Genomic DNA, 57,671 nt, shown 5'->3' on the forward strand with positions numbered 1-57,671 from the left:
ACGGGTGTCGGCCGCCGGCTCTCTGCGTTGTCGCGCGGGCGCGCCGGGCCGCGTTGTACGTCCCTGCCGCGTTCGCGTCCCGACACGCCGTCATACGCCTCTGTCGCGCCCGCTTCCCGACCTGCCGGTGTCCCGGCCCCGCGGCCCTGCTCCGGCGCTCCACACGCCGTCGTGCGCTCCTGTCGCGCCCGTGTCCTGGCATGCCGGTGGGGTCTGCCCCTACGGCCCCCGCTCCGGCGCTCCACGCGCCGTCGTACGCCCCGTCGCGCCCCGCACCCGAAAACGCCGGCGGGCGGGGCTCCCTGAGGCCCCGCCCGCCGGCGTGTGAAGTATCGGGGGCTTCATGTGCCTACAGGCGCCCCCGCAGCCCCCGCAGGTGCTCCGCGACGGGTTTGAGGGCCTTGTCGAGTTCGGTCAGGGACTCGGGGGAGAGCAGGTCGATGAAGTGGCGGCGTACGGAGGCCACGTGGTGCGGGGCGACCCTGCGCATCGTCTCCATGCCGTGCTCGGTGAGGACGGCGTACAGGCCGCGGCGGTCGGACTCGCAGTTCTCGCGCCGGACCAGGTGCGCGTTCTCCATCCGCGTGATCTGGTGGGAGAGGCGGCTCTTGGACTGAAGCGTGGCGGCCGCGAGGTCGCTCATGCGCATCCGGTGGTCCTCCGACTCGGAGAGGTTCACCAGGATCTCGTAGTCGTTCATCGTCAGGCCGAACGGCTGCAGGTCCTTCTCCAACTGGTAGGTCAGCAGCTTGTTGACCTCCAAGTGGGTGCGCCAGGCGCACTGTTCCTGATCCGTCAGCCAGCGTGTGGCCGTCTCGGTCTCCATGAATGAAGTCTACCTAAGAAGTTGAAAGGCGAACTAACTGAACTGGTCTGTACGGGGTTGTAAGGGTGTGCACACGTTCGATGTCACACTCCGCAGACTACCGCTCACAGCCCGAAGCGGCGCTGGAGGTCCCCCAGCTGTCCGGGAAGACGCGGTAGCCCCGCAGCCGGTCCGGCCGCCCCCGGCGCCCCGCTGCCGGGCACCCCGGGCTCGGGCGGCACCGCCCCCGTGTGCTGCTCCGGCATCAGCGTCTCGGTGGACTGCAGCAGCACTGTGCCGGTGCCCACGAACTCGAACTGGTGCTCCTCCCCGGAGACCCCGCCCAGGCCCGTCAGTGCACGTAGACCGCCCAGTACGCCGGTCAGGTACCCGTGGTCGTAGTGGTGGCACGGCGACGGGCAGTCCGCCCAGCCGACCAGCGCCTGCGGGTCGACCCGGATGGGGGGTTCCATGAACACCACCGGGCCGTTGGACGCGGCCACGAATCTTCCGGTTCCGATCAGTGTCAGGAAGCCCGGAACGATCGACTGCTTCAGCGCGAGACTTGGCTGAAAAGCGAGCAGATTGCCCGAGCGAATGGTCAAGTTCCCGTCGTCCAGGTCATAGGAGTTCACGTCGAAGGCCCGGTCGGCGAGGAGCATCTTGCCGCTGCCGGAGGCCACCACCCAGTCGCTTGCGTGCAGAGGCGAATGGAACGATGTGCGCACCAGGCGGTCCAGACGGCCGTGCCCGATGCCGTTGAACTCGATCGCCCCGTAGTAGGCGATCATCTTCCCCTTCTGCAGGAACCACTCGTTCCCCTTGAGCTCCACGCAGAAGGTGTAGTTGTTCACGTTGTCGTCGGCCGGCAGCGTCACCGGGTCGTACACCACGGGGCCGGCCCCCGGCCGCCCCGGCTGCCCTGCCTGTCCCGGATGCCCCGGCTGCCCCGAATGCGCGGTCACAGCTTCTCCTCCGAGGCCTGGACGAACACCACACCGCTGCCGCTCAGCTCCAGCTGGAACGCCTCGCCGGAGCCCCGGCCCACCATGTCCCGCCAGCCCAGGGCCGTGGTGAGCCTGTTGTGCACGTCGCCGTGGTGGGCGACGTAGGCCTGCGGGTCGACGTGGACCGGGCGCTGCGGGGTGATCGGGAGTTCGATGACGCCGCCGTGCGCCATCACCGCGACCGCGCCGTGGCCCTGCAGCGTCGTGGTGAACAGGCCCTGCCCGGAGACCTGGCCGCGCACCATGCCCATGACACCGCCCTGCGAGCCCAGGAACACCGTGCCCTGCCGCAACGTGCCCTCGAAGGCGAGCAGCCGGTCGGCCTCGACGTACAGGGTGTCGCCGGTCAGGCGGACGACGTGCACGTGGTGGCCGCCGTGCCCGAAGAAGACCGTGCCGCTGCCCTCGACGGTCATCAGCGGCGTGTCCTCGTTCGCGAGCCGGCGCCCGATCATCGACATGACGCCGCCCTGGCCGCCCCGGACGTTCGGGGTGAACGTGACCTCGCCCCGGTAGGCGAGCATCGCGCCGCGCTGGCTGAACAGCCGCTGCCCGGGCGCGACGGTCGCCTCCACCATCTTGGAGTTGATCTCGCGGAAGGCCATGTCACACGTCCCCCGCGATCGTGTTCCGCTCGCTGGGCTGGACGTAGACGAGCCCGTCGCCCTCGAAGCGGATCTGGAAGGCCTCGCCGCCGCCCTCGCCGAGGAACGTGCGGAAGGTCACACCGGACTGGAAGGACTGCCGCAGGCTGCCCTGGTGGGCGACGTACGCCCCCGGGTCCACGCTCAGCGGGTACTGCGGGGTCACGCGCAGCACCACCGCCGGCCCGTCCGAGGTGATCGCCGCCTGCCCGTGCCCCTCGACGGTCGTCGTGAACAGCCCGTTGCCCTGCGAGGCCCCGCGCAGCCCGGTGAACGTCGTCCCCGTGCGCAGCCCGGCGTCGGTCGCCAGCAGATTGCTCGCCTCGACGTACAGCTTGTCCCCCTGGAGTGTCACGAGGTTGATCTCACTGGCGCGGTCGGCGAACCAGCACGTGCCGTGCCCGCGCACCTCCATCACGGTCATCTGCTCGCCGGTCAGCCGCCGCGTCACCATCCCGCGCAGCCCCTCACCGCCGCCGCTCAGTTTCTTGAACGCCATCTGCCCGTCGTACGCGACCATCGAGCCGTTCTTCGCCTTCACGGCGTCCCCGGCCATCTCGACGGCGAGCACCTTGCTGCCCTGGAGTCGGAACATCGCCACGCAGCGAAGGTAGCCGCAGCCCGGCTCCGCCGACAGGCCCGCAGGGCGCCGGAGCGACGCCGATGGGCCCTTTGGGCGGTGCCGATGGGCCCTGTGGACGGCGCCGGACGCGAGCGCGGTCCGGGTCCGGCACGTAGGGTGACGCCATGGCGGGCGAACGGGATCTGACCAGGCTGCTGTCCGGGATGCGGCCGGAGCTGCGTCCCGGGCGGTACGTGTTCACCACCGTCGAGGGCGGTGTGCCCGACGGCGTGACCCCGGTGGTCACCGTCGCCGAGGACGAGGGCCTGACGGTGGTGCTGCGGCAGGAGGAGGCGGACGCGGCGGGGCTGCCGTACGGCCATGTGGCCGGGTGGATCACGCTGCGCGTGCACTCGGCGCTGGAGGCGGTCGGCCTGACCGCCGCGGTCTCCCGCGCCCTGGCCGACGCGGGCCTGAGCTGCAACGTCATCGCCGGCTACCACCACGACCACCTGTTCGTGCCCTACGACCGCGCCACCCTGGCGGTGGCCGTGCTGGAGGACCTGGCCGGCCGCGCCTGAGCCCGCCCGGGGCCGGTGCGGGGGACGGCGCCGCCGTTTGCCACAATGGGGGCGCTTGTGCTTGCGTTCACAAGCGCTGTCGCCGTCGTACCCCCACCGAAGGTGAACTGTGGACATCAAGACCGCCACCGCCCTGCGCCGCCTCCGTCTGGTCTCGGTCCCCGAGGCCGTCTCCTACCTGCTGCTGCTCGTCTGCTCGGTGCTGAAGCGCACGACGGACTTCGACGCGGTGCCCGTGATGGGCTTGGTCCACGGCATCCTGTTCCTCCTGTACGTGCTGTTCTGGGCCGACGCCTGGAACCGCACCAAGTGGGACCGGCGGACCGCCGGCTTCTACTTCGTCCTGGCCGTCCTGCCCACCGGCGGCTTCTTCGCCGACCGCAGGCTCGAGCGCGAGGCCGAGGACGCCGTGATCGCCGCCCGGGCCCGCCGCGAAGGAGTGGTCAACGCATGATCGTCGCCTTCTCCGTGACGCCGCTGGGCGTCGGCGAGGACGTGGGGGAGTACGTCGCCGACGCCGTCCGGGTGGTCCGCGAGTCCGGGCTGCCCCACCGCACCGACGCGATGTTCACCTCGATCGAGGGCGAGTGGGACGAGGTGATGGACGTCGTCCGGCGCGCCGTGGCTGCCGTGGAGGCGCGGGCGCCGCGCGTCTCGCTCGTGCTGAAGGCGGACATCCGGCCGGGTGTGGTGGACGGGCTGACGTCGAAGGTCGAGACCGTCGAGCGGTACCTCGCGCAGGACTCCGGGCAGTCCCGGCAGTCGTAGCCCGTGGCCCGTGGCCCGTGGCCCGTAGCCCGTAGCCCGCGGTCCGTGGCCGCGGGCGGGGTGCGGGCGGCAGCCGGCCGAAGGACGACCGAAAAGCGAGACGGAGCTGACCGGCATATGACCGGCCGGTAAGGTCGGAGACGTGCCGAAGCCCCTCAGTCTCTCGTTCGACCCCATCGCCCGCGCGGACGAGCTCTGGAAGCAGCGCTGGGGAAACGTGCCGTCCATGGCCGCCATCACCTCGATCATGCGGGCGCACCAGATCCTGCTCGCCGAGGTGGACGCGGTGGTCAAGCCCTACGGCCTGACATTCGCGCGCTACGAGGCGCTGGTGCTGCTCACCTTCTCCCAAAAGGGCGAACTGCCGATGTCCAAGATCGGTGAGCGGCTCATGGTGCACCCCACGTCCGTGACGAACACCGTGGACCGGCTGGTGAAGTCGGGTCTGGTCGCCAGGAAGCCCAACCCCAACGACGGCCGCGGCACGCTCGCGGTGATCACCGACAAGGGCCGCGAGGTCGTCGAGTCCGCCACCCGCGACCTGATGGCCATGGACTTCGGGCTCGGGGTGTACGACGCGGAGGAGTGCCGGGAGATCTTCGCGATGCTGCGTCCGCTGCGGATCGCCGCGGGCGACTTCGCGGAGGGGTAGCGCGGGGACGGCCGCAGGGCGGACGGCCGCAGAGTGGACGGCCGCAGGGTCGCCGAAGACCTTCCGAAACGGGCGGTTACGCTCGTCCTCATGAAGAAAGCTGTGCTGACCCGCTACCGCGTCATGGCCTACGTGACCGGTGTGCTGCTGGTCCTGCTCACCCTCGGCGTGATCGCCAAGTACGGGCTGCACCTCGACGGCGCCGCCAGGTTCACCACCGTCGTCGGCATCGCGCACGGCTGGCTGTACGTGGTCTACCTGGTCTTCGCCTTCGACCTGGGCTCGAAGGCGAAGTGGCCGGTCGGGAAGCAGCTCTGGGTGCTCCTGGCCGGGACCGTTCCCACCGCCGCCTTCTTCGTCGAGCGCAAGGTCACCCACGAGCTCGAGGCGCGGTTCGCCAAGGCGTCGCCGGCGGCCGCGAAGGCCTGAAGGCCGCGCCGCCGCACCGGGGCCCTGCGCCGCCGTACGGGGCCGGGGCCGCACCGCCGTACACCTGTACGGCGGTCTGCCATCGACATTTACTAGGACGTCCAAGTAAATTCGATGGTATGGACGCTGACGCCATCGAGGAGGGCCGCCGCCGCTGGCAGGCCCGTTACGACGCCGCACGCAAGCGCGACGCGGACTTCACCACGCTCTCCGGCGACCCCGTGGAGCCGGTGTACGGGCCGCGGCCCGGGGACAGGTACGAGGGCTTCGAGCGGATCGGCTGGCCCGGAGAGTTCCCCTTCACGCGCGGGCTGTACCCGACCGGTTACCGCGGGCGGACGTGGACCATCCGGCAGTTCGCCGGGTTCGGGAACGCCGAGCAGACCAACGAGCGCTACAAGATGATCCTGGCCCGGGGCGGCGGCGGGCTGTCCGTCGCCTTCGACATGCCCACGCTCATGGGCCGCGACTCCGACGACCCGCGCTCGCTCGGCGAGGTCGGCCACTGCGGGGTGGCCATCGACTCGGCGGCCGACATGGACGTGCTGTTCCGGGACATCCCGCTGGGCGAGGTCACGACCTCCATGACGATCAGCGGGCCCGCCGTGCCCGTCTTCTGCATGTACCTCGTCGCCGCCGAACGCCAGGGCGTCGACCCGTCCGCGCTCAACGGCACGCTGCAGACGGACATCTTCAAGGAGTACATCGCCCAGAAGGAGTGGCTCTTCCCGCCCGAGCCGCACCTGCGCCTCATCGGCGACCTGATGGAGTACACGACGGCGAACATCCCCGCCTACAAGCCGCTGTCGGTCTCCGGCTACCACATCCGTGAGGCCGGCGCGACCGCCGCCCAGGAGCTGGCGTTCACGCTCGCGGACGGCTTCGGCTACGTGGAACTGGGGCTCAGCCGCGGCCTGGACGTCGACGTCTTCGCGCCCGGCCTGAGCTTCTTCTTCGACGCGCACGTCGACTTCTTCGAGGAGATCGCCAAGTTCCGCGCCGCACGCCGCATCTGGGCCCGCTGGATGCGGGACGTCTACGGCGCGAAGAGCGAGAAGGCGCAGTGGCTGCGCTTCCACACCCAGACCGCCGGCGTCTCGCTGACCGCGCAGCAGCCGTACAACAACGTGGTCCGTACGGCCGTGGAGGCGCTCGCCGCGGTGCTCGGCGGCACCAACTCGCTGCACACCAACGCCCTCGACGAGACCCTCGCGCTGCCCAGCGAGCAGGCCGCCGAGATCGCGCTGCGCACGCAGCAGGTGCTCATGGAGGAGACCGGGGTCGCCAACGTCGCGGACCCGCTGGGCGGTTCGTGGTACGTCGAGCAGCTCACCGACCGGATCGAGGAGCAGGCCGAGAAGATCTTCGACCAGATCAAGGAGCGGGGCCTGCGGGTGCACCCCGACGGCCGGCACCCCATCGGGCCGATGACCTCCGGCATCCTGCGGGGCATCGAGGACGGCTGGTTCACCGGCGAGATCGCCGAGTCCGCGTTCCGCTACCAGCAGGCCCTGGAGAAGGGCGACAAGAAGGTCGTGGGCGTCAACGTCCACACCGAGTCCGTCACCGGCGACCTGGAGATCCTGCGGGTCAGCCACGAGGTCGAGCGCGAGCAGGTGCGGCTGCTGCGCGAGCGGCGGGCCGCCCGGGACGAGGCGCGGGTGCGCGCCTCGCTGGACGCCATGCTGGAGGCGGCCCGCTCCGGCGCCAACATGATCGAGCCGATGCTCGAGGCCGTGCGGGCCGAGGCGACGCTGGGGGAGATCTGCGGGGCGCTGAAGGAGGAGTGGGGGACCTACACCGAGCCCGCCGGGTTCTGAACGGCCGCGGGGGCGCGGCGGGCGCGCCTGTCGCACCCGCCGCGCCCCCCGCGCTTCTCTACGCCCCCTGCGCTTCCTGCCGCCTTCGCTGCGCCTCCCGTGCCCTCCGCTGCGCCTTCTACGCCTCCAGCGCCTTCTGCGCCTCCTGCGCGGACGCGTCCACCAGCCCCCGCAGCAGCAGCCGCGTGAAGCCGCGCACCCACTCCTCGTCCGCCGGTTCCGCGCTGACCAGGGTGCGGTGGACCACCGCGCCGGCCACCACGTCGAAGATGAGGTCGACCGTGCGGGCGGCCTCCTCCGGGTCGTTCTCGGGCGGGAGTTCGCCGCGGGCCTGGGCGCGTGCCCGGCCCTCCAGCACCAGTCGCTTCTGCCGGTCGACGATGGAGGCGCGGATGCGCTCGCGCAGGGCCGCGTCCCGGGTGGACTCGGCGACGACGGCCATCAGGCCGCTCTTGGCCTCGGGGCGGCTCAGGATCGCCGCGAACTGCAGCACGGCGCCCTCGATGTCGGCGGCGAGGCTGCCGCGGTCGGGAAGCCGCAGTTCGTCGAAGAGTTCGGCGACGGCGTCGACGACGAGTTCGTTCTTGCCGGCCCAGCGGCGGTAGAGGGTGGTCTTCGCCACTCCGGCGCGCGTGGCCACGTCCCCCAGGGTGAGCCTGGACCAGCCCAGTTCCACCAGGGCCGCGCGGGTGGCGGCCAGGATCGCGGCGTCCGCCGCGGCGCTGCGGGGACGGCCGGTGCGCCCGGCGGGGGTGGTGCGGGTCTGCATTCTTCGACGATAACCGGCCGTTGCGGCCCGGCCGTGAGGGAGATCACCGGGATCCGGTTCCGCCGGGGCACCTGGTGCCATTACGCTACGGGTCGTAGCGTAAGCGCGGGGGCCACCCGTGCGAGCGACGACCACACGCACCGACACACGCACCTCGGCGCCCGGTGGGGACCCGGCGCCGTACCACATGCACGGCGGCACGGCCGCGCCGACCACGCCGGGCACGCCCGGCCGGAGACCGGGACGCGGCACACGCACGCGCGGAAACGGGGGAGGATAGACGCATGCAGCCACGGAACATGTCCATGAGCGGCGTCGTCGACCTCGCCGCGGTGAAGGCGGCCCAGGAGGCCAAGGCCAAGGCGGAGCAGGCGCGCGCCCAAGCGGCCCGGCAGGGCGGGCCGGCGGCCGTCTCCCCGGCGGACCTCGTGATCGACGTCGACGAGGCCGGGTTCGAGCGGGACGTCCTGCAGCGCTCCACCGAGGTCCCGGTGGTGCTCGACTTCTGGGCGGAGTGGTGCCAGCCCTGCAAGCAGCTCAGCCCGGTCCTGGAGCGGCTCGCCGTCGAGTACAACGGGCGGTTCGTCCTCGCCAAGATCGACGTCGACGCCAACCAGCTGCTGATGCAGCAGTTCGGCATCCAGGGCATCCCGGCGGTCTTCGCGGTGGTGGCCGGCCAGGCCCTGCCGCTGTTCCAGGGCGCCGCGCCCGAGCAGCAGATCCGCGCCACGCTCGACCAGCTGGTGCAGGTCGCCGAGCAGCGGTTCGGGCTGACCGGCCTGACCGTCGACCCCGATGCCCGTCCGGGCGGCGGCGAGGCGGCCGCGGCCCGTGCGGCGGGCCCGTACGACGGCCCGCTGAGCGCGGCCGCGCAGGCCCTGGACGCCGGCGACCTGGGCGGTGCCATCCAGGCGTACAAGAACGTGCTGGCCGAGGACCCGGGCAACGCCGAGGCGAAACTGGGCCTGGCGCAGGCCGAGTTGCTCCAGCGGGTACGCGACCTGGACCCGCAGCGGGTGCGCCGGGAGGCCGCCGAGAAGCCGGACGACGTACAGGCGCAGATCGCCGCCGCCGACCTGGACCTGGTGGGCGGGCACGTGGAGGACGCCTTCGGGCGGCTCATCGAGACGGTGGGACGGACCAGGGGCGAGGACCGGGACGCCGCGCGGGTGCGGCTCCTGGAACTGTTCGAGGTGGTCGGCGGCGACGATCCGCGGGTGACCGCGGCCCGTCGCGCGCTGGCGCGCGCCCTGTTCTGAGCCGGCGCGCGGGGCGCGCCGGGCCCCGCGCGCGGCCGGGCGCCGAACGCCCACTTCTGTGGGGCCCGTGTGAAAGGTTCGTCGGCGAGACGCCGCAGCGGCCGCGCTTTACCAAATCTTGGTAATCGCGGCCGCTGTTACTCGCAGTACATCACGGCTGTTGTTCTGCCTGGTTATGTCCAAAGATCAACAGTTTTGCCCTCCCGGCAAGGGCGACGGTGTGTCGCCGTCCGGGACCGTTGAGTCGTTCCATGGTTATCCGGCCGTTACTAGCGAGTAACGAACCCCCTTGTGCGCGCGGCGAGAATGCACCACGATCGGCCACGCTCGGTCCTCTCCCGTACCCCGACATCCGGTCGGGTCACGGGACGTCTGGGTCCCCACCGAGCAGAGCCGACGCCGCCGGCGCCGGCTCTTGGGCAGGGGGGTCTTCGTCCACCCGGCGAAGCCTGCCCAGCAAGGTTGTGCGTGATGCGTGTCAGGCGCGACCAGTGGTTGTCGCTCGGGGGTGAACGCCGGTGGTTCGGGCGCGGATTGGCGCCGCCGAGCGCGGGCGCTCTCCTTCCCGAGGACGTAGCACTTCTCCCATCCCTGCCCGGCTGACCCTCCATCAAGAGGCCGGCCGGAGGCAGGAGATGTACGTCCGAGAAGGAGGAAACATGGAGTCCCAGGTGCGTGGCGGGACCAGATGGAAGCGGTTCGCCGTGGTCATGGTGCCCAGCGTGGCCGCCGCCGCGGCGATCGGCGTCGGACTCGCCCAGGGCGCGCTGGCCGCGTCCTTCAGCGTCTCCGGCCAGCAGTTCAAGGTGACGGCCGGACACCTCGAGGGCACCGGCTTCGCCCAGTACGGTGGCATCGACAGCGGCTACACCTCGACCGACGGCAAGAACAAGACGGCCCACCCGGTCGCGATCTCGTCGTTCAAGAACGCCGAGATCACCAAGATGTGCCAGTCGGTCAAGACGGACATCCCGCTCCTCGGGGCGGTCTACCTCCGTCTCGAGGCCGGTCCGGACGCCGACCACAAGGTGCAGGCCGAGAACCTCTACATCGACGTCGCCCAGCTCGACGCCGACGCCACGTTCAAGAACATCGACATCGGCGTGGCGGTCAAGGACCAGTCCAAGGGCCCGGCGGTGAAGAGCGGCGAGAACGTGCTGCCGGGCGGCTTCGCCCAGCAGGCCGACTCGGCCGACCTCACCAACGTCAGGCAGACGGCGTGGGCGACCACGGCCGGCACCTTCAAGCTGAGCGGCCTGAAGATGCGCCTCGGCACGGACCCGAAGATGGAGTGCTACTGACGGCTCGCGCCGTCGGGGCGCCCTCGGGCAACTGAGGCCAGGGGGCGGGGAGACGGTCGTCTCCCCGCCCCGTCCACCCGCCGATGCGCTGCATCGGGTCGGGCACCACGACCCACCTGCACTTCCGGCTTACGTCCACCCCATGGGAGACCCATGGCCGAGCCGGTAGTACTTCCACCGGACCCAGGGAGCTGTTTTCCATGAGTGCCGAGACCCCGGTCCAGAGCGTCGGGGGCTTCTCCCGTACGCGTCTGCGGTTCCGTGAGTGGCGGGGCAGCCGGCCGTTCTGGGCGGGCCTGTTCACCATGCTCGGCGGAGTACCGATCGCCTACTTCCCTTACGCCACCCTGAAGTTGGGCACCATGTCGATCACCATGGCGACCACCGCGGGTGCCGGCTCCCTGATCATCGGCGTGCTGCTGGTCACGCTGGGCCTGACCATGTGGTTCCAGCAGGCCACGCGCACCTTCGCCGGCGTCGCGGCGATCATCCTCGCCCTGGTGTCCCTGGTGGTGTCCAACATCGGCGGATTCGTCGTCGGCTTCCTGCTCGCGCTGACCGGCGGCGCGCTCGCCGTCTCCTGGGCGCCGGGCAAGCCCGCCGCGGAGCAGGGCGCGACGGCCGGCGGGCAGAGCGGCCCGGACGCCGGCGGTGCCGCCGGACCGGCCGGCGACGCCCCGGCCGCGGCCCCCGGCGAGCCCGCGCCGCCGTACTTTTCGAAGGAAGCCCCCCAGGGCGGCGACGCGCACGGTGCCGGGACCGAGAACCACGACGGGGGGTACCGTGTCCGCTGACGAGGTCCGTGACGGGGGCGGCGCCGACCCGGCGCGTGCGAGAACGGGACCGCGTCACGCCGCGCCCAGGAAGCCGCTGTTCACCCGCTTCCAGATGCCGGCCGGCAAGGCGATAGCCGTGGCCGCGATGCCGACGGCGGTCCTCATGGGGATGGGGTTCACGCCGACCCTCGCGCTCGCCGCCGACCACCCCTCCGCGACGTCGTCCCGGAGCCTGACGGCCGACGAGTACAAGGACTGCGTCGCGGCGCTGGAGGACTCCCCGACCGCCTCCCCGACCGACTCCGCCGGCCCCTCGCCCTCGGCGAGCGCCTCCGGCGGGGACTTTGCGACCCCCTCCCCGTCGGCGTCCCCCGAGGCGGGTACGGCCGACACGCAGAAGTCCGCGCGGAAGTCCGCGGACAAGTCCACGGACACCGGCGGCTCGCCGGGCTCCTCGGACACCACGGGCACCGCGGGCAAGACCTCTTCGCCGGATTCAGGTTCCGACGACAAGGCCACGCCCGCCCCGTCCGCCTCCGCGTCCTCCTCGGACACGGCGACGGCGTCCTCTTCGGCCCCGTCGGCCCCGTCGGGCGGCGGGGGACTGCTGGACTCCCTCGGCGACGCCCTCACCGGTGTCCTCACCGGCGGTTCCGCCTCCGGATCGGCAGGCCCGACCGGCTCGGACACGTCGAGCGCGAGCCCCACGCCGTCCGCCTCGCCCTCCGCGCGCCCGACCGGGGACACCGCCGCCGGCTCCGGCACCGCCGAGGACACTGTCGGCAAGGCCGCCGACACGGTGAAGGGCACTGTGCGGGGCGCCGCCGGCACCGCGACCGGGGCGGCCGGGGACACCGCCAAGGCGGCGGAGCGGGCCGCCGGCGCGGCGACCTCCTCGGCGAGCCCGAGCCCGAGCGCGAGCGCGAGTTCCAGCCCCAGACCCAGCCCGTCGGAGAGCGCGAGCCCCTCCGCCAACTGCCCGGCCGCCACCGACGCCGAGGGCGGCGTCGAGGACATCGCGGCGCTGCCGGACGACCCCTGGTACCTGCAGGCCAGCTCGCTGCTGCTGAAGGGCGCCGACTACAAGGGCGTGGTCAAGGTGCGCACCGCCAACGGCACGGTCAAGAGGGTCCTGAAGTACGTCATCTCCGGCGGCACCGACATCGGCGACCTGCACCAGATCGTGAAGGACCGGCAGACCGGCAAGACCTACCACGTGCAGGCGGCGAAGGGCTCGACGTCGACGATCCGCGACGGCGACACGGTGATGTACACCGAGTCCATCTCCGGAAACCTCCTCGGCCTGGTCCCGGTGACGTTCGACCCGGACCACCCGCCGCCGCTGAACATCCCGCTGATCTACTTCACCCACGTCAAGGTCACCCAGGCCGGCCAGTTCGGCGGGACCCTGACCGTCCCGGGGCTGCACCAGTACATCGACTGACGCCGACTGACGCCCCGCCCGAGGCCCGTTCCGGGAGCCGCACACACTGAGGGCGCCCCCTTGCCGCAGGGGGCGCCCTCAGCGCCGTACGCGGGCCTTGTGGGCCCGGCGCACGCCCCGGGTGCTGTCCCAAAAGGCCCGGGGAGTGCGGGGTCGGTCGGCGGGGTCAGTCGCGGGAGCCGCTGCCCAGGTGGTGGACCCGGACCATGTTGGTGGTGCCGGGCACGCCGGGCGGGGAGCCGGCGGTGATGACGACGACGTCGCCCTCGTTGAAGCGGCCCAGCTTGACCATCTCCTGGTCGACCAGCTCGACCATCTCGTCGGTGCTGTTGACGAACGGCACGACGTGCGGCTCCACGCCCCAGCTCAGGGTGAGCTGGTTGCGGGTGGCCTCGTCCGTGGTGAACGCCAGGATCGGCTGGGCCGCGCGGTAGCGGGACAGCCGGCGGGCGGTGTCGCCGGACTGGGTGAAGGCCACCAGGCCCTTGCCGCCGAGGAAGTCGGCGATCTCGCACGCGGCGCGGGCCACCGAACCGCCCTGGGTACGCGGCTTCTTGCCCGGCACCAGCGGCTGCAGGCCCTTGGAGAGCAGCTCCTCCTCGGCCGCGGCGACGATCTTCGACATCGTCTTGACGGTCTCGATCGGGTAGGCGCCCACGCTCGACTCGGCCGACAGCATCACCGCGTCGGCGCCGTCCAGGATCGCGTTGGCCACGTCGGAGGCCTCGGCGCGGGTCGGGCGGGAGTTGGTGATCATCGACTCCATCATCTGGGTCGCCACGATCACCGGCTTGGCGTTGCGCCGGCACAGCTCGATCAGGCGCTTCTGCACCATGGGGACCTTCTCGAGCGGATACTCGACGGCGAGGTCGCCGCGGGCGACCATGACGCCGTCGAAGGCCATCACGACCTCCTCCATGTTCTGCACCGCCTGCGGCTTCTCCACCTTGGCGATGACCGGGACGCGGCGGCCCTCCTCGTCCATGACGCGGTGGACGTCGGCGACGTCCTTGGCGTCCCGGACGAAGGACAGCGCGACCAGGTCGCAGCCCATGCGCAGGGCGAAGCGCAGGTCCTCGACGTCCTTCTCGCTCAGCGCGGGGACGTTGACGGCCGCGCCGGGCAGGTTGATGCCCTTGTGGTCGGAGACGACGCCGCCCTCGATGACGATCGTCTTCACCTCCGGGCCGGCGACCTCGACGACCTTCAGCTCGACGTTGCCGTCGTTGATGAGGATCTGGTCGCCCTTGGCCACGTCGCCGGGCAGGCCCTTGTAGGTGGTGCCGCAGATCGTCTTGTCGCCCGGAACGTCCTCGGTGGTGATGGTGAACTCGTCACCGCGCTCCAGTTCGACCGGACCCTCGGCGAAGGTCTCCAGGCGGATCTTGGGGCCCTGCAGGTCGGCGAGGACGCCGACCGGCCGGCCGGTCTCCTTGGCGGCGGCACGCAGGCGGTCGTAGCGGGCCTGGTGCTCGGCGTGCGAGCCGTGGCTGAAGTTGAACCGGGCCACGTTCATGCCGGCCTCGATCAGGGCGACCAGCTTCTCCTGGGTGTCGACCGCGGGGCCGAGAGTACAGACGATTTTCGAACGGCGCATAGGGCGATCCTATCGGTTTGTTTCGCTACGGAATATTCCGTCTGGCGGAAGATACAAATGGGCGGCTTCCCGCTCAGGCGTGAAGCCGTACCCGTTTTCCACCCTCTTTCATCCGTCCTTTCCGACCAGTGCGTAGGTCTGGGTCGCGATCTCCCATTCCTCGTCCGTCGGCACCACCGCGACCGCCACCCGCGAGCCCTCGGGCGAGATCAGGCGCGGCTCGTCGCCGCGCACCGCGTTGCGCCCGGCGTCCACGGCCAGGCCCAGCTCCTCCAGGCCCGCCACCGCCGCCGCGCGCACCTCGGCCGCGTTCTCGCCGACGCCCGCGGTGAAGGCCACGGCGTCCACGTGGCCGAGTACCGCGTAGTAGGCGCCGATGTACTTCTTCAGGCGGTGAATGTAGATGTCGAAGGCGAGCTTCGCGCGTTCGTCGCCCTCGCCGCGCCGGCGGAGGATCTCCCGCATGTCGTTGTCGCCGCACAGGCCGATCAGACCGCTCTTCTTGTTGAGAAGAGTGTCGATCTCGTCGGCGGACATTCCGCCAACACGCATCAAATGGAAGATGACGGCCGGGTCCAGGTCGCCCGACCGCGTCCCCATCACCAGCCCCTCCAGAGGCGTCAGCCCCATGGAGGTGTCCACGCACCGGCCGGCCCGCACGGCGGAGGCGCTCGCCCCGTTGCCCAGGTGCAGCACGATCAGGTTCACGTCCTCGGGTGCCCTGCCCAGCAGTTGTGCGGTGGCCCGGGAGACGTAGGCGTGCGAGGTGCCGTGGAAGCCGTAGCGGCGGATGCGGTGGGCGTCGGCCGTTTCGGTGTCGAGGGCGTAGCGGGCCGCCGACTCCGGCATCGTGGTGTGGAAGGCGGTGTCGAAGACGGCGACCTGCGGCAGGTCCGGCCGCAGCGCCCGCGCGGTGCGGATGCCGATGAGGTTGGCCGGGTTGTGCAGCGGCGCCACCGGGATGAGCCGCTCGATCTCGGCGAGGACCGTGTCGTCGATGACGGTCGGCTCGGTGAAGGACATGCCGCCGTGCACCACCCGGTGGCCGATGGCGGCCAGGTCGGGGGAGTCCAGGCCCAGCCCGTCCCGGGCGAGTTCGGCCGCCACGGCCTTCAGCGCCGCGTCGTGGTCGGCGATCACTCCGGTGGTCTCCCGGGTCCCGCCGTCGCGCGGGGTGTGCCGGAGCCGGGAGGTCTGCTCGCCGATGCGCTCCACCAGACCGACGGCGAGCCGGCGGCGCCCGCGCGCCTCGCGCATGTCGATCAGCTGGTACTTCACCGAGGAGGAGCCGGAGTTCAGGACGAGGACACGGGTTGCTGCCACGGGAGCTGGTGCTTTCTGGTCGGGGCCGGGGAGTTCGCGGGCGGTGAGGGGGAGTGGGCGGGTGGTGACGGAGGGTTCGCGGGCGGTGGCCGGGAGTGCCGGGAGTGCCCGGCGGGGTCCGAGGGCCCGGGCCCCGGGGACCGCCCGCCCCGGAGCCACGGCCTCGGCCCGCGCGGCCCGAGTGGCCCGGGCCGCCCGTACGCCGTCAGCCGGCGGGCGTCTGGGCCTGGATCGCCGTGATCGCGACGGTGTTGACGATGTCCTGCACGAGGGCGCCGCGGGACAGGTCGTTGACCGGCTTGTTCAAGCCCTGCAGGACCGGTCCGACGGCGATGGCGCCGGCCGAGCGCTGCACGGCCTTGTAGGTGTTGTTGCCGGTGTTGAGGTCCGGGAAGATCAGCACGGTGGCCTGGCCGGCGACCTCCGAGTCCGGCAGCTTGGTCGCCGCGACCGACGGCTCCACGGCCGCGTCGTACTGGATCGGGCCCTCGATCTTCAAATCCGGCCGGCGCGAGCGGGCGATCTCGGTGGCCCGGCGCACCTTGTCGACGTCCGCGCCGGTGCCGGAGGTGCCGGTGGAGTACGACAGCATCGCGATCCGCGGCTCCACCCCGAACCGCCGCGCGGTGGTGGCCGACTGCAGGGCGATGTCGGCGAGCTGCTCGGCGTTCGGGTCGGGGTTGACCGCGCAGTCGCCGTAGACGAGCACCCGGTCGGCCAGGCACATGAAGAACACGGACGACACGATGGAGGTGTCCGGCCTGGTCCTGATGATCTCGAACGCGGGCCGGATGGTCGCCGCGGTGGAGTGCACCGAGCCCGACACCATGCCGTCGGCCAGGCCCTCGTGGACCATCAGGGTGCCGAAGTAGTTCACGTCGGAGACGACGTCGTAGGCCAGCTCCACGGTCACGCCCTTGTGGGCGCGCAGCGCCGCGTACCGCTCGGCGAAGCCGTCGCGCAGGTCGGAGACGGCCGGATCGATCAGCTGGCTGTCGCCGAGGTCGATGCCGAGGTCGGCGGCCTTCTTGCGGATGGTGTCGACCGGGCCGAGCAGGGTGAGGTCGCACACGCCGCGGCGCAGCAGCACCTCGGCCGCGCGCAGCACGCGCTCCTCGGTGCCCTCCGGCAGCACCACCCGGCGCCGGTCGGCACGGGCCTGCTCCAGCAGCTTGTGCTCGAACATCATCGGCGTGACGCGGCCGCTGCTGGGCGCGGAGACCCGCTTGTCCAGGTCGGCGGTGTCGACGTACCGCTCGAACAGGCCGAGGGCGGTCTCCGCCTTGCGCGGGGTGGCCGCGTTCAGCTTGCCCTCCAGGGCGAACAGCCGCTCGGCGGTGGGGAAGCTGTTGCCGGGCACGGAGATCACCGGCGTGCCCGGCGCGAGGCGGGCGGCCAGGGTGAGGATGTCGTCGCCGGGCACCTCGCCCAGGGTGAGCAGCACGCCGGCGATGGGCGGGGTGCCCGCGCTGTGCGCGGCGAGCGAGCCGACGACCAGGTCGGCGCGGTCGCCCGGGGCGACGACCAGGCAGCCCGGGGTCAGCGCGTTGAGGAAGTTCGGCAGCATCGCGCCGCCGAAGACGAAGTCCAGCACGTCCCGGGCCAGCCCCGAGTCGTCGCCGAGGACCACCTTGGCGCCGAGGGCCTGGGTGATCTGCGCCACCGTCGGGGCGGACAGCGCGGGCTCGTCGGGCAGCACCCAGCAGGGCACCGGCAGCCGGTCGGCGAGCCGGTCGGCGATCAGGTCGCGGTCCTCGCGGGCGACCCGGTTGACGACCATGGCGAGCACGTCGCAGCCCAGCGTGTCGTATGCCCGGTAGGCGTTGCGGGTCTCGGCGAGCACGGACTCCACGGTCTGCCGGCGGCCGCCGACGACGGGCAGCACGGAGGCGCCGAACTCGTTGGCCAGCCGGGCGTTGAGGGACAGCTCGTCCGGGAGCTGGGTGTCGGCGAAGTCGGTGCCGAGGACGAGCACCACGTCGTAGTCGTCGGCGACCCGGTGGAAGCGGTCGACCAGCACCGACACCAGCTCGTCCGTGCCCTGCTCGGCCTGGAGCACGGAGGCCTCCTCGTAGGACATGCCGTAGACCGTCGCCGGGTCCTGGGCGAGCCGGTAGCGGGCGCGCAGCAGCTCGAACAGGCGGTCCGGACCGTCGTGGACGAGCGGACGGAAGACGCCCACCCGGTCGACCTGCCGGGTCAGGAGCTCCATGACGCCCAGCTCGACGACCTGGCGGCCGTCGCCGCGGTCGATCCCGGTCACGTACACGCTGCGGGCCACGCCTGCTCTCCGTTCCGTCTTCTTCGTCTTCGTGTTCGTGTTCGTGTTGGTCTTCGTGTTGGTCTTCGTCTTCGCCGGCGTTTCGTCTTCGCCGGCCTGACGGGTGCCTGAAGGGGGCGTCCCGTGAGGGGGGCCGTCCCGTGATGTGGGGTGTCCCGTGCCGCGGGCCGTCCCGCGCCACGGGCCGTCCCGATGCTGCGGGTCACCCGTGACGCGAATTACCCGTGATGCGGGTCGCCCGTGACGCGAGTTACCCGTGATGCGGGTCACCCGTGATGCGGGTCACTCGTGCGTCACGAAAACCGCCCACCGAGGTGAGAAGAACCCTCTTGACGGTACCCCCGAGGCCGGGCGGGGCGCCCACCAGGACGCCTCGGCGGGCGCCCCGGGGGCCCTGCGGAGCATGAAACAATCGAACCCGGCTCCACCGGTATCCACAGCGAGCAGGAGATGACAGCCACGATGCGCATCGGAGTTCTCACCGCAGGCGGCGACTGCCCCGGCCTGAACGCAGTGATCCGGTCAGTCGTGCACCGCGCCGTCGCGCACTACAGCGACGAGGTCATCGGCTTCGAGGACGGCTACGCGGGCCTGCTGGAAGGCCGCTACCGCGCCCTCGACCTGAACGCCGTGAGCGGCATCCTCGCCCGCGGCGGCACCATCCTCGGCTCCTCCCGCCTGGAGCGCGACCGGCTGCGCGAGGCCTGCGAGAACGCCTCCGACATGGTCCGCGAGTTCGGCATCGACGCCCTCGTCCCGATCGGCGGCGAGGGCACACTGACCGCGGCGCGCATGCTGTCGGACGCCGGGCTGCCGGTGGTCGGCGTACCCAAGACCATCGACAACGACATCTCCTCCACCGACCGCACCTTCGGCTTCGACACCGCCGTGACCGTCGCCACCGAGGCGATGGACCGCCTGAAGACCACCGCCGAGTCCCACCAGCGCGTGATGGTCGTCGAGGTCATGGGCCGGCACGCCGGCTGGATCGCCCTGGAGTCCGGGATGGCGGCGGGCGCGCACGCGATCTGCCTCCCCGAGCGCCCCTTCGACCCCGCCGACCTGGTCAAGATGGTCGAGGAGCGCTTCGCCCGCGGCAAGAAGTTCGCCGTGATCTGCGTCGCCGAGGGCGCCCACCCCGCCCCGGGCACCATGGACTACGGCCACGGTGAGATCGACAAGTACGGCCACGAGCGCTTCCAGGGCATCGGCACCGCCCTCGCCCACGAGCTGGAGCGGCGCCTGGGCAAGGAGGCCAGGCCGGTCATCCTCGGCCACGTGCAGCGCGGCGGTACGCCCACCGCCTACGACCGGGTCCTGGCCACCCGCTTCGGCTGGCACGCCGTGGAGGCCGCCCACCGCGGCGAGTTCGGCATGATGACCGCGCTGCGCGGCACCGACATCGTGATGGTGCCGCTCGCGGAGGCGGTGACCGAACTGAAGATGGTGCCGAAGGACCGCATGGACGAGGCGGAGTCGGTCTTCTAGGCCGACAGGCCGCCATGGAGACGCCATGGAGATCCGACGTGGGCCGGTCCGGTCACTCAGCCGAGCTCTGCGGTCGGGAAGGGCGGGGCGCTGTGTTCTCGCGTCGCTTTGTTCCCCGCGTCGCTTTCTTCGCGCAGCGCCTGATCACGCGCTGCGCACGTCGAGGAGCGCTGCGACCCCGTCGATGGCACCCATGAGTTCATGGCCTGGCTCGCGAGGCGGAGCCGTCGGCTGTCCTGTTCCGCCGGCATGACGGTCACCGACACCATCCATCGGCACGTGCTGAAGTCCCCGGTACCGGGCCCGGACCCCGGCCACCGGGATGGGCGGCGAGATCCGCGACAGCCCCTGGGCCGCCGCACTGGCCGATGACGTCCTGGACGGCCGGCCGAGGGGCATGCGGCTGATCATCCGCGCCGAAAGCGAAACGGTGCACCGACTGCGCCGACGGACCGTCACGCAAGGTCGAGGCCAGGAGCCCAGGAGTTGATCCGGGCCCCTGTCCATGGTGGTACCGGGATCACGCGGAATTCCGCTCGTAGTCGAGGACGATGCGGCAGTCCTCCTTGAGGATGCCGTGTCCTGCGGGCAGGTCGTCGAGGAGCGCGCCTGCCGGAAGGACGGTCATGTGCGGTACGGCGGTACGGTCCTGGCTCCAGGCGGTGATGTGGGAGACGAGACGGCGCGCCAGGTCCGGGCCATCCGGCCCGTAGCCGACCGCACCGAGCCGGAAGGGGCGCTGCGCCGTGTCGTCGTCGCGCTGGACGATCAGGTAGGCCAGGGAGCCACCGACGACAACGGCCGGGCTGCGGACGGGGATCGCAGGGCGCCGGACGCCTTGGCCGAGAGCCTCCTGGGTGACTTCGATGCGGCACACGGAGTCGTCGAAGGCCGTGGCGCGCAGCCAGATCCCGTCGAAGCTCTCGTCGCCGGCCACGTGGGCGTTCGACCATTCCTCGGTGAAGGGGGAGGCGAACACGTCGGCGAGGAGGCCGGAGTCCACGGCCTGGTCCTGGTCGTAGTGGAGACGAATGGTGCCGTCGGCCAGTTCGGCCGTCCGTTCTCCGTTCTGGCCGATGACGGGAACGAAGCCGCACAGTTCCATGCCGTCGGAGACCAGCCTGCCGCCCTGGCGGGTCAGGGCGACGGAACGGGTCTGCCCACGCCAGCGGAGCGGCAGGACAAGCCGGCCGCCGTCCGCGAGCTGCTGCCACCATGGGGCGGGCACGTCCCAGATGCCGACTGTGGCGATCATCCGATCGTAAGGACCGAATTCGGGTGCGCCCCTCAGGCCGTCGCGCTCCATGACTCTGACGCGCTCGTATCCCGTTCGGTTCAGCGCCTCTCGCGCATGAAGAGCGACGTCGGCGTCGATGTCCACAGTGGTGACCTCCCCTTCGGGGCCGACGAGTTCGGCCAGGAGCGCGGCGTTGTAGCCGGTGCCGGCACCGATCTCCAGGACGTGCTCCCCCGGCTGTGCGTCGAGCTGGGCGAGCATCATCGCGACGACGGACGGCACTGACGCGCAGGACAGCGGCTGTGGCCCGCTGGGGTTGTCCTTGATGGTCACGGCCTGGTCGGTGTACGCGTCGGCGGGATCGAGCCCCGGCAGGTGCTCTTCCCGGTGAACGGTGCGCAGGGCGCGCTCCACAGCGGCCGGGAGCGGCCGGTCGGCGACGATCCGGTCCACGAGCTGATTGCGCCGGTCGTCGACGGTCGGGGTGTCGTTCACGGAGTCCCTTTCAGACGAGGAGGAGGCAGGTGTCCCACCCCGGGCAGACGGGGTGGGAGGCGTTGAGGGCGTGGTGTGTCAGGAGGATGCCTGCGGCGCCGGTCAAAAGCCCCGCGCTCTGCGACAGTGCACCTTGTGTCAGGCGAGAGGCGAATCGCTCACGCAGATGCGGGAGACGGTTACGGAGGGTGATGCCGGAAGTGCCGTCGAGGGGCATCATGAAACCGGCTTTTGGGCGAACTCGCTTAAAATTTGGGAGAGTTACGGGAGGAAGCCGACCACATCCAGGTCGATCGGGGCCTGACCGAGCGGGACCGGCAGGAGTGGGTCATCGCCCGCTCACTGGTCGGTGAGGTACTGGCCTCCATGGAAGAGACCAGGCAGGGCCACGCCCAGGGCGATCGGGCAGCGGTGGCCGCGGAGAGCAGTCCGGGGGAAAACCGTCAGCGGCGAAGTCGCAGGTGCCGGTGTGGTGTGAGGGGCTGACCCGGTCGGTGCTGTGAACCCTGCGCCTGGCCAGGCTGACAAATATTTAGATTGACGGCGTGCAGTCAGCGATGAACGTTGAAGCAGCGTCACAAATGACGCGCTTCACACCAACTCCCCGCTGACCACGGGGAGAACAGGGGGAACACATGTTTCACAAGACTTCCGTCAAGACAGCACTGTCTGCTACTGCCGTCATATCGGCCCTGCTGATCCCGGCAGCCGGTTCCGCGTCCGCCGCGTCCCACGCATCCGGGCAGAGTGTCACAGCACGGGCCGACAGCTTTGACGCCAAGTGCAGGAGCCACAGCCGCACCTACATCCTGAAGAAGTACTACCGAGGGCCCCAGTTCTTCACCCTGCGCTGTGGCACCAGGGCATGGGGCTGGAAGCACATCAAGGCGCGGCACGGCTGGAACAGTACGAGGGACCGGAAGATAGACGCTGCCATCTGGTCCGGGGACCCCAATGGCCGCGGTGGTTACTCCACCTACCTCAATCAGTGCCCGCGGGTGGAGAAGTTCCGCACGATCATCGGTACTCCGGCCGGGACCAACGACCTCCTGACGGCGTACAAGGTCGATCAGTCGGCCGTCGCCGGTGCTGCTCGCTGCTGAACGCGGTGTTGGGGCGTGGGCCGAGATGAAAGAGGGTGGTTGCCCCCTATGGAGGAACAGACGCCAGCCGAGCAGGCCCTGAGTCGCTCGTACGTCACCGCTGACGGACTGCGTTTCGATGTCACCAAGATGTCGGTCGAACACCATCCGGACCGCAGCGCGACGTTGACGTACTGGCTGACTGTAGGCCGCCAAGGCCACCCGGATGAACGTTGGGTGGTTGCCCTCCCCTGGGACGACAAGTCCTGGGTGGATGTGCTCACCTCGCCCGCGCCCTCTCCCGACCGACTGCGGCAGCTCGTGCACCTCGTCCATGCCCATCTGGAAGAGTGGTGGGACACGAAGGGGCACAACCGGCAGTCGGCGAAGATGGGACGGCGGCTTACCTGACCCTCTCGCACCCGACGCCGACGCGGGTATGTGGGCGTCACGGCCTCGACGGACCGGCACGCAGCAGCCTGCCGAAAAGTGAGCTGACCCCGGTTTCGTGGAGTCCCTGAAGCCAGGCTTGTGATCCTGGCCCGAAGGAGAACCACGAGCAGCGCCGGCACCACGTAAGTACCCGGACGAGCTCGCGAGCGGGCCGTGCGTGAGGTCCGCGCCACCGGCCGCCTCATCGCGCACGTCGCGAAGGACTTGGGCATCCACAAGGAGGCCCTGCGCGACTGGGTCCGCCAGGCCGAGGCCGACGCCGGTGAGCGGGACGACCGGCTGACCACCGCCGAGCGCAAGCTGGATCCAGCCGGCCTGGTCGGAATCTCGTGCATCGCGGACGGCCCGGACGCGTGGTTCGCCGAAGCGGTGCTCGAGCACGGCGGGAGCCTCGAAGTCGTTGTACCGGCCGAGCAGTACCGCGAGAGTCTCCCCGAGAGTCACTGGCCGGTCTATGACGAGCTGATGCGCCGTGCTGCGGAAGTGCACCGCACCGGCATGACCGCCTCGGACGCTCACGCACACATGGCGGGCAGTGAGGTTCTTGTCGACCTGGCCGACATGGTGTTCGCCGTCTGGGACGGAAAGCCCGCCCGGGGCTACGGCGGTACTGCCGACGTGGTGTCGTACGCGCAGCGGAACGGAGTCCCGGTGCGCGTCTTGTGGCCGGAAGGCGCCAGCCGTTAGTGCCCGGCGCCAGTCGGCGACCGGTTGCCCAAGGGCGTGTACGTGTGGAAGAGCGACATGCGGGCGGGCAGCACGCCGGCTGCGAGGCCGGGTCCACAAACCCGCAGGCCGGATCTATGCGAGCCCCCAACCGGTACGGACCTGTTCGGGCCTTGCTCTACAGCAGGTGATCGGCTTCGCCTGCCTTGACGGCTCGGATGAGGGCGCGGAGCGCCTCGCGTGAGTCGACGAGGGGGCGGTCTTCCTGTCCGGCGATGGCGATGTAGGCGTTGCCGGCGGGGTCGGTGCCTATGCGGAAGCAGTTGTTGCCCTCCGCGCAGAAGGGATCTTCCCAGGTGATGTCGGTCATGGGGGCGCTCCTGGAGATCGTCGGCCAGTGAGTGGATGAGGCCGCGGGAAGCGGACAGCTCCGCGAGGGCTCGGATCGGTGGGATCTACAGCAGGTGATCGGCTTTGCCTGCCTTGACGGCTCGGATGAGGGCGCGGAGCGCCTCGCGTGAGTCGACGAGGGGGCGGTCTTCCTGTCCGGCGACGGCGATGTAGGCGTTGCCGGCGGGGTCGGTGCCTATGCGGAAGCAGTTGGCGCCTTCCCCGCAGAAGGGGGCTTCCCAGGTGATGTCGGCCACGGTGTTTCCTTTTCGGGTTCCGGGTCAGAGTCGGCGGGCGATGGAATGGATCAGGTCCCGAGAGTTCTCGGGGCTCAGGGTATGGGCGTGCCACCAGTCCAAATGGGCACGGTACTTGGCAAGTTGAGCCTCGGCGTGGGTGAACTCGCCGCCGTGCGCGGAGTCGAGCTGCACCGTGTCCAGTTGCGGGACGGCACCGTGCGCGTAGAGCACCGCGTGTCCGGCGCCGGGGAAGGCGCCCGCCTCGACCGGGAGGACCCGTAGTTCGACGTTGGGGCGTTCGGAGACCTCGCACAGGTGCAGGAGCTGCTCCCGCATGGTGCGGCGTCCCCCGAACTGCATGCGCAGGGCCCACTCGTGCACGTACGCGACGTAGTCGACGGGAGCCGGCTGGTCGCGGTCGAGCACCTGCTGCCGCCGCAGACGCTGCACGACGCGGAGTTCGATCTCCGAGGGCGGCAGAGCCGGGAGCGCGGCGGCAAAGATGGCGCGGGCGTACTCCCCGGTCTGCAGCAGTCCCGGGACGTGCACGGTCTGGTAACTCCGTAGCCGTGTGGCGAACCACTCCAACTCGGCGACGTCCAGGAGCCCCTGCGGCAGCGCACCCCTGAACTGGTGCCACCACCCCCGCCGGCGGGTGTCGGCCATCGCGACCAGCGCCTCGACATACGTCTTGTCCGCGCACTCGTAGTTGCCGGCGAGCATCCGGATCCGTTCCGGCGAGATGGCGCGGACCCCCGCCTCCATGTTGGACACCTTCGTGCGGTCCAGTCCCAGCAGTCCGGCGGCGTACTCCGTGGTCCGCCCGGCCGCGAGCCGCATCCTGCGCAGTTCGGCGCCCAGGCGCTTCTGGCGCTCCGTCGGTGCGGGCCTTGTCGGCATCGATGCCCTTTCTCCCGGCGAATCGGGGCCAGTCTGCCCTGCGTGGTGACGCAGATCCAACTCGTTGGAGGCAATGAGCGCGATTAGGTGGCACACGTTCCCCCAACTTCTCTACAGTCAGTGATGAGCCGCTTACGGCATGGGGTCGTCGGAAGTGCATCGCGCGAGCCTGCCCGCGTCCTCCTTCCCCGGGAGGGGCGGGCCCGCGCCGGGGAGACGGGCCACCGGCCGCCGGTCGAGTCGTCGGCTCATCCGGAATCCTCCCTGCCTGAACACGCGAAGGAGTCGCCGTGCCCGCATCCGTGACCGTCTCGGCCTGCCCGCTCTCCACCGACGAACGCCCCGCCCCGCCGCCGTCCCCCGACACGCTCGCCTACAGCTTCACGCTGCCCGCCGGACCGGTGAGCCCACGCATCGCACGGACGACCACCCGTGCCGTCCTCCAGACCCACGGCTTGGCGGACATGACGGACGCGGCCGTCCAGATCGTCTCCGAACTGACCGCCTGCGCCTGCCGGTTCGCGCCCGACGACGAGGTGTACGTGTCCCTGCGGTACCGGGACGGGGCGCTGCGGGTCATCATCTACGACGGCCACGCCCGGCACGTCCACCCCCGGCTGGCGGCGACCTGCGACGCGCGGCGGCGGGCGGCGCTGCGGGTGCTCGGGTGCATGGTGCGGGCGTGCGAGGGGGAGTGGGGGTTCGGAGAGGCGCGGGAGCCCGGGGGTGGGACGCGGATGTGGGCGGTGGTGCCTTGGCGGGGGGCTCGGGGATATGCGGGGGGTTAGTCCGGTTCCGGCAGCTCGGCGGCGCGGGTGCGGGCCTCGGCGGCTTCACCCGGGGCGTTGGCGCGGGTGTAGGCGCCGGCGGCCTGGAGGTAGGCGGTGCGGGCCTCGGCGGGGCGGTGGGCGGCCGCGTGGGCGTGGGCGAGGTGGTAGAGGATTTTCCCCTCGCCGTGCCAGTCCTCGACTTCCCGGAAGATCTCCAGGGACCTGTCCCATGCCTGGATCATCTCTTGTGTCCGGCCCGCCTCCCGCAGGGCGGCGCCCAGGTTCCCCCACGTCATGGCCTCGCGGTGGCGGTCCCCGACGGTCTGGAACAGTTCGCGGGCGTGGACATGGGCGTCGATCGCCTCCTGGGCTCGGCCCGCGTCCCGCAGGGCGTTGCCGAGGTTGGTCCACGTCATGGCCTCGCGGTGGCGGTCCCCGACGGTCTGGAACAGGTCGCGGGCGTGGACATGGGCGTCGATCGCCTCCTGGGCTCGGCCCGCGTCCCGCAGGGCGTTGCCGAGGTTGGTCCACGTCATGGCCTCGTGGCGGCGGTCCCCGACGGTCTGGAACAGGTCGCGGGCGTGGACATGGGCGTCGATCGCCTCCCGCGCTCGGCCCGCTTCCTGCAGGGCGGCGCCGAGGTTGTTCCACGCCCCGGCCTCGCGCAGCCGGTCCCCGGCCCGATGGGCGGCCTCCCGCGCGGCCTGCGCGACGGCGATCCAGTCGTCGAAATACCGCCGCCAGGACAGGTACTCCACCAGGTACTCGGCCAGCCGCACCGCCGTCTCCGCGAACCGCTCCTCCCGCGCCCACCCCACCGCCGCCACCAGCCCGGCCCGCTCCCCGTCCAGCCACGTCAGCGCCTGCGCCCGGTCCGCGAACCGCTCCGGCTCCGCCCTCCCCCGCAGCCACTGCAACCGGGCGTCAGCCGCTTCCGCCCACCGACAGTAGAACTCCAGCACTCGCTCCCGCGCCGCCTCCCCCTCCTTCTGCAACTCCGCGTCCGCCGCCACCACACCTGCCCCGAACGCCCGCACCAGGTCGTGCACCCGCCACCGCACGGCCGAAGCCGGCCCGCCGACGGGCCGCACCGGCGTGACGAGGTGCGCGGCGGCCAGCTCCTCCAGCAGGCACAGCGTGGTCTCCGTGCCGAGGTCGGCCAGGGCGGTGATCGCTTCCGTGCCCGTTTCCGCACCCGGCGCAAGGCAGAGCAGGCGCAGCAGCCGGGCCTGGTCGGGCGGCAGGCGGTGGTACGACGTCTCCAGTACGGGACGCAGGACGAGTGAGCGCCCGTACAGGTCGGTGCCGGGACTGCCCCTGTCGAGAACCGTAGTCGGATCGCCGGCCTTCCGGATCTCGGTCACCAGGGAGGCGATGTCCCGGTGGCGTCGTCGGCGCAGCATGCCCGCGGCGATCTGGAGGGCCAGGGGCAAGTGGCCGCACAGGTCGGTCAGTTCGCGCAGGGCGTCGGGTTCTCGCGCCGGGCGGTCGTCGCGTTCGTCGGTGTCGCGCAGGGCCCGTGTCACCAGGGCCATGGAGTCGTCCGGGTCGAGGGCTTCGAGGTCGATGAGCCGTACCGGGAGGGCGTCGGGGCGGTCCCGGGAGGTGATGAGCACCCGGTGGTGGTCGGTGCCGGGCAGGAGCGGCAGGTACTGGGACGGGGCGGAGGCGTTGTCCAGGATCAGCAGCGTCCGGTCCCGCCGTTCGGCGAGCAGGGCGCGGTAGGCGTCGTACTGGCGTTCAGGCGTCGGCGGGAGATCGTGGTCCCGTACGCCGAGCGCGTCGAGCAGGGCCAGGACCGCTTGGTCGGCGGTCACCGGGTCGTCGTCGTAGCCGCGCAGGTCGACGAAGAGCGTCCCGCCCGGGAACCAGCCCCGCGCATGGGCCTGATGTGCCGCCTCCAGAGCCAGGGCCGTCTTGCCGATGCCGCCCATGCCGGTGACGGCGGAGATCAGGACGGCGGTGTCGTCCGAGGAGTCGGGCGAGAACAGGGGGAGCAGGCGGTTCAGTTCCGCCGACCGGCCCGTGAAGCCGAGGGGGCGGGGCGGCAGGGTCGCGGTCGCGCGGGGGACCGGGCCGTGGACGGTGCCCCTACCGGCGTTCGTCCCGCTTGCCGGTGACGGGCCCGTGGAAGGTGCCGTAACGGAAGTCGATGTGGTCCCCGCCGTACGTCGCCGCTCCGTCGTCCCCGCGTCGATGGGGACCCTCCTCGGAGTCGGAGGAGCCCGGGGAACCCGCGCGGGGCAGGTGTTTGCGCAGTACGGCCATCGTCACGGCCGCCGCCTGTTCGGCGGCGCGCTGCTGCGAGCCCGAGGCGTCGGCCCTGCGCTTGCCGGCGTCGGCGCGGTCGCTGATGCCCCGGATCACCAGGGCGTCCACCTTGCCGTTCAAGTGCGCCGCGTGGGCCGCCCCGGAGCCCTCCATCTCGATCGCGCCGGCGTCGTTGTAGCTCCTGCGGAGGAACCGGGCGATCTTGGATTCGGCGTCCGCCAGGACCACGTCGCCCGTGGCGATCGGCATGAAGTGCGCCCGCACGTCGGGCATGTCCCGCACGGCGGAACGGGCCGCCTGTTCCAGCGCGTGCGAGCCCGGCAGGGCCTTCGGCCGGACCAGGAAACCCTCAGGCGTCTGCTTGCCGCCGTGGATCTCGTACACCTGCGTGCCCACGACGACATCGCCGATCCCGACGTCGTCCTTCAGACTGCCGGCGACACCGACGAAGAACACGGCTTCGGGGCGCAACCAGTTGATGAGCTGCGCGGTGAGGGCGGCGGCCCGCTCGGCGCCCATGCCCAGTTCGGCGAGGGCGACTTGCCAGGGTGTGCCGGACAGTCGGCCCTTCTCGACACGGGTTCCGCCGGGGTGGACGAGTTCGCGCCGGTCCTCGACGTGCGCGCGTACGGCGGCGTATTCGAGGGGGAGCGCGGTGAGGACGAGGACGGTGGGCTGGGTATCCGGCACACTCATAAGGTACGCCGGGGGAGGGAAGCCGAGTGCCGGAACAGAACGTCACGGTGGGGCAGTTGTTGCTCGCCGAGTACCAGAGCGTGAAGGACGAGCAGAAGGCGCGGATCGGGTTCCGGGACAACCTGCTGTACGTCACCCTCACCGTCGTCGCCGCCGTCATCGCCGCGGCGGCCCAGGCGAAGCAGGCCGCCATGCTGCTGGCGATGCCGCCGGTGTGCGTGGTGCTCGGCTGGACGTACCTCGTCAACGACGAGAAGATCTCGGCGATCGGACGGTACGTGCGCGACGAACTCGGGCCCCGGCTCACTCAACTCGCCGCGGCCGAAGACGACTTCGCCGCCTTCGGCTGGGAGATGGCGCACCGGTCCGACGCCCGGCGCAGGTCCCGCAAGGTCGTCCAGACCCTGGTGGACCTGACGGCGTTCTGCGTGGTGCCGCTGGCCGCGCTGACGGTGTTCTGGGTGGACGGCACCGGCGGAGGGTCGCTCGTGGCGGTGTCGGTGCTGGAGGCGCTCGCCGTGGCCGGGCTCGGCACCCAGCTCGTGCGGTACGCGCGTCCGGCACCAACGTCCGCCTGACGCCGTAACGTTGACCCACGTACGACAGCGACGGGCGGGGCGGGCACATGGAAGCGGCGTTGCTTGCGGCGCTGGCCGAGGGCGCGGGCGGGGAGGCCGGGCGCCGGGCGGTGCGGGAACTGGCGCGGACGGTGGGGCGGGACGCCGACGCGTCCGCCCGGGAGCTGGCGGAGGCGGCGGGGGACCCCGCGTGGCGGGAGGCCGTGCGGGAGTGGGGGGACGGGCTCGCCGCACTGCTCGCCGCCGATCCCGACACCGCCAGGGCCGTCGTACGGGCCATGGAGCGGCACGCGCCGGGCAGCGCGGCGTCCTGGTACCACGGGGACCACACCGACTTCCGGGGCGGGGTCTTCCTGCGCGAGGTGGTCGGCGTCCAGATCGTGGTCCAGCAGGGCGGGGGCGCCGCCGCGCCCGAGGCGCTGGCCGGCCTGCCGCCGAGACCGGGCGGCTTCTCGGGCCGGGAGACGGAGACGGCGGCGCTGCTGGACGCCCTGGACCCGGCCGGGACGCAGTCCTCTGCATCCCCGGCGGTCCTGGTCGCCGCCGTGTCCGGGCTCGGCGGCATCGGCAAGACCGCGCTGGCCGTCGAGACCGCGCACCTGGCCTGCGAGCGGGGCTGGTTCCCCGGCGGGGTCCTCTTCGTCGACCTGCACGGCTACGACCCGCAGCCCGTCACCGCCGACCGGGCCCTGCAGGCCCTGCTGCGGGCCCTCGGCGTCCGGCCGGAGCACATCCCCGCGACGGCGGACGAACGGGCGGCGCTCTACCGCTCGACGCTGGCCGCGCGGGCCCGGGAGCGCGGCGCGGTCCTCGTCCTGGCCGACAACGCCTCCTCCCCGGACCAGGTGCGGCCCCTGCTGCCCGGCGACACCCGGCACCACGTCCTGGTCACCTCCCGGGACCGGTTGCCCCAACTGGGCGCGCGGCTCGTCCCCTTGGACCAGCTCTCGCCGGAAGAGGCGTACGAACTCCTCGACCGCGCCCTGCGGATCGCCGACCCGCACGACACCCGGATCGCCGACGACCCCGAGGCGGCCGAGCGGCTCGCCGGCCTGTGCGGACACCTGCCGCTGGCCCTGCAGATCGCGGCCGCCCTGCTGGCGGAGGATCCGGGCATGCCGGTGACCGAACTCGTGGCGGAACTGGGCGAGTCCCACGACCGCCTCGACCACCTCGACGACGGTGAGCGCAGCGTCCGCGCCGCCTTCGAGCTCTCCTACCGCCGCCTGCCGCCCGACCAGGCCCGACTGCTGCGCCTGCTCGCCCTGGCGCCGGGACCGGAGGTGAGCGACCAGGTCGTCGCCGCGCTGGTGGGGGCCGAGGCGCCTCCGGTACGGGAGTTGAAGGCGCTGGCTCGTGCCCACCTCGTCGAGCGGGGGAGGGGGCGCGGGTGGTGGCGGTTGCACGACCTGGTGCGGGTGTTCGGGGCGGGTGTGGTGGCACGGGATGCGGTGTTGCGGGAGGAGGGGGAAACGGCGCGGGAGCGGGTGCTGGAGTTCTACTGCCGGTGGGCGGACGCGGCCGATGCCCGGTTGCAGTGGCTGCCGGGAATGGCGGAGCCGGAGCGGTTCGCGGACCGGGCGCAGGCGCTGGCGTGGCTGGACGGGGAGCGGGCCGGGCTGGTGGCGGCGGTGGGGTGGGCACGGGAGGAGCGGTTCGCGGAGACGGCGGTGCGGCTGGCCGAGTACCTGGTGGAGTACCTGTCCTGGCGGCGGTATTTCGACGACTGGATCGCCGTCGCGCAGGCCGCGCGGGAGGCCGCCCATCGGGCCGGGGACCGGCTGCGCGAGGCCGGGGCGTGGAACAATCTCGGCGCCGCCCTGCAGGAAGCGGGCCGGGCGCGGGAGGCGGTCGACGCCCACATGCGTGCCCGCGACCTGTACCAGGCCGCCGGGGACCGCCACGGCGAGGCCATGGCGTGGACCAACCTCGGCGCCGCCCTGCAGGAAGCGGGCCGGGCGCGGGAGGCGGTCGACGCCCACACCCGCGCCCGCGACCTGTTCCAGGCCGTCGGGCACCGCCACCGCGAGGCCATGGCGTGGAACAACCTCGGCAGCGCCCTGCAACGGGCGGACCATGTGCAGGAGGCGATCGACGCCCACACCCGTGCCCGCGAGCTGTACCATGCCGCCGGGGACCGCTACCGCGAGGGCACGGCGTGGAACAACCTCGGCATCGCCCTGCGGCGGGCGGGCCGGGTGCAGGAGGCAATCGAGGCGTACGCCAAAGATCTGGAGATTTGCCGGGAATTCGAGGACTGGTACGGCGAGGGGCAGACCCTGTACAACCTGGCCTTCGCCCACAAGGCCGCCCACCGCCCCGCCGAGGCCCGCACCGCCTACCTCCGGGCCGCCGACGCCTACACCCGCGCCAACGCCCCGGACGAAGCCGCCGAAGCCCGCGCCGCAGCCGCCGAACTCGCCGAACCCCCCTCTACCGCCTCCTCCCCGCCCCCGACACCCACCGATACACCAACTCCGGCCTCCCCACCTGCCCGTACAACGGCCTCCGCTCGGCCCGTCCCGCCTCCACCAGGTGCTCCAGGTACCGCCGGGCCGTGATCCGCGATATCCCCACGGCCTGCGCGACCCCCGCCGCCGTCAGTCCCTCCTCGGCCTCCCGCAGAGCGACCGTCACCCGTTCCAGCGTGGGCGCGCTCAGCCCCTTGGGCAGGGCCGCCGGCCCCGGCGCCCGCAGCACCGCAAGCGCCCGGTCGACCTCGTCCTGACCGCTCGCCTCGCCCGCCCCGGCCGCCGCCCGGAACTCGGCGTACCGCACGAGCCGGTCCCGCAGGGTCGCGAAGGTGAACGGCTTGAGCACGTACTGCACCACCCCCAGTGACACGCCCTCCCGGACCACCGCCAGGTCCCGCGCCGACGTCACCGCGATGACGTCCGCGTGGTGGCCGGCCGCCCGCAGGGTGCGCGCCAGGTGCAGCCCGTGCACGTCGGGCAGGTGCAGGTCGAGCAGGAGGAGGTCCACCGGCATGCGCTCCAGCGCGCGCCGCGCCTCGACGCCGGTGTGGGCCTTGCCGACGGCGACGAACCCCGGCACCCGGCCGACGTACATCACATGCGCGTCCGCGGCCACGGGGTCGTCCTCCACCACCAGGACGCGTATCGGCCCCTGATCCTCCCGGTCCTTCCGGTCCCCCTGCTTCCCCCGGTTCTCCTGGTCCCCCCGCCTCCCCCGACTCGCCTGGCCCGTCATGCCTCACCTCCGGAAACGGCGCCCCCTGCGACTGCGTCCGCGGGCGCGGCGGTGTCACCCGCGCCCTGCAGCGGCACCCGCAGCGGCAGCCGTACCTCGAAGAGCGCCCCGCCCCCGTCGGCCTGGGCGACCGACAGGCTGCCGCCGTGCCGGTGCACGGCCTGCCGGACCAGGGCCAGACCCAGTCCCCGCCCGCCCGGCCCGGCCGGTTTGGTGGAGAAGCCGCGCCGGAAGACGAGGTCGGCGTGGGCCGGGTCCACTCCGGGGCCGGTGTCGCCGACGCGCAGCACCAGTTCGGCGTCCTGCCGCGTGCGGGCGGTCACCGTCACCGTCACCCGCGCCGGTGTGCCGCCCTGCGCCGCGTCCACCGCGTTGTCGATCAGGTTGCCGAGGATGGTGACCAGGTCGCGGGCGGGGAGGGTGGTGGGGAGCACTCCGTCGTCCAGGCGGCTGTCCGGCGACACCACCAGCTCCACGCCCCGCTCGTTGGCCTGCGCGGTCTTGCCCAGCAGCAGGGCGGCGAGGACGGGCTCGCTCACGGCCGCCACCACCTGGTCGGTGAGCGCCTGGGCGAGTTCCAGTTCCGCGGTGGCGAACTCCACCGCCTCCTCCGCCCGGCCCAGTTCGATCAGGGACACGACCGTGTGCAGGCGGTTGGCCGCCTCGTGCGCCTGGGAGCGCAGCGCCTGCGTGAAGCCGCGCTCCGAGTCCAACTCGCCCATCAGGGACTGCAGTTCGGTCACGTCCCGCAGCGTCACGATGGTGCCGCGGCGCTCCCCGCCGGACACGGGGGAGGTGTTGACGACGATCACCCGGTCCGCGGTGAGGTGCACCTCGTCCACCCGCGGCTCGGAGGACAGCAGGGCGCCGGTCAGCGGCGCGGGCAGGCCGAGGTCGGCGACCCGCCGGCCCACCACGGTGTCCCGGGGGCCGAAGCCCAGCAGCTCGCGTCCGCCGTCGTTGACCAGCGCCACCCGGTACTGCCCGTCCAGCATCAGCAGGCCCTCGCGCACGGCGTGCAGCGCGGCCTGGTGGTAGTCGTGCATGCGGCTCAGCTCGGCGGCGTTCATGCCGTGGGTGTGCCGGCGCAGGCGCGCGTTGATGACGTACGTGCCGATCGCGCCGAGGGCGAGGACCCCGGCCGCGACACCGAGCAGCGCGGTGAGCTGGTCCTGCACCCGGCGGCTGATGGCCTCCACCCGGATGCCGGCGCTCACCAGGCCGACGACGTGCCCGGCGTCCTCGATCGGGGCGACGGCGCGGACGGAGGGGCCGAGGGTGCCGGTGTAGGTCTCGGTGAAGGGCCTGCCGTGCTGGGCGGGCGCGATGTGGCCGAGGAAGCGCCGGCCGATCTGCTTCTCGTCGGGGTGGGTCCAGCGGATGCCCCGCGGGTTCATGATCGTGACGAAGTCGACCCCGGTGTCGTGCTGGACGCGCAGCGCGTAGGGCTGCAGCCGCGCCGTCGGGTCCGCGGTGCGGGCGGCCGCCCGTACGGAGGGGGAGTCGGCGACCGAGCGGGCCACCGCCATGGCCTGCCGGCCGGCCGCGTCCCGGGCCTCGTCGCGGTCGCTGACGTAGGTGAACAGCGCGTACCCGGCGACGACGAGCGCGAGCAGCACGGCCTGCATGGCGAAGAGCTGGCCGGCCAGGCTGCGGGGCCCGGGGAGCCGGGGCATACGGGGTGCGCGCATGGCACTCAGTCTGCCTCCGCGGGTCTGTGGGCGAACCTCCGCGTCTCCAGGTGAACGGACTCCGGGTCCTCCGGCGAGCGGACTCCGCGTCTCCCGTGCCCCACTCCGCGTCTCCCGGTGAACTCAATGAACGGAAGGGTGACCGCCCTCACACAGCGGGAGATAGTCACGGCAATCCCCGTAGGGCAACCCCCGGACGTGAGCCGCACGCCGGTGATGCCGACAGCGTCGTCAAGGAGGGCCGCCGTGACCAGCACGACCGATACGGCACCTGCCGCACCCGCAGCCAGGCGGGACCGTACCCACTACCTCTACATCGCGGTGATCGTCGCGGTGCTCCTCGGCGTCGCCGTGGGATTCGCCGCACCGGACTTCGCCAAGGAGCTCAAGCCGATCGGCACGGGCTTCGTGAACCTGATCAAGATGATGATCTCGCCGATCATCTTCTGCACGATCGTCCTCGGCGTCGGCTCCGTGCGCCGGGCCGCGAAGGTCGGCAAGGTGGGCGGCCTGGCGATCGGCTACTTCCTCGCGATGTCGTTCGTGGCGCTGGCCATCGGCCTCGTGGTGGGCAACATCATCCACCCCGGTGACGGGATGCACCTGACCGAGGCCGTCAAGGGCGTCGGCCACGAGCAGGCCCAGGGCGCCAGCGAGAGCACCCAGGACTTCCTGCTCGGCATCATCCCGACCACCCTGGTCTCGGCCTTCACCGAGGGCCAGGTGCTGCAGACGCTGCTGGTGGCGCTGCTCGTCGGGTTCGCGCTGCAGGCCATGGGTGGCAAGGGCGAGCCGGTGCTGCGCGGCGTCGAGCACATCCAGCGGCTCGTCTTCCGCGTCCTGGCCATGATCATGTGGGCGGCGCCGGTCGGCGCGTTCGGCGCGATGGCCGCCGTCGTCGGCGAGACCGGCATGGACGCGGTGAAGGCCCTGGCCACGATCATGCTCGGCTTCTACGTCACCTGCGTGCTGTTCGTCTTCGTCGTCCTCGGCACGCTGCTGCGCCTGGCCACGGGGGTCGGCCTGCCGGCGCTGCTGAAGTACCTGGGCCGCGAGTTCCTGCTGATCCTGTCCACGTCGTCGTCGGAGTCCGCGCTGCCGCGGCTGATCGCGAAGATGGAGCACCTGGGCGTGGCCCGTCCGGTCGTCGGCATCACCGTGCCGACCGGGTACTCCTTCAACCTCGACGGCACGATGATCTACCTCACCATGGCCTCGCTGTTCATCGCCGACGCCATGGACCAGCCGCTGTCGATCGGCGGGCAGATCACTCTGCTGCTGTTCATGATGGTCGCCTCCAAGGGTGCCGCCGGCGTCACCGGCGCGGGCCTGGCCACGCTGGCCGGCGCCCTGCAGTCGCACAAGCCCGCGCTGGTGGACGGCGTCGGCCTCATCGTCGGCATCGACCGCTTCATGAGCGAGGCGCGCGCCCTGACCAACTTCGCCGGCAACGCCGTCGCCACCCTGCTCATCGGCACCTGGACCGGCGAGGTCGACAAGGAGCGGGTGCGCCGGGTGCTCGCCGGCGAGCTGCCCTTCGACGAGCGGACGCTGCTCGACGACGCCTCCGGCGACGGCGCCCCGAAGCACCTGCCGGAGCAGCGCGAGGGCGGCGAGAAGGAGCTCGCCACGGCGTAGGCGCGCGAGACCGCCACGACGCAGGTGCGCACGCCCTCCCGGACTCCGGGCGGCGGTGGAACCTCACCTCGTCGTCCCGCCCGCCGGGCCCGGTCGAGACGCCGGGCGGTCAGGCCCTCCCCGTGGCCCGGCCGCCCGGCTCTGCGCGCTTCAGGGCTGCTGACCCGGGGTTTCGGGGCCGCTGCCCCAGGACTTCAGGGCCGCTGACCCGGGATTTCAGGCCCGCCCGCTCAGGGCGCCGCCAGCCCGTGCTACCAGTTCCGCCGCCCGCTCAGGGCCCCGCCGGCCGCCGCCCGCTCAGGGCGCCGCCAGCCGTGCCACCAGTTCCGCCGCCGGCGCGGCGGGCACGCCGGAGGCGGTGAGGAGGGTGACCGCGGCGGAGCGGCCCGCCTCGCGCGGTGCCAGCAGGCCGTCGTTGACCGCCTCCATGAGGGCGAACAGCAGCTGTTCGTGCACGTACGCCAGGGCCGGGGCGGGCAGCGGGGAGGTGAAGACGCCCTCGTCCAGGCCGCGCTGGAGCAGGCGTTCGGCGTCGGCGCGGACGGGGGCGAGGCGTTCTCGGATGCCCTGCATGGTGACCGTGCGCTGGGCGAGCGCGACCAGCAGCCGGTAGCGGTCGGCGATCTCCCACACCTTCAGCACCGAGCGGGCCACCGCCTCGGCCGGGTCCGCCACGCCCTCCCGGGCTTCCGCGTGCGCCGCGGCCACCGCCTCCAGGGCGTCGTCGACGAGCGTGCTGACCAGCGCCTCGCGGCTCGGGAAGTGCCCGTACACCGTGCGTCGTACGACGCCGGCGGCGCGCGCGATCTGGTCCATGGACGCGTCGGGGTCGCGCAGCAGCTCGGCGAGGGCGACGTCGAGGATACGGCGCCGGTTGGTGCCGGCGCGGCTGGTGGTGCCCTGGGTCATGGCTGCCATTGTGCCCTCCCAACGATTTGCACAGCGTTGTGCAGTGGGCGTACATTGCACATCGTTGTGCAACTGCACAGCAGTGTGCAAGTAGTGCGCGAGCAACCTCGTGCAGGAAGGCGACACCCTGGCCATGCGACTCGTCCTGACCGAACCGGTCGACCAGATGGAGCGGCCCTACGCCCGGCGCTGGTGGGCGCTCCTCGTGCTGTGCCTGAGCCTGCTGATCATCGTGATGGCGAACACCGCCCTCACGGTCGCGGCCCCCGACATGACCCGCGACCTCGGCCTGACCAGCGCCGACCTGCAGTGGGTGATCGACGGCTACACCGTGCCGTACGCGGCGCTGATGCTGCTGCTCGGCGCGGTCGGCGACAAGTACAGCCGCCGCGGCGCGCTCCTGCTCGGACTCGTCGTCTTCGGCGGCGGCGCGGTCCTCGGCTCGCTCGTCGACAGCGCCGCGGCCGTCGTCGCGGCCCGCGCGGTGATGGGCGTCGGCGCCGCGCTGATCATGCCGGCCACCCTGTCCCTGCTGGCCGCGACCTTCCCGCGCCGCGAGCGCGCCCGCGCCATCACCCTGTGGACCGCGACCGCCGGCCTCGCCATCGCCGCCGGCCCGCTGGTCGCCGGGGCGCTGCTGGAGCACCACGGCTGGGCCTCGACGTTCCTGATCAACGTGCCGGTCGCCGCCGTCGCCCTGGTCGGCGCCCTGGTCCTGGTCCCGCCGTCCCGGGCCGGCCACCACGAGCGGATCGACTACATCGGCGGGCTGCTGAGCGTGGTGTGGATCGGCTCCCTCGTCTACATGATCATCGAGGGCCCGCACTTCGGCTGGGGCGCCCGGGCGGTCACGGCGGCGGTCGTGGCGGGCGCGGGGCTGGTCCTCTTCGTCCTGTGGGAGCTGCGCCACCCGCGCCCGGTCCTCGACGTGCGCCGCTTCACCGCCCGCCGCTTCGCCGGCGCCAACCTCGCCGTCGCGCTGTTCTTCCTCGCCGTCTTCGGCGCCTTCTACTACCTCACCCAGCACCTGCAGTTCGTCCTCGGCTACGACGCCCTGCAGACGGGCCTGCGGATGCTGCCGCTGGCCGGCGCGGTCTTCGTCGGCTCGGCCCTGACCGGGTACCTCACCCCGCGCCTCGGCATGAGGCCGACGGTGACCGCGGGCATGGTCGGCGGCACGACCGCCCTCGCGCTGCTCACCCGGATCGACTCCGGTTCGTCCTACGGCGACTTCGTGGCACCCCTGGTCGTCCTCGGCCTGGCGATCGGGCTCGCGCTCTCGCCCTGCACCGACACGATCATGGGCTCCTTCCCGGAGGCCGAACTCGGCGTGGGCGGCGCCGTCAACGACACCTCGCTGGAACTCGGCGGCTCCCTCGGCATCGCCATCCTCGGCTCGCTGCTGTCGACCTCGTACGCCGACCGCCTCGCGGACGCCACCCGGGGCAGCGCGCTGCCGACGGGCGCGCGGGAGACCGCGCAGGACTCCGTCGGCGCCGGCTACCAGGTCGCGCGGGCCGTCGGCGCCAAGGCCCGGCAGCTCGCCGAGCAGGCCGCGCACACCGGCGACCCGCAGCAGGCCGCCGCGCTGAAGGCGCAGGCCGGGCAGCTGTCCGCCGGCTCCCGGCAGATGGCGGACGCGGTCGGCTCCGCCTTCTCCGACGCCGTCGCCCACACCAGCCTGGTCGGCGCGGTGATCCTCGGCGTCGGCACGATCCTGGTCGCGCTGCTGCTGCCGCGCCGCGAGCGGCCCGCCGGGCAGCCCACCGCGCGGTCGGCCGAGCAGTCAGCCGAACGGCCCGCCGCGCGGCCCGCCGAGCAGTCAGCCGAACGGCCCGCCGGGCAGCCCACCGCGCGGCCCGCCGAGCAGTCAGCCGAACGGCCCGCCGAACGGTCCACCGAAAGGCCCGCCGGGCAGGCCACCGAACGGCCCGCCGAGCAGCGGTCCGCCGCGCAGTCCGCCGGGACGCGGCAGCGGCAGGAGGAACGGGCGGGCGCCACCGGGACCTCCTGACCCGGCTCCCCGCGGACCGCCGCCCCGCCCGCATCCACTAACGTGCCGTGCCGGAACCAACCGGGACGGCACGTCCGTCCCTGCAGTTCATCCATGAAGTGCGTGGGAGGCACGGGGGAAGATGAGGATCGACTGGAACCGGCGCACCTGCGCCCGCCGCGGGCACGTGACGTACGCCCCCGACGACCCGCGGCTCAGGATCCGGCTGCACGCGCAGACGGCGGTCGGCGAGGTGTGGCGGTGCCTGCGCTGCGGCGACTTCGTGCTCGGCGAGCCGCACGGCTCCGGGCCGGCCGCCGAGGCGCCGCTGGTGCCGCGCGGCAAGGTGCTGCGCGACCTGTTCGTCCTGCGCTTCCTCGCGATCGAGCGGGCGCTGCGCGGGGTGTTCGTGGTGCTGGTCGCGGTGGCGGTGTGGAGGTTCAGCAACAGCCAGGACGCGGTGCGCCGCCTCTTCGAGGAGTACCTGGACGTCTTCCGCCCGGTTTTCCGCCACTTCCATTACGACCTTGACCACTCGCCGCTCGTCGACTCCGTCCGGAAGGTCTTCGGCTACCGGCACTCCACGCTGCTGACGGTGGCCGGACTGCTGCTCGCCTACGCGCTGGTCGAGCTCGTCGAGGCGGTCGGGCTGTGGTACGCCAAGCGCTGGGCGGAGTACCTGACCGTGGTCGCCACCGCCGCCTTCCTGCCGCTGGAGGTCTACGAACTCACCGAGCACGTCAGCGGGCTGAAGATCGCCACGCTGGTGCTGAACGTCCTGGCGGTGCTGTACATCGCCCTCGCCAAGCGGCTGTTCGGCCTGCGCGGCGGCCGCCGCGCCCACGAGGAAGAACGGCGCAGCGCCTCGCTACTGGAGGTGGAGGAGTCGGCGGGAACGGCGACGCCGGTCCCCTAAAACCCTTCGGAACCCTCTTCCCGGAGGCAGGACCCTTTCCCCTTGAGCTTCTCCCCCCGGGCTCCTCCCCCTGGAAGTCCTTCTCCTGGAACTCCTCCGCTCCCTCCTGGAACTCCACGAACTCCACCCCGCGGCCGCGCTTGCCCTGACGCAAGCGTCAGGGCCTACCGTCGTCGGCATGCGCATCGGTGAACTGGCGGCACGGGCCGGGACGACGACGCGGGCACTGCGGTACTACGAGGCGCGCGGGCTGCTGCCCGCGCGGCGGGACGCTGGGGGTGCCCCCTGCTCGAGCGAAGCCGAGAGCTTGCCGAGAGCTTGGGGGAGGGCACCGGACGTACGACGAGAGTGATCTGAGGCTGCTGCGGCAGATCAGGACGCTGCGGGACTTCGGGTTCGACCTGGAGGAGACGCGGCCCTTCGTGGAGTGCCTGCGCGCCGGGCACCCCGAGGGCGATTCCTGCCCGGACTCGCTCGCGGTCTACCGGCGCAAGCCGGCCGAGCTGGACGCGCTGATCGGGGAGCTGCGGTCGGTGCGGGCCCAGGTCGGGGCGCAGCCGGCGCGGGCCGAGGCGGCGGCCCTGGAGAGTCCGGAGCCGCGGTGCGAACGGGGAGGGCCGGGAGGACGAGGAGGGTCGCCGAAGTGACGGACGCGGATTTCCGCGCGCAGGTGCTGGACGCACGGCTGCCGGTGCTGGTGGAGTTCACCGCCGGCTGGTGCCCGCCGTGCCGGCAGATGGGGCCGGTGCCGGCCGCGCTCGCGGCGGAGGAGGGCGAGCGGCTGAAGGTGGTCCGGCTGGACGTCGACACCAATCCCGAGACCACCCACGCCTACAAGGTGCTGTCGATGCCGACGTTCATGGTGTTCCGCGACGGTGAGCCGGTGCGGTCCATGGTGGGCGCCCGGTCCAAGCTGCGGCTGCTCCAGGAGCCGGCGGACGTGCTCTGAGCGCCGTACCGCCGCCCGGACGACCACCCCCACGGGCCGGAGAACGGAGAAATCCCCCGAGCAATTGCGCTCGGGGGATTTTTCTGCGTATTCTCAGGGATTCGTGACTTCAACTTCCGGAAGTCACGGAGAAGTTCAGTGAGCACAGTATATCCGGGCGGGAGCGGAATTGTCAAACACCGAATTTCCGGACGATGAATTGCGGCACGAGCAGGAATTCATCGACGGGCTGTACGCGCGGGTGGACGCGCTGCGCGACGCGGCGGAGGCGTCCGTCACCGAGGCGCTAGCGCAGGGCGACACGCCCAGGCAGGCCAGGCTGGAGCGGGACATCCGCGTCGCCGAGCGCTCGCGGCTGCTGGCCGCGCTGAACGCCGTGGACGGCTCCCTGTGCTTCGGCCGGCTCGACCTGGCCGACGGCACCGTCCACCACATCGGCCGCATCGGCCTGCGCGCCGACGACGCCGAGCGCACCCCGGTGCTCATCGACTGGCGGGCCGACGTCGCCCGCCCCTTCTACCTGGCCACCGGCCACACCCCGATGGGGCTGCGCCGCCGCCGGCACATCTCCACCCGGGGCCGGCGGGTGACCTCGCTGCACGACGAGATCCTCGACCTCGGCGACACCACCCGCACCGGCCACGAGGACCCCACCGGCGACGCCGTCCTGCTCGCCGCGCTGAACTCCGCGCGCACCGGCCGCATGAGCGACATCGTGCGCACCATCCAGGCCGACCAGGACCGCATCATCCGCGCCCCGCACCGCGGCGTGCTGGTGGTGGAGGGCGGCCCCGGCACCGGCAAGACCGCCGTCGCCCTGCACCGGGCCGCCTACCTGCTCTACGAGCACCGCGAGCTGCTCGCCAAGCGGGCGGTGCTGATCGTCGGCCCCAACCCGGCGTTCCTCGGCTACATCGGCGAGGTGCTGCCCTCCCTCGGCGAGACCGGCGTGCTGCTGTCCACCGTCGGCGAGCTGTACCCCGGCGTGCGGGCCACCGCGAAGGACACCCCCGAGGCGGCCGCCGTGAAGGGCCGCGCGGAGATGGCCGACGTGCTCGCCGCCGTCGTCCGCGACCGCCAGGCGCTGCCCGACCCGGTCGTCGCGATCGAGCACGAGCGCGAGATCCTGATGCTCGACGACGGCCTGGTGAACGTCGCCCGCGAACGCGCCCGCGCCGCGAAGCTGCCGCACAACGTGGCCCGCGAGCACTTCGAGGGCCACATCCTCAACACGCTCACCGAGCTGTACGCCGAGCGCATCGGCACCGACCCCTACGACGGCTCCTGCCTGCTGGACGCCGGCGACCTCACGCAGATCCGCGACGACCTCGCGGAGAACCCCGAGGTGTGGGCCGCCATCGACCGGTTGTGGCCGGTGCTGACCCCGCAGCAACTGGTCGCGGACTTCCTCGCCGCACCCGACGGCTACCTCGCGCCCGAGGACGCCGACGCCGTCCGCCGCCCGGTGACCCGCGCGTGGACCGAGGCCGACGTCCCGCTGCTGGACGAGGCGGCCGAACTCCTCGGCGAGGACGACCGGGCGGCGCGGCTGCGGGCGGAGCGCGAGCGCGAGCAGCGGGTGGCGTACGCGCAGAGCGTGCTGGACGTGTCGTACGCCTCCCGCACCTACGAGTTCGAGGACAAGGAGGAGGACGACCCGGAAGCCTCCGAGGTGCTCGCCGCGCACGACATCATCGACGCCGAGCGGTTCGCCGAACGCCACGAGGAGGCCGACCACCGCTCCGCCGCCGAGCGCGCCGCGGCCGACCGGACCTGGACGTTCGGGCACATCATCGTCGACGAGGCGCAGGAGCTGTCGCCGATGGCGTGGCGGCTGCTGATGCGGCGCTGCCCGACCCGCTCCATGACTCTCGTCGGCGACCCGGCGCAGACCGCCGAGGAGGCCGGCGTCGGCTCCTGGGACGAGATCCTGCGGCCGTACGTCGAGGACCGCTGGACGCACACCCGGCTCGGTGTCAACTACCGCACCCCCGCGGAGATCATGGAGGTCGCGGCGGCCGTCGTGCGCGCCGAGGACCCGGGGTTCGAGCCGCCGCGCTCGGTGCGCTCCACCGGGGTGCGGCCCTGGGCGCGCGCCACCGGCGACCTGCCCGGCGCCGTCGCCGAGGCGGTCGGCGAACTCACCCCCGCCGAGGGCCGGCTCGCCGTCATCGCCCCGCGTGAGCTGCACCGTGCCCTGGCCGCCCGCCTGGACGGGGTCACCGCGGGCGCCGAACCGGACCTCACCCGGCCCGTCGTCCTGCTGGACCCGCGGCAGGCCAAGGGCCTGGAGTTCGACTCCGTCCTGGTGGTCGAGCCGGGCCGGTACGGCACCAGCGACCTGTACGTCGCGCTGACCCGCGCCACCCAGCGGCTCGGCGTGGTGCACACCGGCGACCTGCCGAAGGCGCTGGCGGACGCGCTCGCCTGACGTACGTACAGGCGCTTCGTACAAGACACGTAACAGTCGGCGGCGTGGTGACTCCGCGTGTACGCCCGATGCGGTAAGCGTGGGCGCGGGGAAGCCGACGCCTGTGCCACCGCGCCCGCCGACCGTCCGCTGCCGGCGGAGCTGCCTGCGGAACCGCTGCTCACCGCGGAGTTCGACACCGACCCGGGCGCGGTGTACACACGGCTGCGGCGGCGCTGGGGACCGGTCCCACTACGTGCGCCCCCTGCTGCTGATGGTCACCACCAAGCTGTACGGCTGCCCGGCCGCCCCCGGCGACGGCGGTGACGGCGGCGACGGCGACGACGACCCTGCCCGGCCCGTCGCCGACCGCCAGGCCCGGGGGCGGCCGGCGGCGCTGCGGTGGCTGATGCCCGGCGGGCGGGCCTGACCGGGCACCGGCGCGATGACCGGGCACCGGCGCGGTGACCGGGCACCGGCGCGGCGCCCGCGGGCCTACGCCGGCCGCAGCCAGACCGTCGCCAGGGGCGGCAGCGTCAGGCGGATGCTGGCCGGGCGGCCGTGCCAGCCCTGGGGCTCGGGCTTGACCGCGTCGGGGTTGACCACGTCGCTGCCGCCGTAGCGGGCCGCGTCGGTGTTGAGGACCTCGCGCCAGGCGGGCACGTCGTCGGGGACGCCCAGGCGGTAGTCGTGCCGGACGACGGGGGAGAAGTTCGACACCGCCAGCAGCGGGGAGCCCTCGTCGTCCAGGCGCAGGAAGGCGAAGACGTTGTCCTCGGCGGCGTCCCCGACGATCCACTGGAAGCCGTCGGGCTCGGTGTCCAGCCGCCACAGCGCCGGGGTGGCCCGGTAGACGGTGTTGAGGTCGCGCACCAGGTCCAGCACGCCCCGGTGGTCGGCCTCGGCGCCGTACCCCGGGTCGAGCAGCCACCAGTCCGGGCCGCGCTCCTCGGACCACTCCGAGCCCTGCGCGAACTCCTGCCCCATGAACAGCAGTTGCTTGCCCGGGTGCGACCACATGAAGCCCAGGTAGGCGCGCAGGTTGGCGCGCTGCTGCCACCAGTCGCCCGGCATCTTCGACACCAGCGAGCCCTTGCCGTGCACGACCTCGTCGTGGGAGATGGGCAGCACGTAGTTCTCGCTGTAGGCGTACACCATCGAGAAGGTCATCTCGTGGTGGTGGTACTTGCGGTGGATGGGCTCGTGGCTGATGTACTGCAGCGAGTCGTGCATCCAGCCCATGTTCCACTTCAGCCCGAAGCCCAGGCCGCCGAACCCGCTCGGGCCCTTGTGGTGGGTGGCGCGGGTGACGCCGTCCCAGGCCGTGGACTCCTCGGCGACGGTGACCACGCCGGGGCAGCGCCGGTACACGGTCGCGTTCATCTCCTGCAGGAACGCCACCGCGTCCAGGTTCTCCCGGCCGCCGTACACGTTCGGCGTCCACTGGCCGGGCTGGCGCGAGTAGTCCAGGTAGAGCATGGAGGCCACGGCGTCCACGCGCAGCCCGTCGATGTGGAACTCCTCGCACCAGTACAGGGCGTTGGCGACGAGGAAGTTGCGCACCTCGTTGCGGCCGTAGTCGAACTCCAGCGTGCCCCAGTCGGGATGGGCGGCGCGCAGCGGGTCGGAGTGCTCGTACAGCGGCCGCCCGTCGAACTCCGCCAGCGCCCAGTCGTCGCGCGGGAAGTGCGCGGGCACCCAGTCCATCAGGACGCCGATGCCGGCCTGGTGCAGCCGGTCGACCAGGTACTTGAAGTCGTCCGGGGTGCCCAGGCGGGCGGTGGGCGCGTAGAAGCCGGTGACCTGGTAGCCCCACGAGCCGCCGAAGGGGTGCTCGGCGACCGGCATCAGCTCCACGTGCGTGAAGCCCAGGTCCCGGACGTAGGCGGGCAGCACCTCGGCGATCTCACGGTACGTCAGTCCCGGCCGCCAGGACGGCAGATGGATCTCGTACACGGAGAACGGCGCCTGGTGCGCCGGGCGTTCGGCGCGCCGCTCCAGCCACTCCTGGTCGCCCCACTCGTGGTGCGAGGCGAAGACGACGGACGAGGTCCTCGGCGGCACCTCGGTGCGGCGGGCCAGCGGGTCGGCGCGCAGCGTCTTCGAGCCGTCGGGGCGGGTGATCTCGAACTTGTACAGCTCGCCCTCGCCGATGCCGGGCACGAACAGCTCCCACACCCCGGACGAGCCGAGCGAGCGCATCGGGAAGCCGGTGCCGTCCCAGAAGTTGAACGTCCCGGCCAGCCGCACGCCGCGGGCGTTGGGCGCCCACACCGCGAACCGGGTCCCGGTGACGCCGTCGTGGGTCATCGGGTGGGCGCCGAGCACCCGCCAGAGCTGCTCGTGCCGGCCCTCGCCGATCAGGTGCAGGTCGAACTCGCCGAGCGTGGGCAGGAAGGAGTAGGCGTCCTCGATCTCCTGCACCGTGCCCTCGTACGTCACCTGCAGTCGGTAGCGCGGCACCTCCTGGAGCGGCAGCAGCCCGGAGAAGAAGCCCTCCCCGTCGTTGTGCAGCTCGGTGCGCTCGTCGCCGACCAGGACGCCCACCGACAGGGCGTACGGGCGGAAGGCGCGGACCGCGACGCCGCCGGGCACCCGGTGGGCGCCGAGCACGGAGTGCGGGTCGTGGTGCGTGCCGTTCAGCAGCCGCTCGCGGTCCCAGGGGGCGACGGCGGGGGAGACCGGCGTCTGCTCCGCCGCGGGGGCCGGCGGCGGGGCGGCCTGCCCGCCCACGGCCTTCTTCTGCGCGGGGACCTTCTTGGCGGCGGTCTTCTTGGCCGTGGTCTTGGCCGTGGTCTTCTTGGCGGCGGTCGTCTTCGCCGCGGCCGTCTTGGCGGCGGCGGTCTTCTTGGCGGTGGTCTTCTTCGCGGCCGCCTTCGTCGTGGCCGTCTTCTTCGCGGGCGCGGTCTTCGCCGCCACCGCCTTCTGCGTCGCGGTCTTCTTGGCCGTCGCCTTCTTCGCCGTCGCTTTCTTCGCCGTGGTCTTCTGGGCGGCGGCCTTCTGCGCGGTGTCCTCGGCGGCGGTCCGCTCCGCGGGCGCGTCCTGGCCGGCCGCCGTCTTCGCCGCCGTCCTCCTCGTCGTGGCCCTGGTGGCCTTCCGCACGGGCGCGGCCGTCTTCCCGACGGCCTTCTCGGCGGCCTTCCGCACGCTCTTCGCGACGCTCTTCGCAGCCTTCTCAGCCGACTCGGCCGTCTTCTCGGCGGCCGTCGTGTTCGGGTCCGAACCGTTGGACGGGGGGCGGGGAGTCACGGGCGGAGCCTCCTCGGCGAGGGGGAGATGAGGTCGGGTCGGGTTCACATCAGGTGGAACGAGAGGACAGGGCCAGACGGCGCACCGCGGCGAGCGGCACCGGCAGCCAGTCCGGCCGGTGCCGGGCCTCGTAGACGACCTCGTAGATCGCCTTGTCGGTCTCGCAGGCCCGCAGCAGCACCGGGTCGTGCCGCGGGTCGCGGCCGCCGACCTCGGCGTACCCGGAGCAGTACGCGGCCCGGCAGGCCTCCGCCCATTGGGGAGCCGGGGTCCCGGCCGAGTGCGCGGCGTAGTCGAACGAGCGCAGCATGCCGGCCACGTCCCTGAGCGCCGGCTGCGGCATCCGCCGCTCGGCCAGCGGCCTGGCGGGCTCGCCCTCGAAGTCGATCAGCGACCACTCGCCGGACGGGGAGCGCAGGCACTGCCCCAGGTGCAGGTCGCCGTGGACGCGCTGCGCGGTCCAGGTGTGGCCCTCCTCGGCGAGCTGCCCCAGCGCCTCGAAGGCCGACAGCAGGCCGGGGACGTAGGGGTGCAGCGTCGGCACGGCCTGCGCGGCGGCCTCCAGCCGTTCGATCATGCCGTCGACCAGCGCCCGCATCTGGAGGTGGCCGAGAGTCACGGTGGGCAGCGCCCGCGCGAGCGCGGTGTGCACCTCGGCGGTGGCCCGGCCCAGCGCCCGTGCCTCGGCCTGGAAGTCCTCGCCCTTGGCGAGTTCCCGCAGCGCCAGCTCCCAGCCGTCCGTGGCGCCCTGCACGAACGGCTGCAGCACGCCGAGGACGTACGTGGTCTCTCCCGGGTACGCCGTGGGGTACGGCTCCTCGGACTCCGCGGGCGCCGCCTGCGCCGGGACGCCGTCGGCGGCGTCGGCCAGCATCCACGCCACCGGGGCGGGCACCCGCGCGCAGCCCTGCCGGGCCAGCGCCAGCGGCAGCTCCAGGTCGGGGTTGACGCCGGGCACCACCCGGCGCAGCAGCTTGAGGATGAACGTATCTCCGTACACCACCGAGGAATTGGACTGCTCGGCGGTCGACACGCGCGGCACCAGGCCGGGGCGGATGTCGCGGTCCGGGTCCTTCTCAAAACGCAGCCCGCCGATGCGGTCCTGGGTGCGCAGGGCCTCCAGGAGCAGTTCGGCGGGCCGGGTGTCGTAGAGGGCCTCGTACACCGTGCGTCCGGCCAGCGGGCCCTCGGTCAGGTGGCCGATCAGCGCGGGTGCCAGCCGGGGCGGCAGCGCCTCGCGCACTCCTATCAGGAGCTGGTAGGTGTCGCCGGGATGGCCGTGCGGATCGGGCGGGGCCGCCGTCTGCGGTGCCGCGGCCGGCGGCTGGTGGGCGCGCACCAGCAGGTGGTACAGGCCCAGCTTGGCCGTGGGCGGCAGCAGCTCGGTCGCCGACACCAGGGAGAACCCGGTGACCGGACGCCCCTTGCCCGCGAACCAGCGCTGCCTGGGCAGCCACTCCCGCAGGAGCGGGTCGAGGGACGCCAGGAGTCCGGGAGGGGTCGTGACCGAGTGTGTGACGGCTTCCGACATGGCGTCACGTCCTTTCCCCGAAAAGGCGCGGGCGGGGGTTTACTGATGCGTGCCCCGGGCGGGACGGAGGAAACGCCCCGCCCGGTCGCGCACGCGCGGTGAGCCGCTCTTTACGCCGCGTCCCGGCGCAGCCGGAACCAGTAGAAACCGTGCCCCGACAGCGTCAGCAGGTACGGCAGCTCCCCGATGGCCGGGAAGCGCACCCCGCCGAAGAGCTCGACGGGGTGGCGCCCGGCGAACGCCTGCAGATCCAGCTCGGTGGGCTGGGCGAAGCGGGAGAAGTTGTTGACGCACAGGACGAGGTCGTCCTCGTATTCGCGCAGGAAGGCCAGGACGGCGGGGTTGGAGGAGGGCAGTTCGGTGTAGGAGCCGAGTCCGAAGGCGGGGTTCTGCTTGCGGATCTCGATCATGCGGCGGGTCCAGTGCAGCAGCGAGGCGGGGGAGGCCATGGCGGCCTCGACGTTGGTGACCTGGTAGCCGTGGACGGGGTCCATGATCACCGGCAGGTAGAGGCGGCCGGGGTCGCAGGAGGAGAAGCCGGCGTTGCGGTCGGGGGTCCACTGCATGGGGGTGCGCACCGCGTCGCGGTCGCCGAGCCAGATGTTGTCGCCCATGCCGATCTCGTCGCCGTAGTACAGGATCGGGCTGCCGGGCAGGGACAGCAGCAGGGCGGTGAACAGCTCGATCTGGTTGCGGTCGTTGTCCAGCAGCGGGGCCAGGCGGCGGCGGATGCCGATGTTGGCGCGCATGCGGGGGTCCTTGGCGTACTCGGCCCACATGTAGTCGCGCTCCTCGTCGGTGACCATCTCCAGGGTCAGCTCGTCGTGGTTGCGCAGGAAGATGCCCCACTGGCAGCCCGACGGGATGGGCGGGGTCTTGGCCAGGATCTCGGAGACGGGGTAGCGGGACTCGCGGCGCACGGCCATGAAGATGCGCGGCATGACGGGGAAGTGGAAGGCCATGTGGCACTCGTCGCCGCCGGTGGCGTAGTCGCCGAAGTAGTCGACGACGTCCTCCGGCCACTGGTTGGCCTCCGCCAGCAGCACCTTGTCCGGATACTGGGCGTCGATCTCGCGGCGCACCCGCTTGAGGAAGGCGTGCGTCGCCGGGAGGTTCTCGCAGTTGGTGCCCTCCTGCTGGTACAGGTAGGGCACCGCGTCCAGGCGGAAACCGTCGATGCCCAGGTCCAGCCAGAACTTCAGCGCGGAGATCATCTCCTCCTGCACGGCCGGGTTCTCGTAGTTCAGGTCCGGCTGGTGGGAGAAGAACCGGTGCCAGTAGTACTGCTTGCGCACCGGGTCGTAGGTCCAGTTGGACACCTCCGTGTCCACGAAGATGATCCGCGCGTCCTGGTACTGCTTGTCGTCGTCCGCCCACACGTAGTAGTCGCCGTAGGGCCCGTCGGGGTCGCGGCGGGACTCCTGGAACCACGGGTGCTGGTCGCTGGTGTGGTTCATGACGAAGTCGATGATCACGCGCATGCCGCGCTGGTGGGCGGCGTCGACGAACTCCACGAAGTCGGCCAGGTCGCCGAACTCCGGCAGTACGGAGGTGTAGTCGGAGACGTCGTAGCCGCCGTCCCGCAGGGGGGACTTGAAGAACGGCGGCAGCCAGATGCAGTCGATGCCCAGCCACTGCAGGTAGTCGAGCTTGGCCGTCAGGCCCTTGAGGTCACCTACGCCGTCGCCGTTGCTGTCCTGGAAGGAGCGGACGAGAACCTCGTAGAAGACCGCGCGTTTGAACCACTCGGGATCGCGGTCCTGGGCCGGAGTGTCCTCGAAGGTGTCCGGAACCGGCTCGTTGACGCTCATATTGTGGGTGACCCTCCGATCTGCGGGGTGGACGGTCGCAGGACGGTGAAGATATGCGCGGGCCGGTGACCCGGTTCGAGACGCACATAGTTGGCCCTGCCCCAGTGATAGGTCTCGCCGGTGAGCTCGTCGCGCACCGGCACGGTCTCGTGCCAGTCCAGGCCGAGACGCGGCATGTCCAACGAAACCGTCGCCTCCTGGGTGTGGTGCGGATCGAGGTTGACTACCACCAGAACCGTGTTCGAACCCCGGCGTTTCGAGTACGCGATGATCGCGTCCTGGTCGGCGTGGTGGAAGTCCAGATCACGGAGCTGCTGCAGGGCCGGACTGCGGCGGCGGATGTCGTTGAGTTTGGTGATCAGGGGGGCGATGGTGCGTCCCTCGCGGGCGGCGGCCTCCCAGTCGCGGGGTTTGAGCTGGTACTTCTCGGAGTCCAGGTACTCCTCGCTGCCCTGGCGCAGCGGGGTGTTCTCGCACAGCTCGAAGCCGGAGTAGATGCCCCAGGTGGGGGAGAGGGTGGCGGCCAGCACCGCGCGCGCCTCGAAGGCCGGCCGGCCGCCGTGCTGCAGGTAGGCGTGCAGGATGTCGGGGGTGTTGGCGAAGAAGTTGGGCCGCATGTAGCTCGCGGCCTCGCCGGTCAGCTCGGTGAGGTACTCGGTCAGCTCCTGCTTGGTGTTGCGCCAGGTGAAGTAGGTGTAGGACTGCTGGAAGCCGATCTGGGCCAGGGTGTGCATCATCGCCGGCCGGGTGAACGCCTCCGCCAGAAAGATCACGTCCGGGTCGGTGCGGTTGATCTCCCCCAGCACCCGCTCCCAGAACACCACCGGCTTGGTGTGCGGGTTGTCCACCCTGAAGATGCGCACCCCGTGGCCCATCCAGTGCCGCAGGATGCGCACCGTCTCCGCCACCAGCCCGTCCATGTCCGCATCGAAGGCGATGGGGTAGATGTCCTGGTACTTCTTGGGCGGGTTCTCCGCGTACGCGATCGAGCCGTCGGGGCGGTGGTGGAACCACTCCGGGTGCTTGTCCACCCACGGGTGGTCCGGGGAGCACTGCAGCGCGAAGTCCAGCGCCACCTCCAGGCCCAGGCCGCGGGCTTGGTCCACGAACCAGTCGAAGTCCTCCAGGGTGCCCAGCTGCGGGTGGATCGCGTCGTGGCCGCCCTCCGGCGAGCCGATCGCCCACGGCACCCCCACGTCCTGGTCGGTGGCGGTCAGGGAGTTGTTGCGGCCCTTGCGGAAGGTGGTGCCGATCGGGTGGATGGGCGGCAGGTAGACCACGTCGAAGCCCATCGCGGCGATCGCCGCCAGCCGCCGCGCGGCGGTGCGGAAGGTGCCGTGCGGCCGCTCGGGGGTGCCCTCCGAGCGCGGGAAGAACTCGTACCAGGCGCCGTACAGCGCCCGCTCCCGCTCCACCAGCAGCGGCAGCGGCGCGGAGGCGGTCACCAGCTCCCGCAGCGGATATCGCGCCAGCACCCCGTCCACCTCCGGCGTCAACGCCCCCGCCAGCCGCGAGGCCGCCGGGCGGCCGGTGTCCCGCAGGGCGTCGACCGCGGCCAGGACCACGTCCCGCTGCCCGCCGTCCTCGGGCACGCCGGCGGCGGCCCGCTCGTACAGGCGCGCGCCCTCCTCCAGCATCAGCTCCGTGTCGATCCCCGCCGGGACCTTGATCCGGGCGTGGTGCCGCCAGGTGCTGATCGGGTCTCCCCAGGCCTCCACGTGGTACGTCCACAGTCCGGGCTCGCCGGCGGTGACGCGGGCGCCCCAGCGGTCGGTGCCGGGCGCCAGCTCGCGCATCGGGGTCCAGGGGCCCGGGCGGCCCTGCGGATCGCGCAGGACCACGTTGGCGGCGACGGCGTCGTGGCCCTCGCGGAACACGGTGGCCGAGATCTCGAACGTCTCACCGGTGACCGCCTTCGCGGGCCGGCGCCCGTGCTGGACCATCGGGCGGACGTCGAGGACGGGAATGCGGCCGACGGCCGTTTCCGCGACGGGCGGGCCGGTAGGGGTGGTGCCGGTGGTGGTGGATGGTGCCGAGTGGTGCGAGGCGGGCATGACCGCTCCTGTCCGCGTCAACGAGGGTGTGGGCGGATGTGGTGTGGGGAGGTGGTCCTACGGGAGGTACCGGTGAGGTTTCCCGGTGGAGCCTTCCCACCCTCTTCGGGTGGGCAATCCGGCACTTTGTTAACTACTCACGCGTTTGTCTGCGCACAAGACCGGCCTGGTCGAGTAAGAGACAGCTGTGATCAGGTGTGAGCCTGGGGTGAACGGGAACGGCAACAGAGTGCCAGGATGTGCCGACACCCAGGAACCACGCCGTACCGGCCCCGGCTGCCGATACCGTCATGGTTGACGACGGGACGCACAGCGCCGTGCGTCCTTCTCCACGCGCCTGCCGAGGTGGAATGTGAAGGCGATCCGTCGACTCACCGTCCGTCCCGTTCTTCCCGAGCCCCTGCGACCACTGAACGATCTGGCGCGAAACCTGCGCTGGTCCTGGCACGCCGAGACCCGTGACCTCTTCCAGTCCATGGACCCGGAACGCTGGGCCGCCTCGGGCGGCGACCCGGTACGGCTGCTGGGCAGCGTACCCCCCGCGCGGCTGGCCGAGCTGGCCGCGGACCGCCGCTTCCTGCGCCGCCTCACCGCGGCCGCCGACGACCTGCACGACTACCGGACCGGCGACCGCTGGTACCAGGCGCAGAGCGCCGAGCTGCCCGCCGCCGTCGCCTACTTCTCCCCGGAGTTCGGCGTCACCGCCGCCCTGCCGCAGTACTCCGGCGGCCTGGGCATCCTCGCCGGCGACCACCTGAAGGCGGCCAGCGACCTCGGCGTGCCGCTGATCGGCGTCGGGCTGCTGTACCGGCACGGCTACTTCCGCCAGTCCCTCTCCCGCGACGGCTGGCAGCAGGAGCACTACCCCGTCCTCGACCCGCACGAGCTGCCCCTGGCGCTGCTCACCGAGGCCGACGGCACTCCCGTCCACGTCACCCTCACCCTGCCCGGCGGCCGCCCGCTGCGCGCCCGGATCTGGGTCGCCCGGGTCGGCCGGGTGCCGCTGCTGATGCTCGACTCCGACGTGGAGGAGAACGACCTGCGCGAGCGCGGGGTGACCGACCGGCTCTACGGCGGCGGCAGCGAGCACCGGCTGCTGCAGGAGATGCTGCTCGGCATAGGGGGCGTGCGGGCGGTGCGGACGTACTGCCGCCTGACCGGTCACCCCGAGCCGGAGGTGTTCCACACCAACGAGGGGCACGCCGGGTTCCTCGGCCTGGAGCGGATCGCCGAGCTGTGCGGGCAGGGGCTGGACTTCGACGCGGCGCTGGAGGCGGTGCGCGCGGGCACGGTGTTCACCACGCACACGCCGGTCCCGGCCGGCATCGACCGCTTCGACCGGGAACTGGTCGCCCGCCACTTCGGGCCGGAGGCGGAGCTGCCCGCCATCGAGGTGCAGCGGATCCTCGAGCTGGGCATGGAGACCTACCCCGGCGGCGAGCCGAACCTGTTCAACATGGCCGTGATGGGCCTGCGCCTGGCCCAGCGCGCCAACGGCGTGTCGCTGCTGCACGGCCAGGTCAGCCGGGAGATGTTCGCCGGGCTGTGGCCGGGCTTCGACCCCGAGGAGGTGCCGATCACCTCCGTGACGAACGGCGTGCACGCGCCCACCTGGGTGGCGCCCGAGGTGTTCCGGCTCGGCGCCCGGCAGATCGGCGCGCACCGCACCGAGGACGCCCTCACCGTGGGCGGCTCCGAGCGGTGGGACTCGGTGGCCGACATCCCCGACCGGGACATCTGGGAGCTGCGCCGCGACCTGCGCGAGCAGCTCGTACTGGAGGTGCGGGCGCGGCTGCGGGCGTCCTGGCGGCAGCGCGGCGCGGGCGAGGCCGAGCTGGGCTGGATCGACGGCGTGCTCGACCCGGACGTGCTGACCATCGGCTTCGCGCGGCGCGTGCCGTCGTACAAGCGGCTGACGCTGATGCTGCGCGACCCGGACCGGCTGATGGAGCTGCTGCTGCACCCCGAGCGGCCGGTGCAGATCGTGGTGGCGGGCAAGGCGCACCCGGCGGACGACGGCGGCAAGCGGCTCATCCAGGAGCTGGTGCGGTTCGCCGACGACCCGCGGGTGCGGCACCGGATCGTGTTCCTGCCCGACTACGGCATGGCCATGGCGCAGAAGCTGTACCAGGGCTGCGACGTGTGGCTGAACAACCCGCTGCGGCCGCTGGAGGCGTGCGGCACGTCCGGCATGAAGGCGGCTCTCAACGGCTGCCTCAACCTGTCCGTGCTGGACGGCTGGTGGGACGAGTGGTACCGGCCCGACTTCGGCTGGGCCATCCCCACCGCCGGCGGCCCCGGCACCGACCCCGACCACCGCGACGACGTGGAGGCCGCCGCGCTGTACGACCTGCTGGAGCGGCGCGTCGCGCCCCGCTTCTACGAGCGCGGCCGGGACGGGCTGCCCGAGCGGTGGATCGAGATGGTCCGCGAGACCATCGGCCACCTCGGACCCAAGGTGCTGGCCGGGCGCATGGTCCGCGAGTACGTCGAGCGGCTCTACACGCCCGCCGCCCGCTCCCACCGCGCGATGACCCCCGAGGCCGCGCGCGAGCTGGCCGCCTGGAAGGCCCGGGTCCGCGCCGCCTGGCCGCAGGTGACGGTCGACCACGTCGAGACGTCCTCCGCGGCCACCGCCACGGCCGAGCTCGGCACCCCCCTCGCCCTGCGCGTGCGGGTCGGCCTCGGCGAGCTCGGCCCCGAGGACGTCGAGGTGCAGGCGGTCTCCGGGCGGGTCGACGAGGAGGACCGCATCACCGACGCCGAGACCGTCCCCCTCAAGCCCTCCGGCGGCCCCGACGAGGACGGCCGCCGGATCTACGAGGGCTCCCTCGCCCTGGACCGCACCGGCCCCTACGGCTACACCGTCCGCATCCTGCCCGCCCACCCCCTCCTGGCCACGGCGGCGGAACTGGGCCTGGTGACCGTGCCGTCGGAGGAGGCGGTGGGGACGGCGGGAGTGCTCATGCGGTGAGGGGCCGCGGGGCGCCGCCCGGGCCGCCGGGGGAGCCTGTGCCGCCGGGGGAGCCCGGGCTGCCGGGGGAGCCCGGGCTGCCGGGGGAGCCCGGGCTGCCGGGGGAGCCCGGGCTGCCGGGGGAGCCCGGGCTGCCGGGGGAGCCCGCGCCGCCGGGGAAGCCCGCGCCGCCGGGGAAGCCCGCGCCGCCGGGGAAGCCCGCGCCGCCGGGGTGCCTCACGGCTCCGCGGCGGACGCGCACAGGCGGCGCAGCACCTTGCCGCACCGCCGGGCGTAGGCGTGCTGGAAGCCGCGGGTGGCGGGGCCGCCCGCGCGGGCGTACCACGTGGCGGGGCGGCTGAAGGCGGTGACGGTGAGCCAGACGGTGCCGTCGCCGGTGCGTTCCACGAGGAAGGCCTCCTCGCCGGACTCGGGGTGCCCGGCGAGGGTGCCGTAGGCCCAGCCGGCGCGGCGGCGTTCCTCCACGGCCCACACCACGCGGCACGGCGCCTTGATCACGGCGGCGAGGGTGACGGTGACGTCGACGCCGGGGGCGGCGCGGTCGGCGCCGGCGTCGATGCCGACGCCGACCGCGCGGTGCAGCTCCCAGGTCATCACGGCTTCGGCGGCCCGGCGGAAGACGTCCTCGCCCTCACCGATGCGGGCGCGCACGTGCAGGAGGCGGAAGCCCGGCGGGCAGGCGTCGGGGCCCTGGCGGGTGGCGCCGACTTCCTCGTACGTGAAGGACATGGGGCCCAAGCCTAGGGCGGCACCCGGAGTGCCTGCCTCCCGGGTGCCGCCCGTGTCAACTCGACGTGTGTCAGTTGACGTTGACCGCGCTCCAGGCCGCGGCCACCGCGTTGTACTCGGTGCTGCCGGAGCCGTACAGGGCCGCCGCCGCGTTCAGGGTCGCCGTGCGGGCGCCCTTGTAGTTCGTGGTCGACGTCATGTACGTGGTCAGCGCCTTGTACCAGATCTGCAGCGCCTTGGCGCGGCCGATGCCGGTGACGGTGGAGCCGTTGTAGGTGGGCGAGTTGTAGCTGACGCCGTTGATGGTCTTGGCGCCGCTGCCCTCGGAGAGCAGGTAGAAGAAGTGGTTGGCGACGCCGGAGGAGTAGTGGACGTCCTTGTTGCCGACGGAGGAGGACCAGTAGTCGGCGGAGGCGCCGTCCTTGCTGGGCTTGTCCATGTAGCGCAGCGGGGTGCCGTCGCCGTTGATGTCGATCTTCTCACCGATCAGGTAGTCACCGGGGTCCGAGCTGTTGTTGGCGGAGAACTCCACGCCGGTGCCGAAGATGTCGCTGGTGGCCTCGTTCAGGCCGCCGGACTCGCCGGAGTAGTTCAGGCCGGCGGTGTTGGAGGTGACGCCGTGGCTCATCTCGTGGCCGGCCACGTCCAGCGAGGTCAGCGGGTGGGTGTTGCCGGAGCCGTCGCCGTAGGTCATGCAGAAGCAGTTGTCGTCCCAGAAGGCGTTGACGTAGGCGTTGCCGTAGTGGACGCGCGAGTAGGCCGCCTTGCCGTCGTTGCGGATGCCGTTGCGGCCGAAGGTGTTCTTGTAGAAGTCCCACGTCACCTGTGCGCCGTAGGCGGCGTCCGCGGCCGCGGTCTGGTCGGTGGAGGAGCTGGAGGCGACTCCGGTGCCCCAGACGTCGTCCGCGTCCGTGAACAGGGTGCCCGTGGACGAGCTGCTGCTGTGCTTGAGGTTGTACGTCTTGTGGCCGCCGCGGGTGGTGTCGTAGAGCTGGTACGTCGAGCCCGACAGGTAGGTGTTCAGGCCGACCGTGCCGGAGTACAGGGTCTTGCCGGTGCCGGTCTCGATGCCCTGGTACTCGTAGAGCTTCTTGCCGGTGGCGGCGTCGGTGATGACGTGCAGCTCGTTGGGGGTGCCGTCGTCCTGCAGGCCGCCGACGACGGTCTCGTAGGCGAGGACCGGCTTGCCGCTCGCGGCCCAGATCACCTTGCGCGGGGCGGAGTCGGCGGACGTCCGGTCCGAACCGGCGGCCTTCGCCGCGGTCAGCGCCTGCTTCTCGGCCTTGGCGGCGGTGATCTGCGGCTTGACGGAGGCGACCTTGACGGCGGCCTTCGTCGCCTTGGTGACCCCCTGGACGGCGCCGGAGGGCGCGGTGTGGACGATCAGGTCGCCGCCGAGGACGGGCAGGCCGGCGTAGGTGCGTTCGTAGCGGGTGTGCACCGTGCCGTCGGCGTCCTTCACGACGTCCTTGACGACCAGCTTCTCCTGCGTGCCGAGGCCTATGCGCCGGGCGGTGTCTGTGGTGTCGGCCTGGGCCTTGTGGATCAGGGTGGTGCGGGCCGCGGCGGACAGCGCGGTCGGTGCGGCGGCGAGGGGGGTGCGGCCGGCGGTGTCCGAGGCGGTGGGCTGGGCGGAGGCGCTGGTGGTGAGGCCGGTGGTGAGGAGGGCTCCGGCGGCGACCGCGGTGGCGATGGCCAGGGTGGTGCGCCTGTGACGCGCGTAGCGGGGAGTCACACAAGCTCCTTCGGTGGGGGATTCCGGGCGGCCGTGGGGCAACCGTCCGGATCGTTGGTGAAGTTGCGGTGCATGTGCGGCGGCGCAGGAAGAGTGACACTCAGGACGCGTACATGTCATTCCCCTGACGTGATGTTGGCTCAAAATCGACTGCCGGATGAACGTTGCGTGCGTGTAAACGGCCCGGCCCCGGCGGGCGTCCCGGGGCCGGGCCGGCCGGTTCGCCCGGCTTACGGGAAGGTCAGCTTCCAGCCGTCGAGGTACCCGGTGTCGTACGTCGCCTGGTCCTGCACCCGCAGCTTCCAGGTGCCGTTGGCGGGCTCCGAGGAGGCGTTGACCGTGTACGTGGCGTGCACGTCGTCCGCGGAGTCGGTGGAGCTGAAGTTCTTCAGCCGGTACGCCGTGCCCGACGGCCCGACGAGGTCGATCACCAGGTCGCCGCGCCAGGTGTGCACGATGTCGACCGTGACCTGGAGGTTGGACGGGGCGTTGCCGGTGCGTCCGGAGACGGTGATGGACGAGGTGACCGCCGGGCCGTTGTCCGGGATCGACACATCGGCGGTGCTCTCGTACGTGGTCCCGGTCCCGC

Annotated in this window: 47 protein-coding genes and 3 pseudogenes (1 of these 50 only partly in view); 26 read left to right on the forward strand and 24 right to left on the reverse strand. The window is 72.1% G+C overall.

Annotation, left to right across the window (positions count from 1 at the left end; all coding sequences use genetic code 11):
• Positions 1-349: 349 nt before the first annotated feature.
• The 4 genes from IE225_RS06365 to IE225_RS06380 form a co-directional block, all read right to left on the reverse strand.
• The gene (locus tag IE225_RS06365; RefSeq protein WP_190056341.1) at positions 350-826 is read right to left on the reverse strand and encodes a MarR family winged helix-turn-helix transcriptional regulator; all 477 of its coding nucleotides are present in this window, start codon (positions 824-826) and stop codon (positions 350-352) included.
• Between the two features lie 104 nt (positions 827-930).
• Positions 931-1,770, reverse strand: coding sequence for an AIM24 family protein (locus tag IE225_RS06370; RefSeq protein ID WP_229879280.1), 840 nt, complete (start codon positions 1,768-1,770; stop codon positions 931-933).
• Complete coding sequence (locus IE225_RS06375; protein ID WP_190056342.1) at positions 1,767-2,417, reverse strand: AIM24 family protein; 651 nt, start codon at positions 2,415-2,417, stop codon at positions 1,767-1,769. Before IE225_RS06375 ends, IE225_RS06370 begins: the two co-directional genes overlap by 4 nt.
• A 1-nt stretch (position 2,418) precedes the next feature.
• Positions 2,419-3,051, reverse strand: a complete 633-nt coding sequence (locus IE225_RS06380) for an AIM24 family protein (protein WP_190056475.1) — start codon at positions 3,049-3,051, stop codon at positions 2,419-2,421.
• Between the two features lie 152 nt (positions 3,052-3,203).
• On the opposite strand from IE225_RS06380, the gene IE225_RS06385 reads away from it, so the two are divergent.
• The 6 genes from IE225_RS06385 (at position 3,204) to icmA (ending at position 7,268) form a co-directional block, all read left to right on the forward strand.
• A complete protein-coding gene (locus IE225_RS06385) occupies positions 3,204-3,599 on the forward strand; it encodes an ACT domain-containing protein (protein ID WP_190056343.1) in 396 nt (131 codons plus the stop codon).
• Between the two features lie 109 nt (positions 3,600-3,708).
• Positions 3,709-4,053: a DUF3817 domain-containing protein gene (locus tag IE225_RS06390; protein ID WP_190056344.1), complete on the forward strand. Its 345-nt coding sequence runs from the start codon at positions 3,709-3,711 to the stop codon at positions 4,051-4,053.
• Positions 4,050-4,367 (forward strand): MTH1187 family thiamine-binding protein, encoded by a 318-nt coding sequence (locus IE225_RS06395; protein WP_190056345.1) that lies wholly within the window; start codon positions 4,050-4,052, stop codon positions 4,365-4,367. Before IE225_RS06390 ends, IE225_RS06395 begins: the two co-directional genes overlap by 4 nt.
• Before the next feature lie 142 nt (positions 4,368-4,509).
• Positions 4,510-5,019, forward strand: a complete 510-nt coding sequence (locus IE225_RS06400; protein ID WP_190056346.1) for a MarR family winged helix-turn-helix transcriptional regulator — start codon at positions 4,510-4,512, stop codon at positions 5,017-5,019.
• Positions 5,020-5,109: 90 nt separating this feature from the next.
• Positions 5,110-5,448, forward strand: coding sequence for a DUF3817 domain-containing protein (locus tag IE225_RS06405; RefSeq protein WP_190056347.1), 339 nt, complete (start codon positions 5,110-5,112; stop codon positions 5,446-5,448).
• Between the two features lie 119 nt (positions 5,449-5,567).
• On the forward strand, positions 5,568-7,268 hold the full coding sequence (gene icmA / locus IE225_RS06410) for a coenzyme B12-dependent isobutyryl-CoA mutase large subunit (protein WP_190056348.1): 1,701 nt from the start codon (positions 5,568-5,570) through the stop codon (positions 7,266-7,268).
• Between the two features lie 118 nt (positions 7,269-7,386).
• Here the strand turns inward: icmA and IE225_RS06415 are convergent, their stop codons facing one another.
• Positions 7,387-8,037: a TetR/AcrR family transcriptional regulator gene (locus IE225_RS06415; protein ID WP_190056349.1), complete on the reverse strand. Its 651-nt coding sequence runs from the start codon at positions 8,035-8,037 to the stop codon at positions 7,387-7,389.
• A 284-nt stretch (positions 8,038-8,321) separates the two neighbouring features.
• Between IE225_RS06415 and IE225_RS06420 the strand changes: the two genes are divergently transcribed.
• The 4 genes from IE225_RS06420 (at position 8,322) to IE225_RS06435 (ending at position 12,817) form a co-directional block, all read left to right on the forward strand.
• Positions 8,322-9,296 (forward strand): tetratricopeptide repeat protein, encoded by a 975-nt coding sequence (locus tag IE225_RS06420; protein ID WP_190056350.1) that lies wholly within the window; start codon positions 8,322-8,324, stop codon positions 9,294-9,296.
• A gap of 659 nt (positions 9,297-9,955) precedes the next feature.
• The gene (locus IE225_RS06425; RefSeq protein WP_190056351.1) at positions 9,956-10,597 is read left to right on the forward strand and encodes a DUF6230 family protein; all 642 of its coding nucleotides are present in this window, start codon (positions 9,956-9,958) and stop codon (positions 10,595-10,597) included.
• Positions 10,598-10,797: 200 nt separating this feature from the next.
• Positions 10,798-11,391 (forward strand): DUF6114 domain-containing protein, encoded by a 594-nt coding sequence (locus tag IE225_RS06430; RefSeq protein WP_190056352.1) that lies wholly within the window; start codon positions 10,798-10,800, stop codon positions 11,389-11,391.
• Positions 11,381-12,817, forward strand: a complete 1,437-nt coding sequence (locus tag IE225_RS06435; RefSeq protein ID WP_190056353.1) for a hypothetical protein — start codon at positions 11,381-11,383, stop codon at positions 12,815-12,817. The genes IE225_RS06430 and IE225_RS06435 overlap by 11 nt, the downstream gene beginning before the upstream one ends.
• A gap of 166 nt (positions 12,818-12,983) precedes the next feature.
• Here the strand turns inward: IE225_RS06435 and pyk are convergent, their stop codons facing one another.
• The 3 genes from pyk to pta form a co-directional block, all read right to left on the reverse strand.
• On the reverse strand, positions 12,984-14,414 hold the full coding sequence (gene pyk, locus IE225_RS06440) for a pyruvate kinase (protein ID WP_190056354.1): 1,431 nt from the start codon (positions 14,412-14,414) through the stop codon (positions 12,984-12,986).
• A 108-nt stretch (positions 14,415-14,522) separates the two neighbouring features.
• Positions 14,523-15,737 carry an acetate kinase gene (locus tag IE225_RS06445; protein ID WP_190056355.1) on the reverse strand — a complete coding sequence of 405 codons (1,215 nt, stop codon included), beginning with the start codon at positions 15,735-15,737 and terminating at the stop codon, positions 14,523-14,525.
• 205 nt (positions 15,738-15,942) lie between these two features.
• Positions 15,943-18,018 (reverse strand): phosphate acetyltransferase, encoded by a 2,076-nt coding sequence (gene pta, locus IE225_RS06450; protein WP_190056356.1) that lies wholly within the window; start codon positions 18,016-18,018, stop codon positions 15,943-15,945.
• Positions 18,019-18,480: 462 nt separating this feature from the next.
• On the opposite strand from pta, the gene IE225_RS06455 reads away from it, so the two are divergent.
• Both IE225_RS06455 and IE225_RS34210 read left to right on the forward strand, forming a co-directional pair.
• Complete coding sequence (locus tag IE225_RS06455) at positions 18,481-19,506, forward strand: ATP-dependent 6-phosphofructokinase (protein ID WP_190056357.1); 1,026 nt, start codon at positions 18,481-18,483, stop codon at positions 19,504-19,506.
• Positions 19,507-19,674: 168 nt separating this feature from the next.
• Positions 19,675-19,927: pseudogene (locus IE225_RS34210) on the forward strand (IS1380 family transposase); the annotation flags it as partial.
• Positions 19,928-20,026: 99 nt separating this feature from the next.
• On the opposite strand, the gene fxlM reads toward IE225_RS34210, so the two are convergent.
• Positions 20,027-21,238, reverse strand: a complete 1,212-nt coding sequence (gene fxlM / locus IE225_RS06460; RefSeq protein WP_190056358.1) for a methyltransferase, FxLD system — start codon at positions 21,236-21,238, stop codon at positions 20,027-20,029.
• A gap of 635 nt (positions 21,239-21,873) precedes the next feature.
• Here fxlM and IE225_RS32895 point away from each other — a divergent pair.
• From IE225_RS32895 to IE225_RS06475, 3 genes are all read left to right on the forward strand, one after another.
• Positions 21,874-22,341, forward strand: a complete 468-nt coding sequence (locus IE225_RS32895) for a hypothetical protein (protein ID WP_229879282.1) — start codon at positions 21,874-21,876, stop codon at positions 22,339-22,341.
• Positions 22,342-22,389: 48 nt separating this feature from the next.
• The gene (locus IE225_RS06470) at positions 22,390-22,731 is read left to right on the forward strand and encodes a hypothetical protein (protein WP_190056359.1); all 342 of its coding nucleotides are present in this window, start codon (positions 22,390-22,392) and stop codon (positions 22,729-22,731) included.
• A gap of 195 nt (positions 22,732-22,926) precedes the next feature.
• Entirely contained in the window at positions 22,927-23,460 is a 534-nt protein-coding gene (locus IE225_RS06475) for a transposase (protein ID WP_190056360.1), read from the forward strand.
• Between the two features lie 157 nt (positions 23,461-23,617).
• Here IE225_RS06475 and IE225_RS06480 read toward each other — a convergent pair whose 3' ends face one another.
• The 3 genes from IE225_RS06480 to IE225_RS06490 form a co-directional block, all read right to left on the reverse strand.
• The gene (locus IE225_RS06480) at positions 23,618-23,809 is read right to left on the reverse strand and encodes a hypothetical protein (protein ID WP_190056361.1); all 192 of its coding nucleotides are present in this window, start codon (positions 23,807-23,809) and stop codon (positions 23,618-23,620) included.
• An 85-nt stretch (positions 23,810-23,894) separates the two neighbouring features.
• Entirely contained in the window at positions 23,895-24,086 is a 192-nt protein-coding gene (locus IE225_RS06485) for a hypothetical protein (protein ID WP_190056362.1), read from the reverse strand.
• A 24-nt stretch (positions 24,087-24,110) separates the two neighbouring features.
• The gene (locus IE225_RS06490; RefSeq protein ID WP_190056363.1) at positions 24,111-24,968 is read right to left on the reverse strand and encodes a helix-turn-helix domain-containing protein; all 858 of its coding nucleotides are present in this window, start codon (positions 24,966-24,968) and stop codon (positions 24,111-24,113) included.
• Positions 24,969-25,258: 290 nt separating this feature from the next.
• Between IE225_RS06490 and IE225_RS06495 the strand changes: the two genes are divergently transcribed.
• A complete protein-coding gene (locus IE225_RS06495; RefSeq protein WP_190056364.1) occupies positions 25,259-25,756 on the forward strand; it encodes an ATP-binding protein in 498 nt (165 codons plus the stop codon).
• On the opposite strand, the gene IE225_RS06500 is transcribed toward IE225_RS06495, so the two are convergent.
• Both IE225_RS06500 and IE225_RS06505 read right to left on the reverse strand, forming a co-directional pair.
• Complete coding sequence (locus IE225_RS06500) at positions 25,753-27,672, reverse strand: tetratricopeptide repeat protein (protein ID WP_229879284.1); 1,920 nt, start codon at positions 27,670-27,672, stop codon at positions 25,753-25,755. The two genes, IE225_RS06495 and IE225_RS06500, sit on opposite strands and share 4 nt — an antisense overlap.
• Positions 27,673-27,829: 157 nt before the next feature.
• Positions 27,830-28,705, reverse strand: a complete 876-nt coding sequence (locus IE225_RS06505) for a 5'-methylthioadenosine/S-adenosylhomocysteine nucleosidase family protein (protein ID WP_190056365.1) — start codon at positions 28,703-28,705, stop codon at positions 27,830-27,832.
• A gap of 26 nt (positions 28,706-28,731) precedes the next feature.
• Between IE225_RS06505 and IE225_RS06510 the strand changes: the two genes are divergently transcribed.
• Together IE225_RS06510 and IE225_RS34270 are read left to right on the forward strand one after the other, a co-directional pair.
• Positions 28,732-29,283: a hypothetical protein gene (locus tag IE225_RS06510; protein ID WP_190056366.1), complete on the forward strand. Its 552-nt coding sequence runs from the start codon at positions 28,732-28,734 to the stop codon at positions 29,281-29,283.
• Positions 29,284-30,833: 1,550 nt separating this feature from the next.
• Positions 30,834-31,637 (forward strand): annotated as a pseudogene (locus IE225_RS34270) (tetratricopeptide repeat protein); the annotation flags it as partial.
• Between the two features lie 79 nt (positions 31,638-31,716).
• Here IE225_RS34270 and IE225_RS06520 read toward each other — a convergent pair.
• The gene (locus IE225_RS06520; protein WP_308432452.1) at positions 31,717-32,352 is read right to left on the reverse strand and encodes a response regulator; all 636 of its coding nucleotides are present in this window, start codon (positions 32,350-32,352) and stop codon (positions 31,717-31,719) included.
• 137 nt (positions 32,353-32,489) lie between these two features.
• Complete coding sequence (locus IE225_RS06525; protein ID WP_190056368.1) at positions 32,490-34,184, reverse strand: sensor histidine kinase; 1,695 nt, start codon at positions 34,182-34,184, stop codon at positions 32,490-32,492.
• A gap of 246 nt (positions 34,185-34,430) precedes the next feature.
• Here IE225_RS06525 and IE225_RS06530 point away from each other — a divergent pair, with 246 nt between their 5' ends.
• Positions 34,431-35,822 carry a cation:dicarboxylate symporter family transporter gene (locus IE225_RS06530; protein ID WP_229879285.1) on the forward strand — a complete coding sequence of 464 codons (1,392 nt, stop codon included), beginning with the start codon at positions 34,431-34,433 and terminating at the stop codon, positions 35,820-35,822.
• Positions 35,823-36,119: 297 nt separating this feature from the next.
• Here the strand turns inward: IE225_RS06530 and IE225_RS06535 are convergent, their stop codons facing one another.
• On the reverse strand, positions 36,120-36,740 hold the full coding sequence (locus IE225_RS06535) for a TetR/AcrR family transcriptional regulator (protein WP_190056369.1): 621 nt from the start codon (positions 36,738-36,740) through the stop codon (positions 36,120-36,122).
• A gap of 124 nt (positions 36,741-36,864) precedes the next feature.
• Between IE225_RS06535 and IE225_RS06540 the strand changes: the two genes are divergently transcribed.
• The 6 genes and pseudogenes from IE225_RS06540 to IE225_RS06565 all read left to right on the forward strand — a co-directional run bounded on the left by IE225_RS06540 (position 36,865) and on the right by IE225_RS06565 (position 43,429).
• Complete coding sequence (locus tag IE225_RS06540; RefSeq protein ID WP_190056370.1) at positions 36,865-38,745, forward strand: MFS transporter; 1,881 nt, start codon at positions 36,865-36,867, stop codon at positions 38,743-38,745.
• Between the two features lie 121 nt (positions 38,746-38,866).
• Positions 38,867-39,640 carry a DUF2127 domain-containing protein gene (locus IE225_RS06545; RefSeq protein WP_190056371.1) on the forward strand — a complete coding sequence of 258 codons (774 nt, stop codon included), beginning with the start codon at positions 38,867-38,869 and terminating at the stop codon, positions 39,638-39,640.
• 178 nt (positions 39,641-39,818) lie between these two features.
• Positions 39,819-40,287: pseudogene (locus IE225_RS06550) on the forward strand (MerR family transcriptional regulator).
• Complete coding sequence (locus tag IE225_RS06555) at positions 40,284-40,589, forward strand: thioredoxin family protein (RefSeq protein ID WP_308432449.1); 306 nt, start codon at positions 40,284-40,286, stop codon at positions 40,587-40,589. Before IE225_RS06550 ends, IE225_RS06555 begins: the two are co-directional and overlap by 4 nt.
• A gap of 199 nt (positions 40,590-40,788) precedes the next feature.
• Positions 40,789-43,020 carry a HelD family protein gene (locus IE225_RS06560; protein ID WP_190056479.1) on the forward strand — a complete coding sequence of 744 codons (2,232 nt, stop codon included), beginning with the start codon at positions 40,789-40,791 and terminating at the stop codon, positions 43,018-43,020.
• 235 nt (positions 43,021-43,255) lie between these two features.
• Positions 43,256-43,429: a hypothetical protein gene (locus IE225_RS06565; RefSeq protein ID WP_190056373.1), complete on the forward strand. Its 174-nt coding sequence runs from the start codon at positions 43,256-43,258 to the stop codon at positions 43,427-43,429.
• A 65-nt stretch (positions 43,430-43,494) separates the two neighbouring features.
• Here IE225_RS06565 and glgB read toward each other — a convergent pair whose 3' ends face one another.
• The 4 genes from glgB to IE225_RS06585 all read right to left on the reverse strand — a co-directional run bounded on the left by glgB (position 43,495) and on the right by IE225_RS06585 (position 51,644).
• A complete protein-coding gene (gene glgB, locus IE225_RS06570) occupies positions 43,495-46,248 on the reverse strand; it encodes a 1,4-alpha-glucan branching enzyme (protein WP_190056374.1) in 2,754 nt (917 codons plus the stop codon).
• A 49-nt stretch (positions 46,249-46,297) separates the two neighbouring features.
• A complete protein-coding gene (locus IE225_RS06575; RefSeq protein ID WP_190056375.1) occupies positions 46,298-47,779 on the reverse strand; it encodes a maltokinase N-terminal cap-like domain-containing protein in 1,482 nt (493 codons plus the stop codon).
• 110 nt (positions 47,780-47,889) lie between these two features.
• The gene (gene treS, locus IE225_RS06580; protein ID WP_190056376.1) at positions 47,890-49,590 is read right to left on the reverse strand and encodes a maltose alpha-D-glucosyltransferase; all 1,701 of its coding nucleotides are present in this window, start codon (positions 49,588-49,590) and stop codon (positions 47,890-47,892) included.
• Positions 49,587-51,644, reverse strand: a complete 2,058-nt coding sequence (locus IE225_RS06585) for an alpha-1,4-glucan--maltose-1-phosphate maltosyltransferase (protein WP_190056377.1) — start codon at positions 51,642-51,644, stop codon at positions 49,587-49,589. Before IE225_RS06585 ends, treS begins: the two co-directional genes overlap by 4 nt.
• Positions 51,645-51,996: 352 nt before the next feature.
• On the opposite strand from IE225_RS06585, the gene IE225_RS06590 reads away from it, so the two are divergent.
• The gene (locus tag IE225_RS06590) at positions 51,997-54,618 is read left to right on the forward strand and encodes a glycosyltransferase family 1 protein (RefSeq protein WP_190056378.1); all 2,622 of its coding nucleotides are present in this window, start codon (positions 51,997-51,999) and stop codon (positions 54,616-54,618) included.
• 216 nt (positions 54,619-54,834) lie between these two features.
• Here the strand turns inward: IE225_RS06590 and IE225_RS06595 are convergent, their stop codons facing one another.
• The 3 genes from IE225_RS06595 to IE225_RS06605 all read right to left on the reverse strand — a co-directional run.
• Positions 54,835-55,347: a DUF1990 domain-containing protein gene (locus IE225_RS06595; protein WP_190056379.1), complete on the reverse strand. Its 513-nt coding sequence runs from the start codon at positions 55,345-55,347 to the stop codon at positions 54,835-54,837.
• Positions 55,348-55,417: 70 nt separating this feature from the next.
• Positions 55,418-57,082 carry a M4 family metallopeptidase gene (locus tag IE225_RS06600; RefSeq protein WP_190056380.1) on the reverse strand — a complete coding sequence of 555 codons (1,665 nt, stop codon included), beginning with the start codon at positions 57,080-57,082 and terminating at the stop codon, positions 55,418-55,420.
• 230 nt (positions 57,083-57,312) lie between these two features.
• On the reverse strand, positions 57,313-57,671 hold the final stretch of the coding sequence (locus tag IE225_RS06605; RefSeq protein ID WP_190056381.1) for a M4 family metallopeptidase. 1,699 nt of this gene lie beyond the right edge of the window; the window shows 359 of its 2,058 coding nt (coding positions 1,700-2,058); the start codon falls outside the window, past its right edge — the gene reads right to left on this strand; it ends in the stop codon at positions 57,313-57,315.

Origin of the sequence: Streptomyces echinoruber (assembly GCF_014651135.1) — a bacterium.
GTDB lineage: Bacteria > Actinomycetota > Actinomycetes > Streptomycetales > Streptomycetaceae > Streptomyces > Streptomyces echinoruber.

Excerpts from the sequence above, each read along its gene's own strand:
- IE225_RS06365 (WP_190056341.1), bottom strand. The coding sequence starts at position 826 with ATGGAGACCGAGACGGCCACACGCTGGCTGACGGATCAGGAACAGTGC.
- IE225_RS06375 (WP_190056342.1), bottom strand. The coding sequence starts at position 2,417 with ATGGCCTTCCGCGAGATCAACTCCAAGATGGTGGAGGCGACCGTCGCG.
- IE225_RS06380 (WP_190056475.1), bottom strand. The coding sequence starts at position 3,051 with ATGTTCCGACTCCAGGGCAGCAAGGTGCTCGCCGTCGAGATGGCCGGG.
- IE225_RS06385 (WP_190056343.1), top strand. The coding sequence starts at position 3,204 with ATGGCGGGCGAACGGGATCTGACCAGGCTGCTGTCCGGGATGCGGCCG.
- IE225_RS06395 (WP_190056345.1), top strand. The coding sequence starts at position 4,050 with ATGATCGTCGCCTTCTCCGTGACGCCGCTGGGCGTCGGCGAGGACGTG.
- IE225_RS06405 (WP_190056347.1), top strand. The coding sequence starts at position 5,110 with ATGAAGAAAGCTGTGCTGACCCGCTACCGCGTCATGGCCTACGTGACC.
- icmA (WP_190056348.1), top strand. The coding sequence starts at position 5,568 with ATGGACGCTGACGCCATCGAGGAGGGCCGCCGCCGCTGGCAGGCCCGT.
- IE225_RS06415 (WP_190056349.1), bottom strand. The coding sequence starts at position 8,037 with ATGCAGACCCGCACCACCCCCGCCGGGCGCACCGGCCGTCCCCGCAGC.
- IE225_RS06420 (WP_190056350.1), top strand. The coding sequence starts at position 8,322 with ATGCAGCCACGGAACATGTCCATGAGCGGCGTCGTCGACCTCGCCGCG.
- IE225_RS06425 (WP_190056351.1), top strand. The coding sequence starts at position 9,956 with ATGGAGTCCCAGGTGCGTGGCGGGACCAGATGGAAGCGGTTCGCCGTG.
- IE225_RS06430 (WP_190056352.1), top strand. The coding sequence starts at position 10,798 with ATGAGTGCCGAGACCCCGGTCCAGAGCGTCGGGGGCTTCTCCCGTACG.
- pyk (WP_190056354.1), bottom strand. The coding sequence starts at position 14,414 with ATGCGCCGTTCGAAAATCGTCTGTACTCTCGGCCCCGCGGTCGACACC.
- IE225_RS06455 (WP_190056357.1), top strand. The coding sequence starts at position 18,481 with ATGCGCATCGGAGTTCTCACCGCAGGCGGCGACTGCCCCGGCCTGAAC.
- IE225_RS32895 (WP_229879282.1), top strand. The coding sequence starts at position 21,874 with ATGTTTCACAAGACTTCCGTCAAGACAGCACTGTCTGCTACTGCCGTC.
- IE225_RS06470 (WP_190056359.1), top strand. The coding sequence starts at position 22,390 with ATGGAGGAACAGACGCCAGCCGAGCAGGCCCTGAGTCGCTCGTACGTC.
- IE225_RS06480 (WP_190056361.1), bottom strand. The coding sequence starts at position 23,809 with ATGACCGACATCACCTGGGAAGATCCCTTCTGCGCGGAGGGCAACAAC.
- IE225_RS06490 (WP_190056363.1), bottom strand. The coding sequence starts at position 24,968 with ATGCCGACAAGGCCCGCACCGACGGAGCGCCAGAAGCGCCTGGGCGCC.
- IE225_RS06500 (WP_229879284.1), bottom strand. The coding sequence starts at position 27,672 with ATGGGCGGCATCGGCAAGACGGCCCTGGCTCTGGAGGCGGCACATCAG.
- IE225_RS06505 (WP_190056365.1), bottom strand. The coding sequence starts at position 28,705 with ATGAGTGTGCCGGATACCCAGCCCACCGTCCTCGTCCTCACCGCGCTC.
- IE225_RS06520 (WP_308432452.1), bottom strand. The coding sequence starts at position 32,352 with ATGTACGTCGGCCGGGTGCCGGGGTTCGTCGCCGTCGGCAAGGCCCAC.
- IE225_RS06525 (WP_190056368.1), bottom strand. The coding sequence starts at position 34,184 with ATGCGCGCACCCCGTATGCCCCGGCTCCCCGGGCCCCGCAGCCTGGCC.
- IE225_RS06535 (WP_190056369.1), bottom strand. The coding sequence starts at position 36,740 with ATGGCAGCCATGACCCAGGGCACCACCAGCCGCGCCGGCACCAACCGG.
- IE225_RS06540 (WP_190056370.1), top strand. The coding sequence starts at position 36,865 with ATGCGACTCGTCCTGACCGAACCGGTCGACCAGATGGAGCGGCCCTAC.
- IE225_RS06545 (WP_190056371.1), top strand. The coding sequence starts at position 38,867 with ATGAGGATCGACTGGAACCGGCGCACCTGCGCCCGCCGCGGGCACGTG.
- IE225_RS06575 (WP_190056375.1), bottom strand. The coding sequence starts at position 47,779 with ATGTCGGAAGCCGTCACACACTCGGTCACGACCCCTCCCGGACTCCTG.
- treS (WP_190056376.1), bottom strand. The coding sequence starts at position 49,590 with ATGAGCGTCAACGAGCCGGTTCCGGACACCTTCGAGGACACTCCGGCC.
- IE225_RS06585 (WP_190056377.1), bottom strand. The coding sequence starts at position 51,644 with ATGCCCGCCTCGCACCACTCGGCACCATCCACCACCACCGGCACCACC.
- IE225_RS06595 (WP_190056379.1), bottom strand. The coding sequence starts at position 55,347 with ATGTCCTTCACGTACGAGGAAGTCGGCGCCACCCGCCAGGGCCCCGAC.